This is a genomic window from Streptomyces sp. NPDC086989 (assembly GCF_044745505.1).
In the GTDB taxonomy this organism is placed as follows: Bacteria; Actinomycetota; Actinomycetes; order Streptomycetales; family Streptomycetaceae; genus Streptomyces.
In genome coordinates, this window is sequence record NZ_JBIVAL010000018.1 from 2429 (window position 1) to 58335 (window position 55907).

General features: G+C 70.0%; 50 protein-coding genes, 4 pseudogenes and 1 CRISPR repeat array (1 of these 55 cut by a window edge). Of the genes and pseudogenes, 23 read left to right on the forward strand and 31 right to left on the reverse strand.

What is annotated here, in order from left to right; genetic code table 11:
* Positions 1-670 precede the first annotated feature (670 nt).
* Positions 671-832, forward strand: coding sequence for a hypothetical protein (locus ACIPK4_RS33105; protein WP_402319687.1), 162 nt, complete (start codon positions 671-673; stop codon positions 830-832).
* 170 nt (positions 833-1002) lie between these two features.
* Here ACIPK4_RS33105 and ACIPK4_RS33110 read toward each other — a convergent pair whose 3' ends face one another.
* Positions 1003-1797, reverse strand: a complete 795-nt coding sequence (locus tag ACIPK4_RS33110) for a hypothetical protein (RefSeq protein ID WP_402319689.1) — start codon at positions 1795-1797, stop codon at positions 1003-1005.
* A gap of 811 nt (positions 1798-2608) precedes the next feature.
* Between ACIPK4_RS33110 and ACIPK4_RS33115 the strand changes: the two genes are divergently transcribed.
* Positions 2609-3133 (forward strand): hypothetical protein, encoded by a 525-nt coding sequence (locus ACIPK4_RS33115; protein ID WP_402319692.1) that lies wholly within the window; start codon positions 2609-2611, stop codon positions 3131-3133.
* A 126-nt stretch (positions 3134-3259) separates the two neighbouring features.
* On the opposite strand, the gene ACIPK4_RS33120 is transcribed toward ACIPK4_RS33115, so the two are convergent.
* Positions 3260-3670 (reverse strand): hypothetical protein, encoded by a 411-nt coding sequence (locus tag ACIPK4_RS33120; protein ID WP_402319695.1) that lies wholly within the window; start codon positions 3668-3670, stop codon positions 3260-3262.
* Between the two features lie 45 nt (positions 3671-3715).
* Positions 3716-4414: a CRISPR direct-repeat array (repeat unit 29 nt; unit sequence GGGTTCATCCCCGCGGGCGCGGGGAGCAG).
* Between the two features lie 550 nt (positions 4415-4964).
* Between ACIPK4_RS33120 and ACIPK4_RS33125 the strand changes: the two genes are divergently transcribed.
* From ACIPK4_RS33125 to ACIPK4_RS33135, 3 genes are all read left to right on the forward strand, one after another.
* Complete coding sequence (locus ACIPK4_RS33125) at positions 4965-5264, forward strand: hypothetical protein (RefSeq protein WP_402319698.1); 300 nt, start codon at positions 4965-4967, stop codon at positions 5262-5264.
* A gap of 28 nt (positions 5265-5292) precedes the next feature.
* Entirely contained in the window at positions 5293-6804 is a 1512-nt protein-coding gene (locus tag ACIPK4_RS33130; protein WP_402319700.1) for a hypothetical protein, read from the forward strand.
* 453 nt (positions 6805-7257) lie between these two features.
* Positions 7258-8217 carry a hypothetical protein gene (locus ACIPK4_RS33135; RefSeq protein WP_402319703.1) on the forward strand — a complete coding sequence of 320 codons (960 nt, stop codon included), beginning with the start codon at positions 7258-7260 and terminating at the stop codon, positions 8215-8217.
* 525 nt (positions 8218-8742) lie between these two features.
* On the opposite strand, the gene ACIPK4_RS33140 is transcribed toward ACIPK4_RS33135, so the two are convergent.
* The 4 genes from ACIPK4_RS33140 to ACIPK4_RS33155 all read right to left on the reverse strand — a co-directional run bounded on the left by ACIPK4_RS33140 (position 8743) and on the right by ACIPK4_RS33155 (position 14041).
* The gene (locus tag ACIPK4_RS33140) at positions 8743-9627 is read right to left on the reverse strand and encodes a glycosyltransferase family 2 protein (RefSeq protein ID WP_402319706.1); all 885 of its coding nucleotides are present in this window, start codon (positions 9625-9627) and stop codon (positions 8743-8745) included.
* Positions 9628-10196: 569 nt separating this feature from the next.
* On the reverse strand, positions 10197-10469 hold the full coding sequence (locus ACIPK4_RS33145) for a hypothetical protein (RefSeq protein ID WP_402319709.1): 273 nt from the start codon (positions 10467-10469) through the stop codon (positions 10197-10199).
* Positions 10470-10538: 69 nt separating this feature from the next.
* Positions 10539-12962 carry an N-6 DNA methylase gene (locus ACIPK4_RS33150; RefSeq protein ID WP_402319712.1) on the reverse strand — a complete coding sequence of 808 codons (2424 nt, stop codon included), beginning with the start codon at positions 12960-12962 and terminating at the stop codon, positions 10539-10541.
* 224 nt (positions 12963-13186) lie between these two features.
* The gene (locus ACIPK4_RS33155) at positions 13187-14041 is read right to left on the reverse strand and encodes a hypothetical protein (protein ID WP_402319715.1); all 855 of its coding nucleotides are present in this window, start codon (positions 14039-14041) and stop codon (positions 13187-13189) included.
* A 349-nt stretch (positions 14042-14390) separates the two neighbouring features.
* Here ACIPK4_RS33155 and ACIPK4_RS33160 point away from each other — a divergent pair, with 349 nt between their 5' ends.
* The gene (locus ACIPK4_RS33160; RefSeq protein WP_402319717.1) at positions 14391-15272 is read left to right on the forward strand and encodes a hypothetical protein; all 882 of its coding nucleotides are present in this window, start codon (positions 14391-14393) and stop codon (positions 15270-15272) included.
* 103 nt (positions 15273-15375) lie between these two features.
* A complete protein-coding gene (locus ACIPK4_RS33165) occupies positions 15376-15744 on the forward strand; it encodes a hypothetical protein (protein ID WP_402319720.1) in 369 nt (122 codons plus the stop codon).
* A 73-nt stretch (positions 15745-15817) separates the two neighbouring features.
* On the opposite strand, the gene ACIPK4_RS33170 is transcribed toward ACIPK4_RS33165, so the two are convergent.
* Together ACIPK4_RS33170 and ACIPK4_RS33175 are read right to left on the reverse strand one after the other, a co-directional pair.
* Positions 15818-16762: a hypothetical protein gene (locus ACIPK4_RS33170; protein ID WP_402319723.1), complete on the reverse strand. Its 945-nt coding sequence runs from the start codon at positions 16760-16762 to the stop codon at positions 15818-15820.
* Positions 16763-17670: 908 nt separating this feature from the next.
* Positions 17671-18543, reverse strand: coding sequence for a helix-turn-helix transcriptional regulator (locus ACIPK4_RS33175; RefSeq protein WP_402319725.1), 873 nt, complete (start codon positions 18541-18543; stop codon positions 17671-17673).
* Positions 18544-18732: 189 nt separating this feature from the next.
* Here ACIPK4_RS33175 and ACIPK4_RS33180 point away from each other — a divergent pair, with 189 nt between their 5' ends.
* A complete protein-coding gene (locus tag ACIPK4_RS33180; RefSeq protein WP_402319728.1) occupies positions 18733-19494 on the forward strand; it encodes an SDR family oxidoreductase in 762 nt (253 codons plus the stop codon).
* Between the two features lie 28 nt (positions 19495-19522).
* Here ACIPK4_RS33180 and ACIPK4_RS33185 read toward each other — a convergent pair whose 3' ends face one another.
* Together ACIPK4_RS33185 and ACIPK4_RS33190 are read right to left on the reverse strand one after the other, a co-directional pair.
* Positions 19523-20071 (reverse strand): hypothetical protein, encoded by a 549-nt coding sequence (locus ACIPK4_RS33185; protein WP_402319731.1) that lies wholly within the window; start codon positions 20069-20071, stop codon positions 19523-19525.
* Positions 20072-20073: 2 nt separating this feature from the next.
* A pseudogene (locus ACIPK4_RS33190) lies at positions 20074-20371 on the reverse strand (hypothetical protein); the annotation flags it as partial.
* A gap of 100 nt (positions 20372-20471) precedes the next feature.
* Between ACIPK4_RS33190 and ACIPK4_RS33195 the strand changes: the two are divergent.
* On the forward strand, positions 20472-20930 hold the full coding sequence (locus tag ACIPK4_RS33195) for a hypothetical protein (RefSeq protein ID WP_402319734.1): 459 nt from the start codon (positions 20472-20474) through the stop codon (positions 20928-20930).
* 46 nt (positions 20931-20976) lie between these two features.
* Entirely contained in the window at positions 20977-21249 is a 273-nt protein-coding gene (locus ACIPK4_RS33200; protein ID WP_402319737.1) for a hypothetical protein, read from the forward strand.
* 35 nt (positions 21250-21284) lie between these two features.
* Here the strand turns inward: ACIPK4_RS33200 and ACIPK4_RS33205 are convergent, their stop codons facing one another.
* A complete protein-coding gene (locus ACIPK4_RS33205; RefSeq protein WP_402319740.1) occupies positions 21285-21680 on the reverse strand; it encodes a cupin domain-containing protein in 396 nt (131 codons plus the stop codon).
* A gap of 52 nt (positions 21681-21732) precedes the next feature.
* Between ACIPK4_RS33205 and ACIPK4_RS33210 the strand changes: the two genes are divergently transcribed.
* Positions 21733-22725 (forward strand): helix-turn-helix domain-containing protein, encoded by a 993-nt coding sequence (locus tag ACIPK4_RS33210; protein WP_402319743.1) that lies wholly within the window; start codon positions 21733-21735, stop codon positions 22723-22725.
* A gap of 296 nt (positions 22726-23021) precedes the next feature.
* Here ACIPK4_RS33210 and ACIPK4_RS33215 read toward each other — a convergent pair whose 3' ends face one another.
* Together ACIPK4_RS33215 and ACIPK4_RS33220 are read right to left on the reverse strand one after the other, a co-directional pair.
* Positions 23022-23267 (reverse strand): hypothetical protein, encoded by a 246-nt coding sequence (locus tag ACIPK4_RS33215; RefSeq protein WP_402319746.1) that lies wholly within the window; start codon positions 23265-23267, stop codon positions 23022-23024.
* 611 nt (positions 23268-23878) lie between these two features.
* Positions 23879-25051, reverse strand: coding sequence for an FAD-dependent monooxygenase (locus tag ACIPK4_RS33220; RefSeq protein WP_402319749.1), 1173 nt, complete (start codon positions 25049-25051; stop codon positions 23879-23881).
* A gap of 67 nt (positions 25052-25118) precedes the next feature.
* On the opposite strand from ACIPK4_RS33220, the gene ACIPK4_RS33225 reads away from it, so the two are divergent.
* Positions 25119-25727 (forward strand): TetR/AcrR family transcriptional regulator, encoded by a 609-nt coding sequence (locus tag ACIPK4_RS33225; RefSeq protein ID WP_402319752.1) that lies wholly within the window; start codon positions 25119-25121, stop codon positions 25725-25727.
* A 110-nt stretch (positions 25728-25837) separates the two neighbouring features.
* Here the strand turns inward: ACIPK4_RS33225 and ACIPK4_RS33230 are convergent.
* The 3 genes and pseudogenes from ACIPK4_RS33230 to ACIPK4_RS33240 all read right to left on the reverse strand — a co-directional run.
* Positions 25838-25915, reverse strand: a pseudogene (locus ACIPK4_RS33230) (IS5/IS1182 family transposase); the annotation flags it as partial.
* A gap of 33 nt (positions 25916-25948) precedes the next feature.
* The gene (locus ACIPK4_RS33235; RefSeq protein ID WP_402319754.1) at positions 25949-27910 is read right to left on the reverse strand and encodes a pentapeptide repeat-containing protein; all 1962 of its coding nucleotides are present in this window, start codon (positions 27908-27910) and stop codon (positions 25949-25951) included.
* A gap of 789 nt (positions 27911-28699) precedes the next feature.
* Positions 28700-29563 (reverse strand): LysR family transcriptional regulator, encoded by an 864-nt coding sequence (locus ACIPK4_RS33240; protein WP_402319757.1) that lies wholly within the window; start codon positions 29561-29563, stop codon positions 28700-28702.
* A gap of 92 nt (positions 29564-29655) precedes the next feature.
* On the opposite strand from ACIPK4_RS33240, the gene ACIPK4_RS33245 reads away from it, so the two are divergent.
* Together ACIPK4_RS33245 and ACIPK4_RS33250 are read left to right on the forward strand one after the other, a co-directional pair.
* Positions 29656-30393 carry an SDR family oxidoreductase gene (locus ACIPK4_RS33245; RefSeq protein WP_402319759.1) on the forward strand — a complete coding sequence of 246 codons (738 nt, stop codon included), beginning with the start codon at positions 29656-29658 and terminating at the stop codon, positions 30391-30393.
* A 917-nt stretch (positions 30394-31310) separates the two neighbouring features.
* Positions 31311-31649, forward strand: a complete 339-nt coding sequence (locus tag ACIPK4_RS33250; protein WP_402319762.1) for a MerR family transcriptional regulator — start codon at positions 31311-31313, stop codon at positions 31647-31649.
* Between the two features lie 460 nt (positions 31650-32109).
* Here ACIPK4_RS33250 and ACIPK4_RS33255 read toward each other — a convergent pair whose 3' ends face one another.
* The 3 genes and pseudogenes from ACIPK4_RS33255 to ACIPK4_RS33265 all read right to left on the reverse strand — a co-directional run bounded on the left by ACIPK4_RS33255 (position 32110) and on the right by ACIPK4_RS33265 (position 33538).
* Positions 32110-32553, reverse strand: coding sequence for a DUF2267 domain-containing protein (locus ACIPK4_RS33255; protein ID WP_376205174.1), 444 nt, complete (start codon positions 32551-32553; stop codon positions 32110-32112).
* Between the two features lie 65 nt (positions 32554-32618).
* Positions 32619-33008 (reverse strand): annotated as a pseudogene (locus tag ACIPK4_RS33260) (DUF2267 domain-containing protein); the annotation flags it as partial.
* A gap of 98 nt (positions 33009-33106) precedes the next feature.
* A complete protein-coding gene (locus ACIPK4_RS33265; protein WP_402319765.1) occupies positions 33107-33538 on the reverse strand; it encodes an Hsp20/alpha crystallin family protein in 432 nt (143 codons plus the stop codon).
* Positions 33539-33666: 128 nt separating this feature from the next.
* On the opposite strand from ACIPK4_RS33265, the pseudogene ACIPK4_RS33270 reads away from it, so the two are divergent.
* The 4 genes and pseudogenes from ACIPK4_RS33270 (at position 33667) to ACIPK4_RS33285 (ending at position 38095) form a co-directional block, all read left to right on the forward strand.
* Positions 33667-34394: pseudogene (locus ACIPK4_RS33270) on the forward strand (type III effector protein).
* Positions 34395-34562: 168 nt separating this feature from the next.
* The gene (gene htpG / locus ACIPK4_RS33275) at positions 34563-36506 is read left to right on the forward strand and encodes a molecular chaperone HtpG (RefSeq protein ID WP_402319768.1); all 1944 of its coding nucleotides are present in this window, start codon (positions 34563-34565) and stop codon (positions 36504-36506) included.
* A gap of 481 nt (positions 36507-36987) precedes the next feature.
* On the forward strand, positions 36988-37446 hold the full coding sequence (locus ACIPK4_RS33280) for an RpiB/LacA/LacB family sugar-phosphate isomerase (protein ID WP_402319770.1): 459 nt from the start codon (positions 36988-36990) through the stop codon (positions 37444-37446).
* Positions 37447-37585: 139 nt separating this feature from the next.
* Positions 37586-38095: a GNAT family N-acetyltransferase gene (locus ACIPK4_RS33285; RefSeq protein ID WP_402319772.1), complete on the forward strand. Its 510-nt coding sequence runs from the start codon at positions 37586-37588 to the stop codon at positions 38093-38095.
* Between the two features lie 137 nt (positions 38096-38232).
* On the opposite strand, the gene ACIPK4_RS33290 is transcribed toward ACIPK4_RS33285, so the two are convergent.
* Positions 38233-38793 carry a TetR/AcrR family transcriptional regulator gene (locus tag ACIPK4_RS33290; protein ID WP_402319775.1) on the reverse strand — a complete coding sequence of 187 codons (561 nt, stop codon included), beginning with the start codon at positions 38791-38793 and terminating at the stop codon, positions 38233-38235.
* A gap of 128 nt (positions 38794-38921) precedes the next feature.
* Between ACIPK4_RS33290 and ACIPK4_RS33295 the strand changes: the two genes are divergently transcribed.
* Positions 38922-39818 carry a hypothetical protein gene (locus ACIPK4_RS33295; protein WP_402319778.1) on the forward strand — a complete coding sequence of 299 codons (897 nt, stop codon included), beginning with the start codon at positions 38922-38924 and terminating at the stop codon, positions 39816-39818.
* Between the two features lie 247 nt (positions 39819-40065).
* Here ACIPK4_RS33295 and ACIPK4_RS33300 read toward each other — a convergent pair whose 3' ends face one another.
* Entirely contained in the window at positions 40066-40965 is a 900-nt protein-coding gene (locus tag ACIPK4_RS33300) for an RNA polymerase sigma-70 factor (RefSeq protein ID WP_402319781.1), read from the reverse strand.
* A gap of 194 nt (positions 40966-41159) precedes the next feature.
* Entirely contained in the window at positions 41160-42404 is a 1245-nt protein-coding gene (locus tag ACIPK4_RS33305; protein WP_402320019.1) for an RNA-guided endonuclease InsQ/TnpB family protein, read from the reverse strand.
* Positions 42405-42535: 131 nt separating this feature from the next.
* Between ACIPK4_RS33305 and ACIPK4_RS33310 the strand changes: the two genes are divergently transcribed.
* Positions 42536-43594 carry an NAD(P)/FAD-dependent oxidoreductase gene (locus tag ACIPK4_RS33310; RefSeq protein ID WP_402319783.1) on the forward strand — a complete coding sequence of 353 codons (1059 nt, stop codon included), beginning with the start codon at positions 42536-42538 and terminating at the stop codon, positions 43592-43594.
* A 192-nt stretch (positions 43595-43786) separates the two neighbouring features.
* Here ACIPK4_RS33310 and ACIPK4_RS33315 read toward each other — a convergent pair whose 3' ends face one another.
* Genes ACIPK4_RS33315 through ACIPK4_RS33325 form a run of 3 tightly spaced genes read right to left on the reverse strand, consistent with a single transcriptional unit; the run spans position 43787 to position 45113 of the window.
* A complete protein-coding gene (locus tag ACIPK4_RS33315) occupies positions 43787-44458 on the reverse strand; it encodes a hypothetical protein (RefSeq protein WP_402319786.1) in 672 nt (223 codons plus the stop codon).
* 21 nt (positions 44459-44479) lie between these two features.
* The gene (locus tag ACIPK4_RS33320) at positions 44480-44620 is read right to left on the reverse strand and encodes a hypothetical protein (protein ID WP_402319788.1); all 141 of its coding nucleotides are present in this window, start codon (positions 44618-44620) and stop codon (positions 44480-44482) included.
* 19 nt (positions 44621-44639) lie between these two features.
* Positions 44640-45113, reverse strand: coding sequence for a DUF2000 family protein (locus tag ACIPK4_RS33325; protein ID WP_402319791.1), 474 nt, complete (start codon positions 45111-45113; stop codon positions 44640-44642).
* A gap of 50 nt (positions 45114-45163) precedes the next feature.
* Here ACIPK4_RS33325 and ACIPK4_RS33330 point away from each other — a divergent pair, with 50 nt between their 5' ends.
* Complete coding sequence (locus ACIPK4_RS33330; protein WP_402319794.1) at positions 45164-46042, forward strand: AraC family transcriptional regulator; 879 nt, start codon at positions 45164-45166, stop codon at positions 46040-46042.
* 279 nt (positions 46043-46321) lie between these two features.
* Here ACIPK4_RS33330 and ACIPK4_RS33335 read toward each other — a convergent pair whose 3' ends face one another.
* The 4 genes from ACIPK4_RS33335 to ACIPK4_RS33350 form a co-directional block, all read right to left on the reverse strand.
* Positions 46322-46675, reverse strand: coding sequence for a nucleoside triphosphate pyrophosphohydrolase (locus tag ACIPK4_RS33335; protein ID WP_402319797.1), 354 nt, complete (start codon positions 46673-46675; stop codon positions 46322-46324).
* A 175-nt stretch (positions 46676-46850) separates the two neighbouring features.
* A complete protein-coding gene (locus ACIPK4_RS33340; RefSeq protein WP_402319799.1) occupies positions 46851-47684 on the reverse strand; it encodes a PIG-L family deacetylase in 834 nt (277 codons plus the stop codon).
* A gap of 409 nt (positions 47685-48093) precedes the next feature.
* Positions 48094-50205, reverse strand: a complete 2112-nt coding sequence (gene ligA / locus ACIPK4_RS33345; RefSeq protein WP_402319802.1) for an NAD-dependent DNA ligase LigA — start codon at positions 50203-50205, stop codon at positions 48094-48096.
* Positions 50206-50651: 446 nt separating this feature from the next.
* Positions 50652-50906 (reverse strand): hypothetical protein, encoded by a 255-nt coding sequence (locus ACIPK4_RS33350; RefSeq protein ID WP_402319805.1) that lies wholly within the window; start codon positions 50904-50906, stop codon positions 50652-50654.
* Positions 50907-51236: 330 nt separating this feature from the next.
* Between ACIPK4_RS33350 and ACIPK4_RS33355 the strand changes: the two genes are divergently transcribed.
* Positions 51237-51578 (forward strand): HopJ type III effector protein, encoded by a 342-nt coding sequence (locus ACIPK4_RS33355; protein ID WP_402319807.1) that lies wholly within the window; start codon positions 51237-51239, stop codon positions 51576-51578.
* Between the two features lie 199 nt (positions 51579-51777).
* On the opposite strand, the gene ACIPK4_RS33360 is transcribed toward ACIPK4_RS33355, so the two are convergent.
* On the reverse strand, positions 51778-53634 hold the full coding sequence (locus ACIPK4_RS33360) for a transglycosylase domain-containing protein (protein ID WP_402319810.1): 1857 nt from the start codon (positions 53632-53634) through the stop codon (positions 51778-51780).
* A gap of 673 nt (positions 53635-54307) precedes the next feature.
* Here ACIPK4_RS33360 and ACIPK4_RS33365 point away from each other — a divergent pair.
* Positions 54308-54763, forward strand: coding sequence for a hypothetical protein (locus ACIPK4_RS33365; RefSeq protein WP_402319813.1), 456 nt, complete (start codon positions 54308-54310; stop codon positions 54761-54763).
* A gap of 119 nt (positions 54764-54882) precedes the next feature.
* Here ACIPK4_RS33365 and ACIPK4_RS33370 read toward each other — a convergent pair whose 3' ends face one another.
* On the reverse strand, positions 54883-55907 hold the 3' portion of the coding sequence (locus ACIPK4_RS33370; protein WP_402319816.1) for a hypothetical protein. The gene runs 439 nt beyond the window's last position; the window shows 1025 of its 1464 coding nt (coding positions 440-1464); its start codon lies beyond the right edge, outside the window; it ends in the stop codon at positions 54883-54885.

Here is a 55907-nt window from a genome sequence, read left to right on the forward strand (position 1 = left end):
CCCCGAGGACACCCCCGAAGGACCGGTCAGCGTCGTCGGAGACTTCAACCACTGGAGGCCCCCCCCCCCCCCCCCCCCCGCCGCCCGCCCCCCCCCCCCCCCCCCCCCCCCCCCCCCCCCCCCCCCCCCCCCACGGCTCTGCTCGCGTCGGTCCGACAGCCGCGTGCGGCGGCTGATCATGCTCCTTGACGGCGTGCCCCGGCTCTTGCGCCGCCTGACAGGGTGTCCGTCATGAGCTCCGATCCCGTGCATCCCGGACCGTCCCGCCACCGCGACCACGGCATGTGGCTCGTCCGGTTCACCGGCCGGGTGCTCGTTGTGTGCCCGAGGTGCGGGGGCCGGGCGCTCGTCGTTCCTCGGCCGGGCCTCCCCGCGCCGAAGTACTTCACCGAGCTGCTCTTCCAGCCCCGCCGCCTTGCTTGCGCCGGATGCGGGGCAGTCGCGGACTGGACCGCCGAGCAGCGGGGCGGCGGCCTGGTCGGCGCGGTGCCCGGTGGCACCGTGGATCCCTTCTTTCGTCGGCCGCTCTGGCTCCAGACCCGCTGCGCGGGACGGATCTTGTGGGCCTGCGACGAGGCACATCGACGCCCTCACCGCCTACGTGGGCGCCCATCTGCGAGAGCGGCTCGCCTCCCCGAAGAGGGGAATGTTGGTCCGGCTGCCAGCCTGGATGAAGTCCGCGTCGCGCCGTGACGAGGTGCTGGCCGGCCTGTCGTCCCTCCGGACCCTCGCCGGACTCTCGGCCCCGGCCGACCGCTCCGACGCGGCACACGAACGCGGCGACCGCCCGCGTCACCACGGCAGTCAGTACTTCCGCGGCGGCCCGTACTAGAGGCGCTTCCCCCCTCCCTTGGATTTCCTCGTTCCGGGGCCGGACTTTTGTCCGCGGACAAAAGTCCGGCCCCGAAGTCGGTGGTGAGCAGTCACGGTGATCTGCTCGGGCGGCAGACGGGCTGGCACCACCGCGGCGAGAGGCCGGTGAGATCGGGCAGCCACCAAGGGCTATTCGGCCTGCTTCCGCAGCACGGCCACTTCGCCGTCATCCGGGTCGCCCATGAGGACGAACAGCTCCGGACGCTCGTCCGTCCCCGCCACCTCCCATCTCAGCGGCGCATCCTTGCAATCGGGGATGGCCAGGACCACGCCTGCCCGGCGGCCGTAGGCCGCTTGCTCCCTCGCGTTCTCCCACGTCCCCTGCCCCGAGCAGCGGCCTACGACGTGGAACCCGTCATGGATCGGCAGACCGGCCGCTGTCACCGCGGCCTGAGCGCCGAGTTCCAGACGGACGCCGTCGCCCACCCACTCCCCTATATAGTCGGCGCGCTCAAGGACCGGTGGCTGGTACACCGGCGCGGTCATTCCGAAGCAGAAGGCCGCGATCACAGCGATCACAATGGGCCCCAGTGACCACTGCCTTACCTTGGCGCTCGGTATCTGGCGCATCCGTGCGCCTACGGCTACCCCCACCGGCAGTACCCCGAAGGCCGCGATCCAGGCGAACGTGGTCCCGTACGAGGTGGCGGCGAACAGCGAGATCGGTACGGCGTACGCGGCTGCGAGCAGACCCGTCGCGGGCAGGGCCCACCACGGCGCGGAGATCCGGGTGCGTACGCCCACTGCGTTCGATGCCAGCATCACCGGCGTGGTGAAGAGCAGGCTGTGCGCACAGCCCAGGATGACCGCGACGACCGGGCCGAACACGCACATGAGGACCAGTGAGAAGAGGAGGCCGATGCCGCCGCCGTAGCCCCGGCCGTAGGGCTCTTCCCCGAACATGGCGAGCTGCACGTACAGCACTGCGCAGAGGAACTGCGCTCCCCCGAGAACTTCTGCGCCCGGCGCAGTACCACCCCAGACGTCCATGCGCCGTCGTTCTGTTGTGCCCACGTGGTTCCGCATGCCGCACCCCCGCCCGCTGATTGAACGTGTTCAATTATGGCGAACCCTACACCCCTCCCCGTCCGACAGAACCGCCCAGGCGGCCAGCAGACGTCGGCCTGGACGGCAGGCCGACCGCTGTGCGACGTAGGCGGCAACGCCCGGAGTCGTCCGACTTTTGTCCGCGGACAAAAGTCGGCGTTGCACCGGCAGGCCCACCGGGCCGTCATCGGGAGGTGGTCGACGTACTGCCCGCAAGGGCCCTGCTCTGCCGCATAGTGTCGGCGCGGCCGGGGCGGCTGGGCTGACCAGGCTGACCGGGCTGACCGGGCCGGCCGCCGTACCGGTGGTTCTTCAGGGCGTCGACCTGTTCGGGTATCCGGCCGCCGAGGGCTGGCCGCTCTGGAGCTGGGGCTGCCCAGTCGGAGTGAACGTGGCGCCCGCCCGGTCGCCGAGCGGTTACGTGCCTGTAGTTCGGCTCTCCCGGACGTGAGAGCCAGACCGTGGACCAGAGCCAGGAGACGCAACAGCATTCCCCGGTGTGGCCGACGTCGGCTTCAGTGAGCGCCGCCCCTGAGCAGCGAAGGGGGCCCGACTTTTGTCCGCGGACAAAAGTCGGGGCGCGGCGACGCGCGGTCGGTCGGTTGCCATCGAGCTCTCAGGGCGTTGGGTAAGCGACGGAATTTTGGAACTGTTCATAGCAGCGCAAGCTGGCGCCATCCCGTTGTGGGTGGCGCCGCTGCTGGGCGGTGTGGGAGCGGCCATCGGTGGCTCCGTCACCTCTTTCGTGGCATGGCGTGTACTACGGGACAACAAGCAGGCTCGCGTGCGCGCCGAAGAGATGCAGGCGACGCAGGCGGTAGCGGAAGGGTTCGCCCAGGCCCACAAGGCCGTTATGGCGAGCCCTTCCCAGAGTGCCGATCCGGGCGATGGGCCTATAGAGCATGTCACCGGCATCGACGTGGGTGTACTGACCTTCCGCAACTCTGAGCTGCGGGACCGGCTTGCGCTGTCCGCCGAGATCATCCGGTGGGGCGCCGCGAGCGAGGAAGTGAGGGATCTCGTCTACGCGTCACCGAAAGGAATGATCGTCGCTGCCTGCGAGGACGCCATGGCTTGCCTGGGCGCCAATCTGCGGGGTGAGACGCTGCCGCCCCCTGGCGAGGCCTGGACGGAGACGGCAGGCGCGGTGAAAGAGGTCACGTACCGGTACGAGGACCAAGACCGGGAACACCGGCACCTGAGGCGGAGGTAACGCCCGCCTTGCCGCGACGCATAGAGCCCGTCTGCGGATCCCGCGAACGGGCTTTTCTGCGATCGCCTCGCCGCCATCGAACGAGACCGGGACGCGGCTGCCTGAGACATCACTGCTTGAGATCCGTCATCCGAAGCAAAGATCAACGTTCTTCTGGATGCAGACACGCAGCACGACTGAGAGCCGCTGAATGTCCTCGACGTGTCTCTCCATGGCTGAATCGCGAGGTCCCGATGTCCACTGCCCCAGTATCGCCTCCAGCTTGGGAAGAACGGCGGCGCAATCCTGGGGAGACAGGTCCTTGCTGTGGTCGTCCGGATGATTGAGGAACGGTTCGAGCTCGGTCGAGACCTCTGCCCATGGCCGGTCTCCTCCGAAGCCGACCATCTCGCCGAGGTCGAAGCCTTCCGCGTGGGCCAGACGCCGGCGGAACTGAGCGAAGCCCCCATACGAGAAGCAAGCATCCGGTCCATCGACATCGCCGTCACCGGGGAACAGACACAGCCCCATGGCACCCCCTTCTTCCTGGATGCACATGGTCGGCGCCCCCGATGCCGACTGGCAACGGGATATCTGACGTCCTACCGCATCCCCGCGCGCGGGGAGCAGTCGTCGGTGATGATCTCCACCGTGCCCCGGACGGGTTCATCCCCGCGGGCGCGGGGAGCAGGACGTTGCCACGCTGATCTGGTGGAAGTCCACGGGTTCATCCCCGCGGGCGCGGGGAGCAGGGTCATCGTGTGCGAGAACCCAGGCGGGTCAACGGGTTCATCCCCGCGGCCGCGCGGAGCAGCACCTCCTCGTCGCTCACAGCCGCACCTCTCCGGGTTCATCCCCGCGGGCGCGGGGAGCAGTTGTGGTGGGACGGGTTCCGCTTCCGCTTCGTGGGTTCATCCCCGCGGGCGCGGGGAGCAGGCCGGCGTCCAGCAGGCCCTCGGCCTGCCAGGGGGTTCATCCCCGCGGGCGCGGGGAGCAGTTGCTCGACGGTAAGTTCTGTGGTCTCACCCGGGGTTCATCCCCGCGGGCGCGGGGAGCAGTCAGGTGCAGACCGGGAGCGACGCCTGATGATGGGTTCATCCCCGCGGGCGCGGGGAGCAGAGCTGGACATTGGAGTCGCTGCCGCCCTGCCGGGGTTCATCCCCGCGGGCGCGGGGAGCAGGGAGGAAGTAGTCAGCCTCCTCGCGGGCACTGTGGTTCATCCCCGCGGGCGCGGGGAGCAGCTCGATTCCTGCGGACTGCGCAGTTTCGACTTGGGTTCATCCCCGCGGGCGCGGGGAGCAGGCTTTCTGAGCAGCCAGTTTAGGTGCACCAGGCCGCTCTCTGGAGCACTTTCACCGATCGCGACCTTCAGGTCAACCTTCGCATATCCGGTTCCCCATCAGCCTGCGAGAGACATGCCAGCGCGTCGGCCAACTGACGTAGGGACACGACACCGGCTTCCGGAAGGCCCGCCTCCGACCATGCCCCGCTGAGCGATGGCAGTGACGCCCTCGGCGGCCGCGAGGACGTCCTGCTTGACGGCGACGTATCCGGGACGCTGCGCGAAGCGACCCAGTTATCTGCGGCAAGAAGAAGACGGTGTCCGTTCTGCTGCATGAGGCGCCATACAAGATCGCCGGGCTGGGCAGACTGCGGGGGCACCACCGTGCCGTCAGATGCTCGCAGGAGGCTCCAAGACGCAGGGGCCATCCATGAACTATGACTACGCCGCGATCACCTCTGCGACTATCACCGCGAATCTGATTATGGGTTTCGTCGAGCTGCACGGTCTGGAAAAGCAGGCGTCGGGAGCAAGTGCTCACGGAGGAGTCACGGAACCTTCTCCACCCCCATGACCCTCGCCGACGTCCAGCTCAACCACTCCCACTCCCTCCCCCGCCCGCGTCGCCAGAGCCTGGGTACCCCCTCGACACCGTCAGCCGCCACGCCCTCACCGCCGGCCATCGCAAAACCCCCCAGCGCGGCGACGTCCACCAGCTCTGGGTCACCACCGCCCCCGGCCGCCCCCGCGGCAACCGCCCCGCGCCTCCCCGCGGCCCGCCGCACCCTCGAAGCCGCCCACCGCCGCCTGGTCACCCTCGCCCTCGGCACCCCGCTCCTCCTGAAGCAGTTCTGCCCCTCCGACGTCTGACGGGCACGGGGCGTGGCAGGCTGGAGCTGTGATCATGCAGCCCCCGGAGAACGCGGCCGACTTCGCCTTCCGCCCCGCCGACGCCCTCGACATACCCGTCGTGGTCCGCGACTTCGATGCGATGCGGCGACCCGCCGCGAAACTCTGGCAGGACGCGACCGCACCGTGGCCGGGGGTGGCCGACGTACCGCCGTACGGGAACTACCTGGCGTCCACGACCTGGCGGCAGGTCCTGCTGGCGGCCAAGGGTGTCGGCCGGGATCTCACCCCGTGGCTGCGCAGGACTCCCTGGCTGGCCGTCAACGAACTCGTCTCGCGCGTCGCGCCGCTCCAGGCGTACCTGCGGCTGAAGGACGTGGCGGCACCCGGGCACGCCGCGGGACGCAGGCTGTTCGTCAACGCCCTGTATCAGTACGGCAGCGAGCGCAGTGCCCACGCCGCCTTCGGCTACCACCTGGGCATGACCATGGCCCACTGGCTGTGCGCCGGCATGGCCGGCCTGGGCAGGACCTGGCACCTCGAGGCCCAGGGCCCCGGAGGACTACCCGGCTTCACCGACCCGGCCGCCAAGCTCCCCGACCTCTGGGGCAACCACCGCACGTCGGGAATGCCCTGGCTCATCGAGGCCAAGGCAGCACGCGCCCTCGGTACCGGCGTAGTGAAGAACGGCAAGGTCCAGCTGGACGGCGGCAGCGCGCTCATGCTCGGCATGCAGCACCGTCAGGTCCTGTGCGGTACGTCCCTTCCCGGGCGCAAGGACGGCAAGTGGGAGGAAGAGCACCTGTTCCTGGACGTGCACACCGCCCATTTCCCCGGTCCCGCGGGTGACACCGCTACGACTGGCGGTGGCCCGGAAGGGGATGCGGAGGAGTTCGTCGCGGAGGACCCCGAAGCACTGATGGCTGTCACCAGGCAGCAGTTGATGACGTACCAGGCCCTTGCCTTCGGCGCGGTGGAGAACCTGCGCCTCGTCCCGATGAGCCGCGAACGGGGAAGCCGGGAACGCCACAGGACCGGGTCGCTGACTCTGCTGGAACACGACGAGCCCAGTGTCGACCTGCGCCGCCGACTGCGGGCAGAGGGCGTGCACACCGAGGAGGCGATGACGCCGCGCGCGGACGCCTCGGGGTTCGTCGCGGGCCGGATACCAGGCACCGGCATCCACCTCGGCCTCTCCCGCCGCATGTACTCCGCCTGCGCGGCCCTGCACCGCGCGCAGTCCGACATCCCCGACACCGGGGACGCCGTGAGCGGCCCCTGGCCACGGGACCACGACGACGCACGCGAGCAGCACGCGCGGCGCACCCGCGAGAGCTACTACGAGCGGGAGGAGCAGTACCGGGCTTTCGTACGCGAGGAGGTGATCCGAGGCTTCAGGGAAGCCGAGGACGCTCCCAGCGGCGGCTCCTTCACGGGCGAGCCCCTCCCGGTCGCACTGGACGACCCCCGCGAGTCCGGCCTCCTCGAAGCCGCCACGGCCGAAACGTACATGGCTGTCGAGCCAACGGACCCCGTGCTCTCGACGATCGGCCGCCCCTGACCCAGGTAGCGCCGGGACAAGCCCGGAAGGGCCGCAGGTGATCTTGGTGATCACATTGCGGCGTCGTGTATGCGCCTTGATGGGTTGGCCGACACCGTGTGTCGTAGCCGAGCATCGACGTCTCGGGCTGCTCTTGGTCCGCGCCGGTCAGAGTGTCTCCTTCGCGACACACCCATGACGCGCCGAGGCACGGGGCCATGCCGCAGGCGCTGCCCCAGCCGGACCTTCCCCCGACCCGCCGCGTGAAGAACGTCCTGAGCGGACACCACAAGTGGCCATCGGTATGGGGACGTACCACTCCGTGGAGTGACTCAAGAACACCGCGCACAACGCACCCGGCTGGCCGGCAGCACATACCACCCCCGCACGTGTCCAGCGACGGGGCACGTCAAAACGCGGCGAGCCGGCCTGATCCGCCATTAGGCTCTCCGAATCGAGTGGCAAGGGGGCAACGTGGCCGTCGACGTAATCGACACCGTCAGGCTCGTCAGGACGAACCGGCTCAGAGACAAGCGTCTGCTCGAATGCGATAAGCAGCTCGATCAGCAGGACGCCGAGGTTGAAGCCGCCCTGCTGAAGGCACGGCAGACGCTCCACGACGACGCCCTCGCCCCCTTCCGCGACGTTTTCCAGCGTCTGCAGCACGCCGATCCGATCGCGCAGGCTGCGATCGAGCGGCCCACCGCCGGCAGCGAGGTGGACATCGAGCCTCGGTGGCCGCGCAGAATTGCCGGGCTGGCCGCCGCCGTCGGTGTCGCGCTGGCAGGCGGGGCACTCCTCGTCATCGGCCCGCCCACCGTGGGTCGCGCTGTCACGGCAGGTGCCAAGCGCGCGGTGGAAGCCTTCGGCTCCGCCTCCACCGGCCGGGCGATCAAAACCCTGCACGGCGCGGCGAAATCCGCTGCCACGGAGGCGTGGTTCGGCCGCGGGCCCGTCGCCGCCGGTGGTGGCGGAAGAGCGGCGGGGAAGGCGACATTGTCCAAGATCCGCACGACGTCGGCCGACCTCGCGCGGGAAGCCATCTTGAAGGCGCAGCTCCAAGCCCTCGACTGCGGCCAGCACCAGAAGGCACGGGAACTGGACCGGCGCGAGGCGGAGACGAAAACGAAGTTCGTCGCCGCGCCCGCGCTGCACGAGCGCAGCAAGGACATGCAGCGCGTCGTGCAGGAAGTCCGGACCGAGCTGGTGGAACGGCTCCCGGCATTCACCGCGCTGGTCGAAACGTGCAACGACTTCAGCCTGTACGACTCCTGTCGGCGCGGGCAGGTGGCCGCGATGATTGATCTCGACGGCCTCGCCGCCATGGTCCTGACCTGCCCGGTCACTGACGCGGAGGGGCGGACGACCGAGGAGTCGGAGCGGGTTGTCGTCTACGCCGAGGCCCGGCTGCGGGCGATGCGAACGGAAGCCTGACTTCGCGTCCAGCCGGGCACTCATGCAGGATCTGCGTCGAACGTCCCGAACACGCACCAGCCGTGCCTTGGGACGTCGGGAGCGGGGGCGGCGGTCTCCTCCGGGTCGGGCAGGGCCGTCAGCCTCACCCTCGGGCGTTAGTCGGGCAACGCCTCTCCGGCTGGGCGGCCGCCAGGTCCGCGACCTCACCCACGTCGACGACATCGCCGAAGGCACGCTGCGCGCGTGGCCAGCCCCCGGGCGCACACCGAGACCCTCAACATCGGTACCGGGGTGGACACCAGCATCCGCTACATCGCCGAGCTGGTCCGCGCCCTCTACCCCGGCACGCCTCTGCTGGAGACGCCACTGCCGGCCGGGGACCCGCTCGGACGGTATGCGTCGACCCGCCGAACGGAGAACGTCCTGGGCTGGAAGCCTCGGGTAGCAATCGCCGCCGGGGTGGCCCGCTACGTGGAGTGGCTCCGGAACACCCAGCACGCCGCACCGGCCTGGCTGGCGGGCGCAGCCCACCACCGCGCAGCCCTAAATGACGGGCGGCCTGCCCAGCGCGGCCATCCGCACGACGGTCCGCCACCGCATCGGCTTGCGGGGTCCGGCGTCGACCCGCACCCCTTCGGTGAACCCTCCGAACCAGGCACGCAGCCCGGCGGCCGATCGTGTCCGGGCCACAGTCAGCAGGGTCCAGACGCCGAGGTAGACAGGGACGAGGAGTGCGGGCAGGTGGCGCTTGGCGAGCCAGACCCGGTTGCGGGCGGTCATCCGGTAGTAGACCGCATGCCTGGCGGGCGAGGTCTTGGGGTGCTGGAGCACGAGTGCCGGCTCATAGAGAATTTCCCACCCGGCGTCGAGTGCCCGCCAGGCGAGGTCGGTCTCCTCATGGGTGAAGAAGAACGCGTCCGGCCAGCCACCCGTTTCCCCCAGCATCGGCATCGACAGGGCGTGGCCGCCGCCGAGGAACGTGGTGACCAGCCCGCGCCGCATCGGGTCCTTCGCCCGCAGTCGCGGGATGTGCCGCCGCTGCGTCTCGCCCGTCTCGTCGGCGATCCGGAAGCTGACGATGCCCAGCCGCCCCGCTCCCGCCTCGTAGAGATCGGCGATCCGCCGCACGACACCGGCGTCGACGAGCAACCCGTCGTCGTCCAGATCCACCAGCACGTCGACGTCCCCGAACTCCCGCAGCCGCCGCCAGGCGACGTTGCGCCCGCCCGAGACACCGAGGTTCTCGGCCAGCTCCACCCCGACCACACCGTCCGGCAGCCCGGGGAGAGCGCACCCATTTCCGACCACGACGATCCGCACGGCGGCCTCGTCCTGCTTGGCCACCGAATCCAGTAGGGCCCGCAGCTCGGGCATCCGGTCGCCCATCGTCAGCACGGCCACGCCCACGCGCGGTCGGGTCACACCCATCACGCCCTTCCCTGCACCAGGTAAACGGCGAGCGTACCGCCGCCCCGCCCGCTCCCGGCCCAACCGGAACGCCCACCCCATGCCTCAAACACCGACACAGACACAGACATCGGCACGGACCTGGACTCAGACACCACTCCTACTCGGCGACTACATCTCCACAGCGGCCGGGCCGCTATGAGCCGACGTAGGGGGTATCCCCGCGTGCGCGGGGAGCGGGCGTACTTCCCCTTGGTCCGCTGGTCCTGGAGGGGGTCATCCCCGCGTACGCGGGGAGCAGGCCTTGTGACCTGGGACTCTAGCCGGGGTGCAGGCTATTTTTGATCCCTCCCAGGGAATCCGACTTTCCCAAGGTCGCTCTTGTGGCAGGGGCCGACTGATCGGCCGCAACGAGCTGCTGGTCAGTCTGCCCAGTTGCAGCTGACCACGGAGCCCGGGCACTGAGGACTCCCTCGGATTGACCGGCAACCGTCACCGACAGTCCCCGCGTACGCAGGAAGCCGGCGTGCCGACCCGGATCGGCGCAGCGGAGCCAGAGGCGGGCCCACACCTCCGGCTGCGGGTACCCGCTATCGCCGCTTCCTGAGCTCCCGGACCGCAGGCACGGCCGCCATGCACAGGCCTACCGCTGTGGCGAAGCCGGTTCCGCCGGAGCGGAGGACCGCCAGGAGACCGGCGCCCGCGAGGCTCTCCACAAGGCCGGCGGTCAAAGCGACGACCAGCGAGAAGAGGACCATGATCACCAGCCAGAGCGCCCAGACGGGCTGCACGCCTCCCGCGTGAAAGTCGGTGGCGGCGCCGGTTGCGGGCGTGGAGGTGGGGTCTTCGGGTGTTGCGGTCACGGAAGTGTTCCCTCTCGAATGGGTCGGCGAAGCGGGACGAACGGGGAAAGAGGCGAAGGGGAGACGGGTTCAGGGTCGGGTCGGCTCCGGCATCGGGTTCATGAACTGCTCGACCAGCAGCCCCCGGGCCCTGGTCACGGCTGCCGCCAGTTCGGCGTGTGCGCGGGTCTGGGCGTCCATGGCTGCCAGAACCTCGGCGACACGGCGCTGCTCGGCAAGCGGAGGCAGACGTACCTCCAGGCGGCCCAGGGTCCCCGTGCTGATCGACGGCGCCGCAGTGGCAGCCGACCGGTCCTCGACCCAGGCGAGTACTTCCGGGCGGCTCAGCCACGCGAGGAGGTAATCGGGATCGACCTCGGAGTCCTCGCGTACCCGTAGACGGGTCAGGTTCGCGCTCGGCAGCCAGCCCACCTGGTCCGTTCGCACGATCGCTGGCGGAGCCGTCTTGCCGGCCCGTACGCACAGGATGTCCCCGTCCCGCAGCCTGAAGTGCGCGAGCCGGATGGCCAGTTCCCAGGAGATGCGCTCCTCCCCGGTATCGGTGACGCGCCCACCCCGGAGATGCCGCGGGAACACGACCGGCACCGCGCCGGCGGGACCGCGGTCCTTCGTACCCAGCTGTGAGAACGAGGGGCCGGCCTTGATCTCGCACAGGTCGGCGAGGGCAGCCATTCGCCAGTCCGCTCCACTCGTCCCACTGGGGGTGATCTCGCTGCGCAGCGAGTCCGCATGTGCGTCCGCGGCCGCGCTGCGGTCCCTCAGCCACGCGACTTCGGCCCAGGCCTGCCCTGGCACGGCCGCTCCGGACCGGGCAGGCTCGTCCTGGTCCTCACCACGGCCCCGTGCCGGACCGACTTGGTCCACGTGGTCCACGGGATTGAGCGAGCAGGATCCGCCGAGCAGTGTCTGACGGTCCACCAGCGCACTCAGTACGTTCGCCGGCAGCTTCGGCACGTCGCCGGCGTACCGGCCCGGCGGAGCGTTGTGGGCTCTGCACATGTCGAGAAGTGCACGGGCTTCGTGGTCCTCCAGGACGGACCGCGGTCCCTTCCTCGTCCCGAGCCGGCGTGCGTCCAGGAAGAGCACGTGCTCGCACGGCTCGCTCGGATGACGGAGCAGCCACACGGACACGGGGACCGCGGTACCGCTGAACAGCCTGCCGGGCAGCGCGATCACGCACTCCACGACCCCCGCGGTCACCATCGCCCTGCGGATGGCCGTCTCCGCGGCGCTGTCCGAGTTGCCCGCCTTGGTGGGCATCACCATCGCGGCCCGCCCGCCTTCACGGAGGGACGCGAGTACGTGCTGGACGTAGGCGAAGTTGTCGTTGTCCAGCGGGGGCGCACCGTAGGCCCACGTCCCGGTACGGCGCGCCTGCCCCGCAGAGTTCTTCATGTTGAAGGGCGGGTTGGTGAGGACGACGTCCGCCCGTCCGGTGGTGTCCAGGCCACTGGCCCAAGGAGCCTTCGTCTCCAGGCGCACCGAAGCGTGTACGCCGTGGAGCGCCAGGTTGAGGGTGGCGAGGAGCCCTGCCGCTGTGACGGTGGTCTGCCCGAACACCTTGAGCGGTGCGCGGTCGAGGTTGCGCCGACGAAGCCGTTCCGACAGCGCGAACCCCTCCGCGAGGCACTCTCCGCCGCGGACATACGGATCGTAGGCGGTCCGGGGAGCTCGACCGCAGGAGTCGGCCGCCAGGCCGGCCATCAGCCGCACCACGCCCTTCGGCGTGAAGAACTCACGGCTGCGCAGCCGTCCGTGCGCCTCGTAGGCATCGATGATCAGCTCGAAGGCGTCCCCGTCCAGCTTGCCCACCAAGCCCATGACCGCGGTGAGGACACCCGCGTTCCTGGGGATCAGATCGGCCAGGGAATCAGTGAAGTGAGGCAGCATTCCCAGCCGCTTCACCTCGGTGTCCACTTGGTGGCCGACGTGTTCCAGCAGCTCACCGGGGGGTCCCCCGGCGGCCGCGAGCGCCGTCGCCCTGATCCGGGTCTCGGTCCAGCGCTCCGGGGACGTGGTGTGCAGAAAGTGGAGGGCGAGGAGCAGGTGCAGGTAGTTCACCATCGATCCGGGACCGCGCACCTCATCGGCCAGAGGGCCCATGAGCTCTCGCACCACTTGCCGGCTGGCCGGTACGGTCGCCCGCTGCGCCGGCCGGTCCGTCAGCTCGGGCACGTCCGCGGGATCCAGGACGAGCTGGTGCGCTTCCGTCCGGCCCATGGCCAGCGAGTGCCGTACCCGATGGCCGTACGTGACTCCTTCGCTCTCGTCCGGCCGCCGCAGGTGGCGTGGGACGCGGCGGCGGTCGAGCCAGCGCACGACATCCGACTGAAGGAAGTGGTCCGCCCCTGCGGCTCTCCGGGGGGCGGGGAAGTCCGAGGCCCGCTGCTCCCAGATGGTCACGGTCGGCCGCGTGACGTCGGCCAGTTCCGCGATCCGAGCCCGCGAAATCAGAGGATCGTCCTCGTACTGCGGTGGGTGAATGCTTCCCATGCTGCTCCCTTCGAACTACGCCTGGCAGGCGTCCCGTTGTGGGGAACGTATCGGGTCTGCGGCCGTTGTGTCTTATGAGCACCCGCAGTACTCACAGAACAACTTGACTGCACTGACAGCCCAGCAGAGCAGCATCCAGCCCCGTTTGACCAAGAAAACGACTCAGCAAGCCCCAGAGGAGCCCTGGTCCGTACCGGACTTCAAGGAGCAAGCATGCAAGGGGGTTAACACTTGCGCGACCCAATGGAGCGGCCCGAAGGCATGAGCGTTCCCGTCCTGGCGGCGAAGGCCGCCCGGCCCTCGCCCGCTCCTCCCAGGTGCGAGCAGATGGACCAGAGGTCGTACAGGGCGTCGCGCACGCGCTGGGCGGGCCGGGATCCCGGCTCGACCGTCCGCCGGACGCTGTTCCACTCCACCAGCATGGCTCCTGCCGTGCGCGCCTGCTCCGGGGAGCGGATCTCGTACCGCCTCAGCCGGCCCTCCGACGCAGCCGTGTACATGGCACTGAGGTCTTCGAGTACGAGCTCCCGGAAGTACAACAGCTCGGAGGCCTCGAGTGCCATGAGCTCCTCGAACCGCTCCCCGCCATTCGTCTCCTGCCGGACTGAAAGCTGTTCGGCGCGGCAGATCGCCGCATGCATCCACGCGGCCCGCGATTGCGCGGGCGGTCCACCGAAGGCCATGGCAGCCTTCAGATCTGCCATGGCCACCGCGTCTTCCTCAGGAAGGTAGTCACGATTCAGGGTGGTGAGCACCCCGTCCACGCGGCCGTCGAGTTCCTCCCGGGTGGCCCGCGCGAGGTCAGGGCGCCGCTTCAGGTTCGCTCGCATCTGCCGTACATGCTCCGGGTCCTGCCTGATCTCCAGCGCGGCCGCGGTCTGGGCCCAGTCGAAATCGGCCGGAAGTCCGTCCCGCGGGTCGACGCCGACGCCGTCGTACACCGCCTGCTCCTCTTCCCGCCACACGGCTCGGGCGCCGAAGTACACCTCTGCCAGCGCGGCCTTCAGGGACGTGGTCGGGAGGAAGGGCAGCGGCAACTCGGTGAAGAAGGCCAGCAGGAGGAGATCAAACGGGGACATGCGCGGATGAAGCCCGTCACAGGCGGCCAGGCACAGGACCTGCTGTTCGGTCCCCGGCGGGTACACCCGCCTCGAGCCGCGGCGACCGCCGAGATACAGGGAAGCCGGTTCGGGCACCAGGCCGTATTTCCGCCATGTGGCGAGCCGTGACGCCTTCAGCGGGAATCCCCGCTCCTGGCAGGCCTGGATGAGCTGCCGATCGGCTTCGCTCGGGGATGTTCTCGTCATGCCATCACGCTAGAGAACGGCTTCCCGCGCAGCCCGCCTTCGAAGCGGGGGGTGCAGTGCAGGCCACTCCACTTCCCCGATACCCAGGACCGCCGCCGCATCGGCGCCCTACGATCGGGCGGTGGATACGGAACGGGACTCCGCTCTGCTGCTGCTTGCGATGTATCAGCAGGCCAACGGCAGCACGCAGGAGTACATCGAGGTCGACCAGGTGCCCGGGTGGGGAGAGCTGGGCGACGACCGTCTGATCACCCTGACCGGTCACCTCCGGGACGCACACATGGTCGAGATGCTGGAAGTCCCATCGGGAATGACGTGTCGAATCACTTCCCAAGGCGTCATCAAGGCGGAGCAGCTTCTGCGGGACCGGGACCGTCCGGTCATCCGGTACGACATGGCGCTCAACGGGCTGATAGCCGCCACAACCGACGAGTTCCCCAAGCACAGACTTGAGGTGCAGCAGTTCTTGCTCTCCGGGAACGCCCGCGTCTTGGACACGGTACTGACGATCGACGAGATCTCCAGGGCGATCGAGTTCCTCGAGGAGGAGAAGCTGGTCACGGTCGAGAGGGACGACGGTGGACCGATAGCGATCACACTCACCCCGCGAGGCCGCAGGTGCGGGTGGACTGAGAAGGTAGACGTACAGGGCTTCCTGGCCGGTCAGCAGCCCAGCAGAATCCAGCAGAACTGGCATGTCACGATCAATGGGGGTGCGCCCCAGATGGGCCAGGGCAACGTCCAGCACAACACCTTCGGCTACGACCCGGCCCAGGTCTCCCAGCTTGTGCGCGAGCTCAATGGCCTCATCCCCTCGATGGACGTTCCGGAGCCGGTCCGTGAGCAAATCTCCGAGGATGTCGAGGCTCTGGAGCGTGAGGCGGCGCGGGAGGATCCCCAGCCAGCCCGCATACGCCGCCTGCTCGAGCGCGTACAGGAGAGCCTGGCGCCGGCTACCGCCCTCGACGTAGCCACCAGTGTCGCAGCCATTCTCGGGCATTGACGGAGCAGTCATGCGTACGACCGTCGATTGGCAAGCCCCAGCACGTGCCCGCTGACCCAGCACGACGGCAAGCTCCACAACCACTGATCACTGCGAGGAAGTCTTGAGCAACCAGCAGCCCAGTCCCCAGAACACTTGGAACGTCACGGTCAATGGGGGTGCACCCCAGATGGGCCAGGGCAACGTCCAGCACAACACCTTCGGCTACGACCCCGGGCAGCTCGCGAACTTCGCACGCGAAGTACTGACCGCTGCGCAGACCTCGAACCTGCCGGCCGAGGAGCGGGCCGTTGTCGAGGCTGACGTCGAGGCACTGCAAGCCGAGCTCACCGCCCCCGAGCCCGATCCGAGCCGCGTTCGTCAACTCGGACAGCGGGTTTGGGTGAGCGCGAAAACCTACCTGCCTCCCGTACTCGCGACAGGCCTCGCTCAAGCCGTCGCGGGCACCCTCGGGATCCCGATCGGGTTCTGAACTCTCTGCAGGTGCCAAGCACGACTACGGGAGACACTGGCGGAGCGTGGGGCGAGGATCCTGAGCGAGGCCCTTAGCCCAGCCGGTGGTCCGCGGTTTGACCGTTCGGGGCAGGCGCAGAGACGTGAACCGGTGCGGCGGTCGGGCTGAGGGACTCGGGGAGGGCTGGGACGGGGAGGCGGTGCTTCAGGGCACGGTGGGTTCCGCCGGCCAGGACGCCGAGCAGTGGCAGGGTGACCGCCTCGGGCAGGTTCAGCGCGGACAGAAGCTGGCCGATCGCGATGAGACCGCCGATGAAGAGCGCGTATCCGAGCACCTTCGCGCGCGTCGACTCGTTGCGCGACGGAGGGCCCTGCCAGTCGGGGTCCGCCGTCAGGACCTCAGCGGCCACGAGGTGACCGCTGTTCTCCGGTCGGTGCGCCGCGGCGACCGTGCGGGCCAGGACCGATCCGATGATGGCGTGGAGATCCGCCAGAGCCGACTGGTCGCCCTCGACGAGGCGGACCTTGGCCGCGTGGAGGTTGCGTGCGACCTCCTGCGCCTGCGCGCGCAGCCGCGCCCGGTGGACGGGATCAGTGCGCCTCGGCTCCAGTTCGGCCTGGCGGCCGAGTGCCGCGCACAGGTCGTCGACGGCAGCGCACACCACGGAGCCGTAGGAGTGGCCACGCACCTCGCGCTGCTCGGGCTCCGGCGCCTGGCACGCCTCGACGGCGATCACGGCCATGAGAGTGGTGTGCTCCAGCGGGACGGACCGGGCCAGCATGCGGCGATCCACCTCCGTGACCACGATGATCCCGCCGAACATGCCCCACACCAACGCGAGCATCCACGGGTGCCTGGCGGAGAAGTCCCCATTCAGGACGAGGAACAGGGCCGTCATGACGCCAACGTACGGAAAGGCCCACACCAGCAGGATCGAGAGCACGGAGAACCTCCGGTCCTCCAGCCTCACGCGCAGCCGGTCCTGGTCCGGCAGCTCCGCACCGGCCGGCGTGTGCGCGGCCAGGACGGCAAGCACCTCCGCGGCACGTGTCTGGGACCGCTTACACCGGCCGTCCCTCCGCGTCCAGCGGAACACCCTTCCGCGTGGCCTGCGCGACCTGCCCGTCCACTGCGGGCCGACAAGCCACACGGCGAAGGCGGTGTAGACGGCAGTGCCCCAGACCACATGTGTGTAAAGGCTCTTCAGCATGAGGGAATCATCCGGTCCCCCACTAACATCCCGGCCGATTCCAGGGCGCTCGCCCGAACGCCCGCGGCTGCGGCCGAGTCGCCGATGTCGGCGCGCACAACCTCCTTCGTGAGCGGCCCGGTGCCCTCAGGCCGCGGTGCTGCCGGCGCAGCGGCCTCCCCGACGCCGCCAGCGCTCGCGCCGCAGCCTGCGGCTCCGAGCGCGATGACTGCTGCCGCGACAGCAGCCCATATTTTCCTGCACACGGTCGTCCCCTCCGAGGTCATGGGCGTCATGCCCCCGTGATCAAAGCAGGAGTGCGCCTCGTTCCGGTAACGCATCATCTCCGACCGGGGGGTGCGGTTCGTGGATCTTTCTCTTGCCTGGCCGCTGAATCTTCCACGCGTATTGCTTGTCTTCCGGGATGCTCCTTCGAGGTCCGAGCCTTCATCTCTCGGCCCCGGCCGAGCACCCGTTCCGGCAGTCCGCGCTCCACCCCTTGGAGATCGTGAGCCGCTGCGCGGCGTAGGGGCGGGTAATCCTGGGCGGGCAGAACCCTGGCGAGTGGGTCGCATCATTGCGTCTGAGCCAGGACCTCGACGTCGCCACCGAGAACCCCGTCCCCATGGCGGAGATCGTCACGAACCTCGAGCAGGGCCTGGCCGAGCGCGGCTGGCAGGTCCGGGTGATCGACGTGGACGCGCTCTCGGTCCGACTGATGGCCATCGACCCGGACACCGGCGAGGACGTGTTCGTCAAGGTGCCTTCGGGTGCGGGTTGTGCGCCGGCCTGTCGTGCGCTGTGCCGGCGGACTCGGTGTGTGAGAGTGCGGCGAGGAGCCGCAGTTTCTCGTCGCTGTCGCTGTCCTTGTCGGGGTAGTAGACGACGAGGATGACGTCGTCGATGGGGAGTTTGTCCCTGTGGAGGCGTAGTTCACCGACGACGGGGTGGTGGACCGTGGTCGTGCCTCCGTCGAGGCTGCGGACGTCGTGGCGGCCCCACAGGGTACGGAACCGCTGACTGGACAGTGCGAGTTCTCCGACGAGCTCGACGAACCGGGGGTTGTCGGTGTCGTCCCCGATGGTGGTGCGAAGGGCGGCGATGAAATCGGCGGTGGCTTTCGCCCAGTCCTGGTGGAAGGCTTGTTCCTCGGGATCAAGGAGGAGAGAACGCAGCCGGTTCTGGCCGGGCCGCAGCCGGGGGGAGAGCGCGAGGGCCATGGGGTTGGAGGCCAGGACATCGAACGCGCGCCCTTCGAGGAACGCGGGGATCTGAAGGTGGGCGAGCAGCTCGTGCACCCGCGCCGGTACGTGCTCGGGCCGCTTGCGGCGTGGGGCCCTGGGGCGTGCCGCCGCGAGGCCGAGCAGATACGTCCGCTCGATGTCGTCGAGCCGCAGGACGCGCGCGAGTGATCCGAGCACCTGGGTTGAGGGGTTCTTGTCACGGCCCCGTTCCAGGCGCAGGTAGTAGTCGGGACTGATTCCGGCCAGCAAGGCGACTTCCTCACGGCGCAGGCCGGGCACGCGGCGGTTGCCGCCCGGCGGGAGGCCTGCCTGCGCCGGGGAGACCAGCTCACGCCGGGCACGGAGGTAGCTGCCGAGCCGGTTGCCGGATTCCTCATCCTTCATACCGACACCGTAATGCGGTGCGCGTGTCGCAGAGGGGGCCCTGGCAGGACCAGGGAAGACGGGGGCCCCGCCACACCCGGCGAACGCCGTCAAGACTGCGGTGACACCGTTTTGAAAGAGACGGAGAACATCACTGTCTGCGCCGCGGGCCCGAACGCCGCCGGCGCCCTGGACTGAAGGGAAGATCTCATGGATCTCTCCGGCCGCACCGTTCTCATCGTCGGCGCAACCTCGGGTATCGGGCGAGAGCTGGCCCGCCGGTTCGCCGCAGCGGGCAGCACCGTAGCCGTCGGCGGCCGCAGCCCACAGGCACTCTCGGAACTCGACGGGGAAGGTTTCGGCACCTTCGGTGTCGACGTCACGGACAGTGCCTCCGTAGCGTCATTTCGCGATGCCGTGCTCGCCCGGTACCCCGAGCTGGACACCGTGGTGACCATGTCGGGGGTCATGCTCCTGGAAGACCTGCGCGACCCCGCGCACTTCGAGGCCGCCAAGACGACGATCGACACCAACCTGCTCGGCACCATCCGGGTCATCGACGCCTTCACCCCTCACCTTGTCCAGCGCGGCGCCGGCACCTTCATCACCGTCACCTCCGGAATCGCCTTCCTGCCGTTCCCGCCCATGCCCAGCTACGCCGCCTCGAAGGCCGCGGTGCACGCCTACTCCGAGGCACTGCGCGCGCAGCTCGACGGCACCGGTGTCGGCGTCGTCGAGCTCGTCCCCCCGGCTGTCGCCACAGCAGGTCAGGAAGAGGTGAACCCGCACGCGTTGCCGCTCGATGACTTCGCCACCGAGGTCATGCACCTGCTCTCGCAGAACCCCACCCCTGACGAAATCCTCGTGAAGGGCGTCCTCATGCACCGCTGGGCCGAACGCGACGGCACCTACGACGACCTCGTCGCACAGCGCTCCCAGGCCCTGGCCATGCTCCCCAGCCGCGAAGGATGACGCCCGTCCCCGCCGACAGCCTCCTCGCTCACCGCCCCGGGGCGGCCGCCACGTTGCCCTCGAAAGCGCCCAGGTTGATCAGGCTTATTCGGTCGTCCCAGGCGTCCCACCGCACATGCTTTTGTGCGCCCCAGTAGTAGTTGTCGTAGCCCATGAGCTCGCCGTATGCCTCGTCTTCCTGCGCCCTGTCGGGTGTACCGAACACGGTCAGGAGATCCTCGTATGAGGTCAGGTGAGCGAAATGGGAGAGATGAGGTCCGTAGATCGCGAAGCCGACGACGGCTCCGGCACGAATCTTGTAGGTGAGCTTGTCGGCGCAGTACAAGAACCCGTCTGACTGGGCAGCATGGTCGATGACCTCGTCGAGGGTCAGCCGCCGGCCGTTGGCGTCGTAGTACTCGCTGTCGAGGCTGGTCCCGCCGCGGTACCGGGCGACTACGGAGGACTGGGCCTGGACGATGATCCGGCGTGGAATGCTGGTGGCTGGTGCTCCCAGCGCCGTACCGCACATCTCCACGGTCGTGAGGTCGAGGTGCAGTCGGGACAGCACGTCCAGGTTGTCGAGGATCTCGATCATCGTCAGAGTCTAGGCTTGACGTCCATCCAGTGCGCCGGGAGCTTGGTGCCGGCCGTGTGGTGTGAGGGCCGAGTGTAGGGCTCGCCGATGGCGAGGACGCGACCGACGTCGTAGCGAGGGGCGGGTTGCTGGTTCTTCGAGCCGCGCGGGCGGCCGGGGCCGGGCGGGGTGGGTTTCGGTGCACGGGCCGACGTACCCGTCCGCGCGTGTCAGGCCCTGAACCCTCGGCGGACCCTTGGGCCGGGTCCAGCCGAGGGTCTGCTTGACCAGGCGGAACGTGTGCTCGACGTCGAACCACCGTGGGGATCACGTGGAGCCGTTGCCGATCATCGAGGGAAACGCTACCGGGCCATCGATGAGCCCGGCGGAGACCACCACTTCTTCTACGAGGAAAGCTGACATGCGAACGAGCAGGGACGATCTCATCGCGCTCATCCGGGACAGCGGTTTCGAGGTGGACACGGTCCAGGGCAACGAACCCGGCCCGTCGGTCGACACGGCCTGGCGCGCCATGGCCGGATTCGGCGTGGGGCCCGTCGCGTCCCTTCCCCTGCAGGGGAACCTCGAGGGAATCCATCAGCTGTGGCTGCAACACGCCCGTCAGACGGACGTCATCGGCGAGGACGGTGCGTTCCTCCTCACGGCAGTCGTGACCGGAGCCTCCGAGGTCGGCTGGGTTCGTGTACGCCCCACCGACGCCGCCGACGTTTCTCGCCTCGTCGATGACCAGGGGCGGATCGAGTTCATCGCACGCTCCCAGTCCGGCCACCACATCTGCGGTATCACCGCAGAGGAGTACGAATACTGGCTGGTCAGCCTGAATCTTGACGAGAGCCACTGGTGGCGTCCTGGCCGTTGAGGTCGCCCAGCGGCCGGACGGCGACGCCTCCTCAGGAGTGCTGGGCATGGTGCAGGCCATGCCGGTGCAGCTCGGCGGGCTCGGCGCGGTCACCCGGCTGTGGAGGAGCTGGCCGGTTCGCCAAGTAGTACAAAGCACCCGCTCACACACGCAGGTGCACGAGATGAAGCGCCTGGGCCGCGCCCTGGAACCGCTGAAGGTCGCCGAAGAACTGCGGGACGCAGAGAAGCGCTTGACCTGCTCCGCAACGCGCTCGTGCGAGTACCGCACCGTCCTCGCCGGGCAGTCGGTGAACGTGACCGGTCCGGCGGTGGGCTGACGCCACGGGCAGCAGCGCCGCCGGAGCCTGTCGGGTCAGGTGCTGAGGGCGTGTCCGGTCGTTGCGTCGACGTGCTCGGGGATCTCGTCGTGGCGATCGCCCACCGTCGGCGTCCCGGTGGGCTCGAACATGAGGATCGCGGCACCGGACGGAGCGTACGGCCTGTGCTCCGTGCCCCGGGGGACGGTGAAGACCGCCCCCTGCGGGAGCTTGACCGTGCGCTCCCCCTCGGGCTCGCGCAGGGAGATGTGCAGCTCGCCGTCGAGTACCAGGAAGAACTCGTCGGTGTCGTCGTGGGCGTGCCAGACGTGTTCGCCCGCGACCTTGGCGATGCGGACGTCGTAGTCGTTCACGCGCGTGACGATGCGGGGGCTCCACAGGGCATCGAAGGAGGCCAGGGCCGTGCTGAGGGAGATGGGTTCGCTGCTCATGGGCTCATCCTGCGCCGTTTCACATGGCTGCCGTGAGTGCTAGGAATTGCATATGGCGAAAGAATCCTCGCACGCAGCTCAGGCGGCGGGCGCCCACCGGGTCGTCGTGATCGTGGACGAGAACTCGAACCCCTTCGAGCTCGGCTGCGCGACCGAGGTCTTCGGTCTGCGCAGACCGGAGATCGGCCGTGATCTCTACGACTTCCAGCTCTGCTCCCCCGAGCCCCGCACCCTGATGCGAGACGGATTCTTCACGCTCACGGGAGTCGCCGGCCTCGAAGCGGCCGACACCGCGGACACTTTGATCGTCCCCAACCGCCCGGACACCGACGTGCCCCGCCGCCCCGCCGTCCTCGACGCCGTCCGCCGGGCACACGCCCGCGGTGCGCGCCTGGTCGGCTTCTGCAGCGGCGCCTTCACCCTGGCCGAGGCCGGAGTCCTCGACGGGCGCCGGGCCACCGCGCACTGGCAGTGGGCGGATTCGTTCCGAGCCCGCTTCCCCTCCGTCCACCTCGAAGCGGACGTGCTGTTCGTCGATGACGGTGACATCCTCACCGCGGCAGGCAGTGCAGCTGCGCTCGATCTTGGGCTGCATGTCGTCCGTCGCGACTACGGCGCGGAGGTCGCCAACTCGGTGAGCCGGCGACTGGTCTTCGCGGCGCACCGGGACGGTGGGCAGCGACAGTTCGTGGAGCGGCCCATGCCCGACCTGCCGGACGAGACCTTGGCACCCGTTCTGGCCTGGGCCCAGGAGCGCTTGGACTCACCGCTCACCGTGTCGGGCCTTGCGGCGCGTGCGGCGGTCAGTCCGGCGACGTTGCATCGGCGCTTCCAGGCGCAACTGGGCACGACGCCGCTGGCGTGGCTGACGGGGGAACGGCTTGCTCTGGCGTGCCGGTTGATCGAGCGGGGTGAGTCCCGCTTCGAGGTGGTCGCGCGACGCAGCGGGCTTGGCACCGCTGCCAATCTGCGCCTGCTCATGCGCCGCGAGACCGGCATCACACCGTCGGCGTACAAGCGCCGGTTCGGTCCCGGGGCGAACTGACGGCGGGCATCCCCGGCCGGCACCGACGTGTCCTTCATCGTCTGCTGTCGCCAGGGGCGGGCAGGCTCTCGTCGGATCCGCGGTCGCCTCGGGGGGAGGGTTTGAAGCAGCGGCGGACGTTCTCCGGCTTCAGGTACGAACCTGAAGATGCCGGATCGTCTTACCGAGACGCAGCAGAGCAGATCCTTCCTCTCCTGCGGCCGGGCCGGCACCCGCAGCCACTGGCGGCAGGTGGACGCGCCCGGCTGCCATCCGGGCGCGTCGTGTCACTGGGTCATGCAGGGTCCGGTGCCGGCTCAGTTGCCGATGCCGGCGGTGCCGACGCCGGAGTTGCCGATGCCGTGGCTGCCGATGCCCGTGTTCGCGATGCCCGCGTTGCCCACCCCCCAGTTGGCGATGCCGGCGTTTCCAACGCCGTTGTTGTAGACGCCGGCGTTTCCGACGCCTTGGTTGCCGATGCCCGCGTTGCCCACGCCGTCGGCGGTGGCCGCGCCGGCGCCGACGGCGGCCAGCATCGCCGCGCTACCCAGCACGGTCGCCACACGATGAAGAGTCGTACGCATCGTCACATACCTCCCGGTTAGTGGAACTTTCCGCTCATATCCTTAACATGTGGCCAGGTCTTACCTGGGGACGCCCGAACCTGGCGTGCCGTCCAAAAGCCTCGTCCCGCGGCGCTTGCGGGGCGCAGCCTGGCCCAGAGAGCCCGTTCCCCTTCGAATCGGCCCTGGCTGGGCGTCGGCTGTTCGTGATCGATGCGTCCAGGACGCTCCCGCTCTGCGTTCCGTCCCTCTGGCTCGCCGACCGGACGGCCAGTCCCGGTGTGGGTGGGTGAGTCGCGGTTGTGCAGGTGGCGGGCCGTGGGCCGTGGGCCGTCGGTGACCGTCTCGGAAAGCGCCCCTGCCGCCCGTTTCGGCCGGCAGCCGTGGCGCGGGCCGCCCCGTCGGAATTCCGCCGAGCCGGCCGACCCGAGTGCGTCGGGGCCGTGTCGTGCCCACCTGCAGCGGTGCACGCAGTAACCGCACAGTACGGAGGACCTCTGCCGTGCCGTCGGCGCGGTCGCGGCCGCGGACGAGGTCGTGGACGAGGTCGCGCACGCGAGGCATTCGCTCGCGGCGGCAGCGGCCGTGCCGAGAGGCCGGCGCGTCGCGTCTCAGGCGGCGCGGTGGTAGATCGGCAGGGGTTCGGCAGCACGGGCCTGCAGGCGGCGCTCGAGCGCTCCGGCGGCCTTCATGAGGGGCAGCCGGACCAGCACGTCGCGCAGGCACCGGCCGCCCTCGGTCTTTGGCACCATGAGGCGCACGTTCGGGCTGATCTGCTGTTTGCGGTCGACCAGAGGCCGGTGGACGGTGTCATAGCGCGCGAAGGCGAGCCGGTGGTTCCCGCCCGCCGCGGCCAGCTCCCCCGCCAGCCGGTACGCCCCGACCAGGGCCAGTTCGGCACCTGAGCCCGAGGCTGGGGAAGCGCACCAGGCCGCGTCACCGACCAGAGCGATCCGGCCGCTGGACCAGGAGTCCATCTGCACTTGGCCAAGGGCGTCGAAATAGAAGTCGGGATCCGCCAGGGCCGCATCCAGCAGGCCCCGGGCGGGCTGCCAGGGCTGGTCGGCGAATGCTTCGGTGACCAGCCTCTTGTGCTGGGCCACGTCGCGGTGGTCGTAGTTCAGCCGCTCGGAGCGGAAGATGAAGTACGCCTTGGCCTGGGCGTGGTTGCCCGACCGGTAGATCCCGATCATCTTTCCCGGAGTGTTGAACATCGTCACCCAGCGGTCCTCGCCCAGCCCTGCGTCGGCATTGGCGAAGGCGAAGTAGTGGTCCTTGTGCCGCAGGTACCGGTCCTCGGGGCCGAAGGCGAGCCGGCGCAGGGGGGAGTGCATCCCATCGGCGCCGATCACGAGGTCGAAGTGGCGGGCGGGAGCGTGTTCGAAGGTGACCGTCACGCCGTGGTCGTCCTGCTTCAGGGCCCGGATCGAGTCACCGAAGAGGATTTCCACATCTTCGGTGGCCTCGTACAGCAGGGCGACCAGGTCGCCCCGCATGACCTCGACCGAGGCGTTGTCGCGGGTGTCGATCCGGGCGACGGCGCGGTCGGCGGCATCGACGAACTTGATGCCGTTCACGTCGGCGGCCAGTTCGCGGATGCGGTCCATGAGGCCCATCCGCTCGGCCACGGTGACGGCGTCGTCGCGTACGTCCACCCCGTTGCCGCCGGTACGCAGTGCAGAGGCGCGCTCGACGATGGTGGGCCGCATGCCGTGCCGGGCCAGCCAATGGGCCAAAGTGAGTCCGGCGATGCCGGCTCCAGAGATCAGGATCCGCTCGTTCATGAAGCCGCCCCCGCTAGACTTAAGTGAAACATGCGTTCCATATGAGTATGTGGAAGGGTCATTTCAGTTGTCAACGCCTTCGGAACAGCCGGACCTCACGACCGCCACCGCCACCGCCCCGAAACGCCGCGCCGACGCCGTACGCAACCGGGACCTCGTCCTGGACGCCGCCACTGCGCTGCTTGCCGAACCGGGCGTGTCCCTCACCGTCGAGACCATCGCGAAGCGCGCGGGGCTGGGTGCCGCCACCGTCGTGCGCGCCTTCGGCGGCAAGGACGCCTTGTTGGACGCCGCGGTCGCCCGCCTGCTCGGGCCCGTTGTCCAGCGCGCGCGAGATCTGCTCGCCGAGACCACGCCGTATCAGGCCCTGCGCACTTTCCTGCGCGAACTGATCGCGTTCCAGACCGCACACCACGCCATCCACGACCAGCTCACCGGCCTGGACCTGCCCGCCACCACCGCACTGCGCGCCGGCCTGGTGGGCGCCGTCGAGGAAATGCTCGACGGCGCACGCCAGGACGGGCTGGTCCGCGCCGACCTCGACCCCGCCGTCACCACCGCCCTCATCGGCGCCACAGCCCTGGCCGTCGCCCGCGTCGAACCGTCCTCGCCCGACCTCGTCGACGCCTACCTCACGGTGCTGCTGGACGGCCTCGCTCCGCGTCCCGCCCTCTGACGCACCACGGCACGTGGGCCGCCGGCGCCCCCGAACCGCCGGCTCAGGGGATGGCTGTGGGAGGTGGCCTGCGGTCGAACGTGACCCTGATTGTGGAGGGGCTACGCGACGGCGGGGGTGCGTGTTCCGCGGCAGGCTCGGTCCGCGCCGGTCTCCGTGAACGCCCGGCAGTCGTTGTGGCTGCCGGGGCGGAGGGGGACCCGTTCGCCACGACCGCGCTTCTAGCGTTTCACCCGGCCGCGCACGGCAAGGACTGCCAGACCGAGGAGGGCAGGTTCAACGAGCCGGGATGCCATTTCGGTGTACGTGCCGGCGGTGGTCAGGTCCTGGCCGGAAGAGCGGAAGACCACCGAGTTGATGACAACCCGCAAGGACTTCTCGAACCTCTTGGTCGTCAGGCGCTTGCGGTAGGGGCCGTCGGGGTTGACCGGCTCGGGGTTGTCAGTGGTCCACGTGAGGCTGTGACCGGTCAGCGTGCCGGTGCTCTGGGGCTTCGAGTCGTCCTGCGGAAGCCCCCACAGCACCATCGCCAGCACGGTCGCAGCGATGCCGCCCAGCAACCAGCCCAAGGCTCGGGAGGCGCGCAGACCGTAGCCGGACAGCGCCCAGTAGGTGGTGAGCAGGGCTCGCTCGCTGCGCGGGATGTCATGTGCGTGGCGGCGCATCTCCATCTCGCCGTAGTAGAAGTCGGCGGCGCCGGGTTCGTGCTTCGCGTCCTCGAAGGCCTTGCGTAGTTGTCGGTACACCGGCGCCAGTGCCGCAGGCTGCAGTGGCACTTCTCCGTCCGGCGCGGATGTCCAGCCCCCCGCCCTCGCGGGGCGGGTGGCACGCCAGTGGTGCTCCTCGGCCAGCGTTCGCCGAGGAGTCCAGCGCACCGGCACCAGTCCGCGCCGGCGCAGACCGGTGGGGGTGGTGGCGAACACGTACAGGCCGTCCAGCCGCAGCTGGTCGAGGTGGACGGTTCCGGCGAACAAGCAGTCGGTGAGGTCCACGTCGGTCAGCACGAGGTGAGCCGCATCCACGCCGCGCAACGATGCGGCCCGCACGCGGGGGTCCGTCAGGCCGAGCTCGGGGATTTCCTGCTCATCCTGGGTGAAGCGTTTCGCCTGGGCGGTGATGCTCACCGGGTGTTCCAGCACCGCGTCGCTCAGGTCCAAGGTGGCGTGTCGCAGCCGCAGCACGGCCGTGGAAGCCCACCGGGTTCGGCGGCAGACCAGAGTGGCCGCGGCCGCCTCAATGGTCACGGCCGTCCCGAACACCGCCTCCGTCAGATCCAGCGATCCTGCGCATACCAGTGGCCCGACAGTGGCGACGTGATGGAACACCACCCTGCGGAAGGTGGCGTCGCCGCCGATCTTCACCCCGCCGAACCGTGCGTCGCCACGGAAAGTCACCCCGCCGAAGCCGGCGTGGCCGCCGACCGTCGCTCCGCGGAACGTGGCATCGCCTTCGAAGACCGCGCCGACGAACTGGACGTCGCCGACGACCGTCGCTCCACGGAAAGCGGTGTCACCGCGTAAGGTCGCCCCACCGAACTGGATGTGGCCGCCGACCGACGCACTCGCGAACCAGGTGTCGCTGCCTATCTGAGCCCTGGGGAACTGGGCGTCCCTGCCTACCTCCGCCCTGACGAACCAGGCGTACCCGCCGATAGTGGCCCTGGCGAACTGGGCATGGCCGTCAATCCTCGCCCCGTCGAACTGGGCGTTGCCGCGGATCTCCACGCTGGAGAACTGGGCATCGCCGCGAATGCTCGACCCGACGAACAAGGCGTTGCCTGCGATCACCGCCCTGGTGAAATCGGCGTCGCCGCCGATTTCTGCCTCCGTGAAGTCGGCGTCTCCGTCAATCTCCACCCCGCCGAAGTCGGCATTCCCGCTGAATTCGGCCAGTCCGAATCGGGCATGGCCGAGGCGGGCCCTGGCTGAATGCGGATCCGTGACGGCGCCGAGCAGTTCGCTCAGCAGCTCCTCCGATATCGGGGTGCCTCGGTGATCGAGGTCCGCGCCGGGGTGCAGGCCGGCGAGGTAGGCGGAGCGGTCGGCGTCGCCCAGATGGGCCAGGCAGGCGGCGTAGGGCTGGACGACGAGGCCTCGGCACCCGACGTCGTCTGCTGCAGCGCCGTGGCGACAGTACGCCCAGGGCAGTGCGTCGAGGTCGGCGTCGGGTGAGGTGGAAGTCATGCCTCTGAGACGTACGGTCGACACGCCCGGTTGCGGTCCCACTGCAGCAGACTCGCGTGGGCAGCGGGATGTCTCATGACCCAGAACGAAGTCTGGAAAACGTCGGGCACCGGGCGCTGCTGTTCACCCCGGCAGCCGGGGGGCCGGGTGCTGGTGCGGACCGGCGGGGCGCTGGGCCAGGACCGGTGGCCGGAGCTGGTCCGCCGCCGAGCACTCCCTGGCGGGCCGGCTGTCGTTCGAGGGGTTGCAGCGCCGGGCAGCCGCCTGCGCCCGCGGCGACGCCGGCGGCGCTGCGGCGCTGCAGCGCTGCAGCACTGCGGCACTGCGGCACGGCCGGCGTACTTCGTCGCGTTTGACGTCGCGTTTGACGTGTTGCAACTGTACGGGCAGGAGCTGCTGACGCCCCCATACGTGGATCGGCGCGCGCTCCTGCGCAGCAGCGGTTCACCGAGCCCAGCTCCCCACCCTCGGGCCGCCACCATCAGACGGGCGGGCTGTGCGGTCGGCCGCACCGTACCGAGCCCGCCCGGACGCCTCCCGGCAGTCGGCGAGCACCTACAACGGCTACGCGTCGATCGATGTGGGCATGAGCGACGTCCCACGGTTCACGGGTCGGCTGCGGGCGGACGTGGCGGGCGCATTCGCCAGGTGACGGGCACCTTCGCCGGTCACACGCGCCTGCCGGCGCATCGCGCATTACGACACGCCCTGCGTCAGGAAGAGTCAGTCTCGTCGGCCCTGGTGGCATCTGAGCCGTCGCGGGTGCTGGCCGATGGGGGCAGGAGCTGGTCATAGCCGGGCGGCCGTGCGGATCAGGCCGGCCAGGGCGAGGGAGCGGCTGTGGGCGGGCCAGGCGATGTGGGTCACGACGGGAGGCGCGTCGGTCAAGGGGACGGCCGTGTGCTCGGCCCACAGCCAGGAGCGGGCGGAGTCGGGGACGACCGCCACGGTGCGTCCGAGGGCGATCAACTGGGCCAGTTGCGTCTGGTTGTGGATCTCGGGGCCCGGGCCGGGGGCGTAGGTGCCGTGGGTGGGCCAGCGGGCGAGCGGCAGATCGGGGACGTCCCTGACATCGGCCAGGGACAAGGTCTCGCGGGCGGCGAGGGGGTGTCCGGCAGGCAGGACGGCAACCTGCCCCTCGGTCGCCAGTGCCTCGCTGTCGAACCCGGCGAGGGAGTTCCACGGCGTGTGCATGAGCGCGACATCAGCGCGTCCGTCGCGCAGCAGCTCTTCCTGCTCGCAAATGCCGCACGGCAGCACCTCGATCTCGGCACTGTCGGGCTCGTCCGCGTAGGCGTCGAGAAGTTTCCTCAGCAGTTCGTGGGACGCGGCGGCCTTCACCGCGAGGACCAGCCGACCGCGGGGGCCGCCAGGACTGTCGGCACCGCCGGCGCGCCGGGTGCGGCGGGCGGCGGCAGCGGTCGCGCCGAGGGCCGCCCGGCCCTCGTGCAACAGCACCTCTCCGGCACCGGTCAGGCGGACGCCACGGCGGTTGCGCTGCAGCAGGCAGACCCCGAGGCGCCGTTCGAGCTGCTGGATCGCCCGCGACAGCGGCGGCTGGGCCATGCCGAGGCGCTCGGCGGCGCGCCCGAAGTGCAGTTCCTCGGCGACGGCCACGAAGTACCTCAACTCGCGGGTCTCCAGGGTGTCCACGGCCGCAGCATACGCGGTGATACCTGGCAGGTATGACAGGACACCGTATCGGTGTTGGCCGCGCCACTCGCCCGCGAGCCAACATCATCAGCATGAGCGAAACGATGATCGCGCTGGTGACCGGCGCGAACAAGGGCATCGGGTACGAGATCGCGGCCGGGCTGGGCCGCCTCGGGTACCGCGTGGGCGTGGGAGCCCGCGACGCCGCCCGACGCGAAACCGCCGTCGGGAAGCTGTGCGCCGCGGGCGTGGACGCGTTCGGGGTATCCCTGGACGTGACCGACGACCAGAGCGTCACTGATGCCGCGGAACTGATCGAACGACTGGCCGGGCGCCTGGACGCCCTGGTCAACAACGCCGGCATCTCGGGCGAGATGGACCCGGGGTGGGTGCAGGACCCGACCGCGCTCAACCTGGAGGTGCTCCGCACGGTCGTGGACACCAACGTCATGGGGGTCGTCCGGGTGACCAACGCGATGCTGCCGCTGCTGCGGCGCTCGGCCTCGCCACGCATCGTCAACGTCTCCAGCAGCGTCGGCTCCCTGACCCGGCAGGCGGACCCCGACACCGAGATAGGCCCGATCATGGCGGCCTACGCGCCGTCGAAGTCGTTCCTCAACGCCCTCACCGTGCAGTACGCCCGGCACTTCGCCGGCACGAACATCCTGATCAACGCCGCCTGCCCGGGCCTGGTCGCGACCGACTTCACAGGCTTCCAAGGGCCCCGCACCCCTGAACAGGGCGCGGCCACAGCGATCCGGCTCGCCACCTTGCCCGACGGCGGCCCGAGCGGTTCGTTCTTCGAGGACGACGGCGTCGTCCCCTGGTGATCACGAATGCGCCGTGAAGGCGCCCCACCGCAGGAAGGGCCCACCCGCCCCACCCCTCGCCTTCTCCTGTCCGACGTCTTCTCCTATGCGACGTCTTCTCCTGTGCGACGTTTCGGCGGCCCTGGGGGCACCGCGTTCGAGGGCGATTAGCTCCTCTTCGAACACAGGAAAATCTATGTTGGCCGGAGTAGACATTGGACGGTGGCGTGGGTATGGTTTCTCTCGTAACGCAGAGAGACAGCAAGGCCCGGCAGAGACGAACTGCCGGGCAGCAGGACCCGCAGTTGCAGTTGGTTGGACGGTGCGGTGGTGGAGTTCCGAAGCCAGAGTGGTTGCAGGACGGTGACGGGGCTGACGACCGGACCGGGTGGCCCGCAGTGATCAGGGGCCGCCGCAAGCAGTACCCGCAGTAAGTGCAGTTGGCAGTACCCAGCAGTGAAGTCAGTGAGTAGTACCTCGGTGAAGGCGTCGGCTGTGGGCGCGCGCACCGGGAGGTTCGGCAGTGGGGTTCTAAGCCAGAGCAGATGCAGGATGGGCGACGGGGCTGGCTGCCGGAACGTGGCGCTGGTTGAGGCCACGAGCAGGACGCACCACCAGCAGTACAAGCGGTTCGCAGTATCAGCAGTACGCAATCCCGCTTGGTAAGCAGTTGATCACCGAGGGAAGAACGGAGGAGCCGAGCGCCATCAGGATCGCCCGGGCGGAAGTCTGAGCCCGGGTACCGCAGGACATCGATAGTGAGGTGGTCTCCGGTCAAGCAACCGCGATCCCCGCGGCCCCGACAGCATTCCGGTCGGACCCGCGGACACAGAAGGCCGGCGCAGTATCAGGGTCGGCAGATGGTGTAGCAGTTCCTTCGGGGCCCTGGTGCCGTACGGCACCAGGGCCCCTCCATGCGTGTCCATGAGAGAGGTTCAATGACAGCAGACGACTCGTTCGGCCGTCTTGATGACGACGACTACCCCGCCTACACCATGGGCCGGGCCGCAGAAATACTCGGCACCACCCAGGCCTTCCTCCGCGCCCTGGGCGAAGCCCGCCTCATCACCCCGCTCCGCTCCGCCGGCGGCCACCGCCGCTACTCCCGCTACCAGCTGCGGATCGCCGCCCGGGCCCGGGAAATCGTCGACCAGGGCACGCCCATCGAGGCCGCCTGCCGGATCGTCATCCTCGAGGACCAGCTCGAAGAGGCCCAGCGCCTCAATGCCGAATACCGCCGCGCTGCCGAACGAGGGAATCCACCACCCGCATCCTGAGCCCACCCCCACCCGCCCAGCGCGGCGCGCACACGCAGGCGGCGTTCCCCTGGCCCGGTGGCGTACGGTCGGCCCGGCCTCCGGGCCAAGCCGCACGATCCGCTCGAACGGCGCGCTCACGCACGAGCCCGAAGGCGGCACCTCCACTGCGATGCTGCCGGCCCGTTCATGGCACGCCTCAGTCCGCCCCTCGGAGCGGTACGCCCGCCCGGGCATCGACTCGTTCGTCCGGCATGTCGCCGGTCGGGATCCCGGCGCCCGTCGCCCCACGTGATCCCACTCTGCGGCCGGAGGCAACGGCAAAGCGGCAGCGGTTCTCAGCCGTGGTACTGATGCACTCGACTGACGCACTCGACCGCACGCGCCGGGGCGCGGCAGCAGTCGCCCCGCGGGACCCGGAGTCCGGGACGGAAGCGCGGCGCGGGGGCCGTCGCACCCCGCCGAGCGTGCGTCTCGCCGTCTACGCGACGGGCGTGAGTTCGGCTTGGCCGAACAGCAGGGCCCAGCCGGTGGGGAGCTGGTGGAGGATGCGTGTGATCAGGTCGGGGCCGGCGTGAGCGGTGATGGCGGCGAGGACGGAGCCGGTGTCCCAGCGGGTGGTGGCCAGGGAAGCGCCGGAGCGGGCGGCGAGGTCCTTGACGAAGGCCCAGCCGGTCAGCGGCTGGGTGTCGGGGATTTGCGCGGTCAGCACGCGTGCGGCCTCCAGGGGCAGGCAGGCGGCCAGGTCGACGCGTTCGTCGCCGGTCAGCTGGCGCCCGAATCCGGCCAGGACCAGGCGGACGGCTTCGTCGGCCCGCTCACGGGTGGGGTACGCGCCCTCGTAGCGGACCTTCTCCAGCATCTGCTCGTACGCCGCCGAGTACGGCAGCTGGTGCTCAAGCGGTACGCGCACGTCGGAGATCACTGTGGTGCATGCCTTTCTTGGAGCCAGGGGGAATGCCGGGTCCGGCACCCCAGGTCTTGGTCAGGTGGGCTGGGGCGGCCGAAGAGGAGGTCGTAGCCGGCGGGTAGCTGGAGCAGGATCTGCCCCAGCAGGTCCTCGCCTGCCGCGTCGGCGACAGTGGACAGCACGGCGCTGACGTCCCAGGCGGCGGTCTGCTCGGTGGCGCCCTCGATCCACGCGGCGGTCGCGCGGACGAACCGGTCCGGGGGCAGCGGCTCGGCGCTCTGCAGCGGGTTGAGCAGGATCAGGGCGAAGCCCTCAGGTAGGCGTGCCGCGAGCCGGGCGCGGACCTCGCCGACCAGATGTGCGCCGAGCAGGGCGAGCACCACGCGCGTCGCACGCTCGGCCTCCTCCGCAGTGTCGTACTCGCCGCGTTCCTTCACGTGGTCGAGGAACGCTTCGCGTCGCAACGTCATCGCCGCCATCCCTTTTCGTCGGGCCGTCCAACGGGTGCGGAGGTCGGGATGGGAGGGGGAGATCAGCTGCCCGTCCTCCGCACCGGTCCGGACCGGGGTCAGCCTGGGATCTCCTGGCGGCCGGAGCCTACGCCGATGGAGATCTTGCGGGGCTTGGCGCGCTCGGTGATCGGGATGCGCAGGGTGAGGACGCCCGCTTCGTAATCGGCCTGGATGCGCTCGGTATCCAGGGTGTCGGCGAGCACGATCTGGCGGGAGAAGACGCCCAGCGGCCGCTCGGACAGGTCCACCTTCGTGTCGTCGTCCTTCGCCACCGGCCGCCGCTCGGCCTTGACGGTCAGCATGTTGCGCTCGACGTCGATGTCGATCGCGTCCGCGGGGACGCCAGGAATGTCGAAGGCCACCACGTACTGGTCGCCCTCGCGGTAGGCGTCCATCGGCATGACCGAGGGCTTCGACCAAGTGCCCGGTCCCATCAGCTGCTGCGCCATCCGGTCCAGCTCACGGAAGGGGTCAGTGCGCATCAACATCGTGAAACACCTCCAGCAGGTTCGAGCAGTTGCTGCCAATGCGCGGCACTGACACCGTTGTAACATGTCATCCAGTGGATGACAATCATGATGTCATCGGGTCGTTGACTACCTGAGGGGGTGCTGCCATGACCACAGCCGACCGGCCGACGGCGGCCAGGCACGCCCACGGCCTAGCGTCCCCTCTCGCCGCCGCGGCGGCTCCCGCCGCCATGGACGTCGCCCTGCGCGGTGCCCGGCACGAGGCCCCCGAGGCCGTCGAGGCCGCCGGTCCCGGCCCCGGTCCCGGTTCCGAGCAGGCGTCGGCCTCCCTGATGCTGCTGCGGCAGGCACGCGAGCAGCTCACCGGCGGGGAGACCGGCCCGATCGAGACCGCCCGCGACGCGGGCGCCGACCTTGCCCGTCCCCTCGGCGCCGCCAGCCGCCAGGCCGCCGAACGCCGCCACCTCCGCGGCCGCCCCGGCGCCGCCGCAACCACCGACGAGCAGCGCGTGACGGCCACCCGCCAGGCCAAGGCCGCCGATCCGGCCACCGCCACCCGGGCCCACACCAACGCCCGCCGCCCGCGCCACCGTCACCGGGCCCGCACCAACGCCGCCGACCTGTGCCGCCTCGCCGGACAGATCACCGCGCTCGGAAACGTCGCGCCCGAGGCCCGCTCAGCCAGGCCGCTCAGCCGCGCTGCTCTGCATGCCGCCCTCGGTGACACCTCGGTGTCCCCTCGGTGTCGCCGAGGTCGCGGAGCTCTTCGTGCCCCTGGCCGGCATGCGCCCCTACCGCCCACCGCACCGGCCTCGTCGAATCCCTGGACGCCGTCGACGACCGGCGTACGACGACAGCCGCAGACGATGACTGACTCCCACGCAGAGCCACATCATGCGGGTGCGGTACGGCCCGCCGGGAACCACGCCGACGACGGGCAGCGGTCCGTCCCGGCCCCCGTCCGAACCCGACTCTGAATCCGCATCCGCATCTAGATCCGAATCCGAATCCGATCATGACGTTCCCACAGAAAGAGGCCCCCATGGGCAGCAGTGTCGAGACGCTGGAATTCCAGGCCGAGACCCGCCAGTTGCTCCGGCTGGTGATTCACTCGATCTACTCGAACAAGGACATCTTCCTGCGCGAGCTGATCTCGAACGCCTCCGACGCCTTGGACAAGCTGCGGCTGGAATCCCTGACCGACTCCGGCCTCGCGGAGATCGACACCACTGACCTGCACATCTCGCTGGAAGTCGACAAGGGCGCCCGCACCTTGACCGTCCGTGACAACGGGATCGGCATGACCCGGGACGATCTCGTGGAGCTGATCGGCACGATCGCCAAGTCCGGCACCGCCAGCCTGCTGGAGAAGATCAAGGAGTCCAAGGACGCCGCAGCCGCCGAGAGCCTGATCGGGCAGTTCGGCGTCGGCTTCTACTCGGCGTTCATGGTCGCCGACAAGGTCACCCTGCGCACCCGGCGGGCCGGCACCGACTCCGGTACCCAGTGGGAGTCCGACGGTGAGGGCACCTACGCCATCCAGGCCGTCGACGGCCTGCCCGTGGGAACCTCGGTCACCCTGCACCTCAAGCCCGCCGACAGCGAGGACGGGCTCGCCGACTACCTGTCCGAGTCGAAGATCCGACAGATCGTCAAGCAGTACTCGGACTTCATCCGCTGGCCGATCAGGATGGCCGCCGAACGCACCGGCACCGGCACCGGCACCGGCACCGGCACCGAGGACGGGACCACCCGAGACAGCGACACGCTCAACTCGATGAAGGCGCTGTGGGCCCGGCCGCGCACGGAGGTGACCGAAGACGAGTACAACGAGTTCTACCAGCAGATCAGCCACGACTGGCTGCCCCCGGCCGAGACGATCCACATGCGCGCCGAAGGCACCTTCGAGTACGAGGCGCTGCTCTTCATCCCCTCGCAGGCACCCTTCGACCTGTTCTCCCGCGAGACCAAGCCCGGCGTGCAGCTTTACGTCAAGCGGGTGTTCATCATGGACGACTGCGAAGCGCTCATGCCCAACTACCTGCGCTTCGTCAAGGGTGTCGTCGACGCCCACGACCTGTCGCTGAACGTCTCCCGCGAGATCCTCCAGCACGACCGCCAGATCCGCGGCGTGCGCCGACGCCTGGTCAAGAAGGTCCTCGGGGCCTTCAAGGACATGCAGTCGAAGGACGCCGAGCGCTACGCGAAGGTATGGGCACAGTTCGGCCGGGCACTGAAGGAAGGCCTGGTCGAGGACACGGACAACACCGAGGCCCTGCTCCAGCTGGTGTCGGTGGCCTCCACCCACGACCCCGACAAGACCACCACCCTGCGCGAGTACGTCGAGCGCATGAAGGACGGCCAGGACACCATCTACTACCTGACCGGCGAGAGTCGCGCCACGGTGGAGAACTCCCCGCACATGGAGGCCTTCGCCGCGAAGGGCTACGAGGTCCTGATCCTCACCGACCCCATCGACGAGGTGTGGGTCGACCAGGTCCCCGCCTTCGACGGCCACCGTCTGCAGTCCATCGCCAAGGGCCAGGTCGACCTCGACGAATCCGCCGACGGCGAGAAGGAGACCGACGCCGCCAAGGCCCAGCGCGAGCAGGACTTCGCCGCCCTGCTGACCTGGCTGACCACCACCCTGTCCGAACAGGTCAAGCAGGTCCGCCTGTCGTCCCGCTTGACCACCTCGGCGGCCTGCATCGTCGGCGACGCCCACGACGTGACACCTACTCTGGAGAAGATGTACCGGGCGATGGGCCAGCAGATGCCCACCGTCAAGAGGATCCTGGAACTTAACCCCACCCACCCTCTGATCACGGCCCTGCGCACAGCCCACGAGGCAGGCGCCGACGATCCCGCGCTGGCGGAGATCGCCGAGCTGATCTACGGCAGCGCGCTGCTCGCCGAAGGGGGCGACCTGCCCGACCCGGCCCGCTTCACCCGGCTGCTCACCGACCGTCTGAGCCGCACTCTGTAACCGCGGTTCCGTAACCGGGTATCCGTGATGGTGGATCCGTAGCCGTGGGTCTGTGACGGTGGGTCCGTAGCCGTGGGGAGGGCGGGCCGGGACAGCCGAAGCGTCGCCGGGTCGCACCCGCCCCGGCCTCGCCACCCTCACACTCCCCAAGAGCCCGTCCGCCCCGACCCCCGTACGGGGGTCGGGGCGGGCGTGTGTGTTCGGGCCGCCCACGAAAACACCCACCGGGTGATGCTCCGTGTGTCAGTCTTCGATCACCTCACGCGCTGCCAGCTCGCCGGATCCTCCCTGCGGGACAGGACCGCGCGCGCCGCAGGGCGGTGGCCGCCGGTGGCGCGCGGAGCCGGATCGGCTGAGCCGTCCAGACGACCGACTGGGGAATGCCTGGGCGCCGTCCACGCCACCGCCGCCGACCGCCTCACCACAACTGCGCTCAGCTCCCCTCACGACAACACAGCTTCAACCTCAGTAGTCTCGGGGCATGCGGATCTCCGTTTCCTCGGACATGGACGAACCCGTGGCTCGCGCACTCCTGCGGCACCTGCGCGACCGCGGACACGATGTGGTGACGTACGGGGCACTGCGCCCCGGCGACGATCCGCAGTGGGCAGCCTGCTCGGAGGCGGCGGCCCGCGAGGTAGCCGCCGGGAACGCCGACCAGGCCGTCGTGTGCTGCTGGACGGGTACGGGCGCCTCGATCGCCGCGAACAAGGTGCCCGGCGTACGCGCGGCCCTGTGCACGGACGCCTACACGGCGGACGGTGCGCGCCGCTGGAACGACGCCAACGTGCTCGCGCTCAGCCTGCGCCTGACCTCGGAACCGCTGCTCAAGGAGATCCTCGACGCCTGGTTCGCCGGCGAGGCGAGCGCGGACGCGGAGGACCGGGAGAACGTGGCGCACATCGAACGGCTCGACGACAGGAGAACCGCTCCTGAGTGAAGACGGTGACACCGGTGAGCGGGATGGTGGCTGGCAGCTTGTTTCGCGCCTCTGGTGCCGGCCTTCGTCGAAGACGGCCAGGCCCGGGCGGCGGAAATCCGGATGTGGCGCGTGGGGCGGGGCTGGTATCTCCTGGGGAATGGAATCGTTGCCGACCCGACGCCTTGTACTTCTCCCGCTGGACGCGGACCGGGCCCGCCGACTCGCGCTCGGACAACCGGGGCGGGGCGACCGCTGGGCCGAGGGGTACCCGGAGGCCGGGGACCGGGCCGGGGCCGAACGGTACCTGCGAGTACTGGCCGAAACGGGTGACCCCGCACCATACGGGGCCTTCGAGATTCAGCGCCGCTCCGACGGGCTGCTGATCGGCGGCGCGGGATTCCACGGCCCTGCCGACGGGCAAGGCCGGGTGACCGTTGGATACGGGCTGGTGCCGGCCGTGCGGGGCCATGGTTACGCCGCCGAGGCACTGCGGGCTCTGCTGGAGCATGCCCGGGCCCACGGAGCGGCCTCGGTGTTGGGCGACACCGACCGTGGGAACACGGCCTCGCAACACGTCATGACCTCAGCCGGAATGCTCCCGGTCGGCGAAGACGAGCGGCTGCTGTACTACGCGGTGAGCTGGGCGCGGGCAGCCGACAGCAGCTGAGCGCCGTGGTGCCGATCCGGCGAAACCGATCTCCGCAGTCCCGCGGCGGCGGCTGCCCATGCCATGCCACGCCACGCCACGCCCCCGCCGCCCCCGCCCCCCGAGTGGGCAGACGCAGCCGTTGCGCGGCGCCTCGGTCACCTGAACAACAATTCCGTGAGCGAGCGGAAGACCTCCTCTGGGTCCTGGTCGGCCAGTGGGCCGTTGAGGTTCCGGCTCAGCAGCAGTGTGGCGAAACCGTGGGCCAGGGACCAGGCGGCGATCCCCGCCAGCCGGGAGTCGTCGCCCCGCCCCGCATCGGGCAACTGGGATACACCCGCGCGCAGTTGCGCACCGGCACGCTGCCTGGCGGCTGTCAGGTGCGGGTCGTCCGCGCGCAGCAGTTCCGGCTGGAACATCACCTGGAAGTGCGCCGGGTGCGTCGTTGCGAACCGCACGTAGCGGACGCCCCGTTCACGCAGGTCCGGCGCGTCCGCGAGTGCCTCCGAGAGGAAGTCGTAGCCTTCCGCCGCGATTGCGGTGAGCAGGCCGGTGCGGTCCTTGAAGTGATGCGCCGGCGCGGCGTGCGAGACGCCGGCGCGGCGTGCGAGGTCACGCAGGCTCAGGGCGCCGGGGCCCTCGGCGGCGATGACATCGAGGGCCGCGGTCAGGACGGCGCGGCGGAGATCGCCGTGGTGGTAGGTGCGCTGGCTCGTCATGGTGAGCAGATTACGCAGAGTCTAGGCATTGACAAGTTCGAAGGGCGTGAGCAATCTAGTCACTGTCAAGTTCGAAGCGGTCGAGGCCCGGATGTGCACGGAACCGGCGAGCCTGTTGAGGAGATGTCATGACGGACCAGAACGCCGTACCGGACCGGATCGAGCTCGGTCGCGTTCGGCACTTGTGGCAGCTCCTCGAACCGCTGCACGCCGTGCTCTACTTCGCGCCGGAGTCCCTCGAAGAGGCGGCCGCGCTCGGCTTCGAGACCGGTGAGCGGTGGCCGAGCTACTTCGCCTGGCGGGCCGCGCCACTGGGGGCCGCCGGACGCGTCCAGGTGGGGTCCGCGTTCTACAGCTTCAGCCCGGAGATGGTCGGGCGGTACGTCCCCGCAGCATGGGACGTGGCGTCCCCCGAGGCCGTCCTCGCCGCCCGCGAGCGGGCCGTCGACCGCACCTACCGTGCGCTCTTGGGAGACCGCATCGACAGTCCCGAGCTCGCGGAGGCGGCACACCTGGCCCGCCGTGCCGCCGAGGCTGCCGACGTCGGGGGCCGCCCGCTCGCCGCCGCCAACGCGGCCCTGGCCTGGCCGGACGCCCCGCACCTCGTGCTCTGGCAGGCGGCGACGATCTTGCGCGAACATCGTGGGGACGGCCATATCGCGGCTCTTCTTGTCGCGGGGCTCGACCCGGTAGAGGCCCTCGTGTCGTTCGCCGCAATCGGGGCGGCGCCGGAGGAGACCTTCCGGAGCCGGCAGTGGAGCGCGTCGGAGTGGGCCGCCGCGCGTGAGCGCCTCGTCGGGCGCGGCCTGCTGGAACCCCACGGCGCCGCGACGGCGACCGAGTCGGGCCGTGCGCTGCGAGCGAAGGTCGAGCGCCGCACGGACGAGCTCGCCGCGGGGCCGTGCGAGGCGCTGGGCTGCGACGGTCTGGCGCGGCTCGCGGACCTGCTCGGAGAGTTCTGGGTCGCGGCGATCGGCTCGGGGCTGCTGCCCATGACGAGCACGTTGGGCATGGGCAGAGCCTGAACATCTCGTGGGCCCCCTTCTCGTGGGCCCCCTTCTCGTGGGCGGCCCGACGTCTGACGCACGGTGCCCATGGAGGTGCCGTCGGGGTCCTCGCTCCCCGGCGGACACCTGAGTGGTTGCTTCGGGGCCATGGTCGCGCTTCGCTCAACGAGGCCAGGGGTGGTGCTGAGGCCCAAGGCCAGTCTGTGCACGGCTCATTCCCCCCGCCGGTGAATCTTCCGGCAGATCGACGGCCAACGCCCCGACCTCAGCGGCTCACGACGGTCTCCCGTCCCATCCGCGTCAGCTTTTCGGGGTTGCGCACGGAGTAGAGCCCCGTGACGAGGCCGTGGTCGATCCGCACGGCCACGACCATGTCGATCTCCCCCTCGATCCGCATGACCAGCGCCGGGTGGCCGTTGACCTGCACCGGCTCCACCGTCACCTGGGGGCCGAACACCGCCACGCCGGCGGCCAGCGCGCGGGCCACCTTCTCGGCCCCCACGACGGGCCGCGGCATGGCCTGCTTGATGCCGCCGCCGTCGCTCAGCGCGACGACGTCCGGCGCGAGGAGGTCGAGCAGGCTCTGTAGGTCGCCCGTCTCCAGCGCTCGTTGGAAGGCCCCGAGCGCGGCCCGGCTCTCGGCTGCCGAAACGACACCGCGCGGACGGCGCGCGGCGACGTGCGCCCGCGCCCGGTGCGCGATCTGCCGGACCGCGGCCGTGGTCTTGTCGACGGCCTCCGCGATCTCGTCGTACCCGAGGTCGAACACCTCGCGCAGCACGAACACCGCTCGCTCAGTGGGCGCGAGTGTTTCAAGGACCAGCATCATCGCCATCGATATGCTGTCGGCCAGCTCCACGTCCTCGGCCACGTCCGGCACGGTGAGCAGCGGTTCGGGCAGCCAGGGCCCCACATACGATTCCTTGCGCCGGCTGAGCGTGCGCAGTCGGCCGAGCGCCTGCCGGGTGGCGATCCGGACCAGGTACGCACGCCGGTCCCGTACCGCGGCGAGATCGACGCCCGCCCAGCGCAGCCAGGTCTCCTGGAGGACGTCCTCCGCGTCAACCGCCGAGCCGAGCATCTCGTAGGCGACGGTGAACAGCAGGTTGCGGTGGGCGACGAACGCCTCGGTCGCCGGGTCGGGACGGGAAGCGTCCTCGCTCATGCCGGTTTCTCCTCGTTCTTGTTTCCTCGCCCTGGACTGAGTCATCCACAGGACGCCGGACCCCACCGTTCTGTGACACCGCACGCCATGTGACGTGCGCCACGTCGAACGGGTGTCACAGGGCCCGGACCGCAGGCATCCAATGTCCGACAGCCACAGCCGGACAGGGAGAACGTTTTGACATCCTCCCCCTCCTAAAGGAGGGGGATTCCCGCCTGCCTGCCGGTGGTGACCGGCTGGGGCTTCGGGTGGGTTCCCCGTTCAACGGGCCGTGCCTGACGCGGGATTTCCGCTCCAGGACTGACCGGCCCTCCAGGGGCGTTTAGCCTCTCCGCCTGCCCGGCGGCGAGGATCACACGCGACGCATTGAGGTCACGATCATGCTCAGTACCGCAGCCCTCGCACCGCCAGGTGCGCACGTGCAGCGGCTTCTTCCCGTCCACGACCCAGCACACCGAACACGTCTGCGACGACGGCAGCCACCGCGAGACGACACCGACGCACCGGCCAGCCCGTGCGGCCTTGTCCTCCAGCACACACCGGAACATGCCCCACGCGGCATCGTGGACGGACTTCGCGAGTCGGGTACGCGCGAGACCGGAGACCGCCAGGTCTTCGAGGTAGACCGCTTGGTTATCGCGGACCAGCCTCGAAGCCGTCTGGTGGCACCAGTCCCGGCGCGCGTCGGCCACCCGGGCGTGAGCACGGGCGACACGGATACGGGCCTTGGCCCGGTTCGCGGATCCCTTCGCCTTGCGGCTCAAGGTCTGCTGCGCCTTCCTGAGTCGCCGCTCGGCGCGGCGCAGGAAGCGCGGATTGTCGATCACTGTGCCGTCCGACAAGACGGCGTAGTGGGTGAGTCCGAGGTCGATGCCGACCTCGGCCGCGACCGGCTCCAGGATCTCGGGCTCCATCTCCACGACGAAGCTCGCGAAGTACCGGCCGGACGGGTCCTTGATCACGGTCACCGACGACGGGGCCGACGGCAGCGGACGCGACCAGCGCACCCGAACCTCACCGATCTTGGCAAGGTTCAGCCAGCCGTTGTCCCGCAGCCGGAACCCGTTCTTCGAGAATCGGACCGACTGCCTGTTGTCGCGCTTCGACTTGAACCGCGGAAGCCCCATGCGGCGGCCACGGCGCTTCCGGGTCACCGACGCGAAGAAGTTCGCATAGGCGGTGTCCAGGTCGCGGAGGGAGGACTGCAAGGCGTCCACGGACACCTCGGCGAGCCACGCCCGCTCGGGCGTCCGCTTCGCCTCCGTGATCACCCGTCGCGCCAGGACGCCCGTCGCGATACGCGACTTGTCCGCCTGATAGGCGGCCTTCCTCGCGGCAAGCGCATCGTTGTACACCACCCGGGCGCAGCCGAACGTACGGGCCAGCGCGATGCGCTGACCCGGCGTCGGCTCGATCCGGAAGGAGTACCTCAGATGCATGTGGTCAACGTACCGGCCGCCACTGACAACGCCGTTCCGCCCCGAGGGCGAACCGGCTTTCCCTGCCCTGCTCCGCAGGAGCTTCGTTTCCTCCCCCACCTAAAGGTGGGGGTATCCACGAAGGAGTCCCGATGAACGTCGTAGTGGTGGGCGCCGGATACGCGGGCATGCTCGCGGCGAACCGGCTCGCCAAGAAGGTGAAGACGGCCGAGATCACGGTGATCAACGCGCGCCCCGACTTCGTGGAGCGCGTACGTCTGCACCAGCAGCTCGCGGGAACCGCCACCGCCGCGACGCCCCTCACCTCGATGCTGCGCGAGGGGATCGCCTCGCGAGTCGCCACCGTGGAAAAGATCGCCGCCGGCACCGTCGCCCTCGAAGACGGCACGAGCATCGGCTTCGACTACGCGTTCCTCGCTGTGGGCAGCACGGCGCGGCCGATGCCGGGAACGGTCCCGGTGGGCACCTGGGAGGGAGCGGAACGAGCTCGCGTCAGGCTCGCCGCGCTTCCCGCGGGCAGCACGGTCACGGTGGTCGGGGGCGGCCCGACAGGCATCGAGACGGCCGCCGAAGTGGCCGAGGTGAGGCCGGACCTGGCGGTGCGGATCGTCGGATCGTCGGTCACCGGGGGCTTCTCCCACCGGGCGTACGAGCGGGTCCGGTCGGGACTGATGCGGCTGGGCGTCGACATCGTGGACGACGGCGTCGTGGAGGTCGCCGACGGCATCGTGCACCTGCGGTCGGGCGCGGAGTTCGCCTCCGACCTGACCCTGTGGGCGATCGTGTCGGGCGTCCCCGACCTCGCGGCACGCAGCGGTCTCCACGTCGATGCGGAAGGCCGTGCGCTCGTGGACGAGTACCTGCGCAGCGTCGACGACGAACGGATCTTCGTCGTGGGCGACTGCGCGGCAGTACCCGGAGCCCGTTTCGCCTGCGCGCTCGCCACGGCGCAGGCCGCCCACGCGGCCGACACCCTGAACCGCCTGATCGAGCGCCGCGAGCCCGAGCCGTACTCCCTGCGTTACGTAGCCCGGGCCGTCACGATCGGACGGAAGTACGCCGTGGGCCAGTTCACCCGTCCCGACGACACCCTGCGGCGGGCGTACGTCACCGGGCGTACCGCGGCCGTGATCAAAGAGCTGGCGTCTCGCGGCGGAAAGTACGGCGCCCGCACGGGTACCGGTGCCTGAACACCGGACCCGCGCATGGGTATGACGGCGCGCGCGGAAGTCATCGAGCCGAATCGTCCGCTCAACAATCCGACGTGGGCGTGATCGTGGGCTGCATGAAAGGTACGAGCCCCTCTGGCTGCAGCAGAGGTGCTCTCATTTCTCAGCCTGACCGCCATGCCTCGCGGCCCCGAACTGGCCCCGCCCCACGCCTCAGCGATCGCGGCCAGTGCCCGCCCGGCCTGCGGTGAGCACCGGCTCGGCCGCCACGCCCGTTCGCTCGGCCCGCCGCCTCGACATCCGGCGCCACGCCCACGCACCGGCCAGGAGCGCCAGCCCGTCCACCACCGCCGCGGACATCCCCATCGCCTCGACCGTCTGCCACGAGTGGTCGTCCAGCTCCCCGCCCTCCGGCGACGCCCACAGCCGGATCCGGTGCCCGTCCGGGTGCACCTTGTCCGCCGGGCGCACCTCGTCGAAAGTGCGTCCGCCGACCGACCAGACGTACCGGCACTCGACCTCGTCCTCCGGCGCCGCGCCCTCGTCCCAGTGCTGGCCAGTCACCCGGCAACCGCTGAGCTCGATCGTCACCGGTTCCGTCGTCCGCCCCCGGAGCTGGACCTGCTCCACCGTGCCGCCCGTGGTCACGACCCCGGCCAGCACCAACACTGTCAGCCCGCCGGCGGCCAGCGCGTCGGCCCACCGGTCCAGACCCGGCCGGAGCCAGAGCCCGACGAGCGCCGTCACCAGGCCCGCCCCGAGCAGAACGAGCGGCCAGGCCGTCCACGGCGTCCCGTCCGCCCAGTTCCACAGCAGCACGCCCGCGCCGACGACCGCGGCCACCGACCCCCCGACGGCGACGTACCCGCCCATCTTCTGAGCCACTTCGCACCCCCTTTCCCCCCGCTACCCACCCGTCCGATCCCGCAACCACGCCGCCACCGCCAGGTAGTCGTCCGCCCCCAGCCCGACCAGGGCGTCCACCCGGCGGACCAGCGCGTCCCCCGGGTGGTGCGCCGCCACCCACGCCCGGTTGGCGTCGCCCAAGTCGTCGGCGGGGCGCCGATCACGTGTGCATGCGGGCGCCCTTGAGGGCCTTGTCCACGGCGTTGCGCGGACCGTGGACGGCGACCCCGACCAGGTCGAGCTGGTCCTTGCCCACCGCCGCCACCGCTGCCCGGTTTGCGCGGTCGTGGCCCGTGCGGAACAGGTCCGAGGTGAACACCGCGGTCGGCAGTCCGCGCCGCACTGCCCTCTCGTGCGCCGCCGTCACCGCTTCCTTCCCGCCCTCGAAGACCAGAACGGGCTGGCGGAACATCGGCAGGTAGGCGGTGCCGTCGGCGTCCTGGTACGGCTCGCCCACCAACTCGGGGAGGGCCGTTCCGAGCCCGCTGACCAGGAACGCCGTGACATTCAGCCGCTGCCACGTCTCCAGGTCGTCGCGCAGCAGCACCGCGATCTTGGTGTCGAAGCGCACGGGCGCGTCCGCGCCGCCCACCTCGACCTGCTCGTCGTTCTCGTTCTTCGTCTGGTCGCTCATGTCCCCGAGACTGCCGGGCTCGGCCTCACGCAGTCTTGTACGTTCTTTGCGTGCAGCTCCAGCAGGAAGTCTCGGCCTGGCGCCCGCGGGTCGCGGGTGTCGTCGAGGTCTTCCACGCCCGCTTCACCGCGCACGCGTACCCCATGCACGTCCACGACGAGTGGACGCTGCTGATCGTCGACGACGGCGCCGTCCGCTACGACCTGGACCGCCACCGGCGCGGCACCCCGGACGGCACCGTGAGCCTGCTCCCGCCCCAGGTCCCGCACAACGGCTCCGCCGCCACCTCGCACGGGTTCCGCAAGCGCGTCGTCTACCTCGACACGACGGTGCTGGACGAGCGTTTCATCGGCGCGGCCGTAGACGGCCCGGACCTCGCCGACCCGCTCCTGCGCCGACGCGTCGGTCAGCTCCACCGGGCCCTGACCTCTCCCGGTGACGAGTTCGAGGCGGACAGCCGACTGGCCCTGATCGGCGAGCGGCTGCGCGTACTGCTCCAGCCACGCCTCGAACCTGCTGGTGGCCACACTGCACCGCGCGGCGGCGGCACCCGCCACGGCATTGCTCGCAGCCTGCGCGAACTCCTCGACGAGCGGGTGGTCGCGGGCATCTCCCTGCCGGAAGCCGCAGGTCTCATTCAGGCCCACCCCGCACATCTCGTTCGCTCGTTCAGCGCCGCCTTCGGTATCGCCCCGCACCAGTACCTCATCGCGCGCCGAGTCGCCCTGGCCCGCCGGCTGCTCCTCGACGGCCGCCCGGCCGCCGAGGTGGCGGTCGCGGCGGGGTTCCACGACCAGTCGCACTTCACCCGGCACTTCAAGCGAATCGTGGGCACCACCCCCGGGCGCTTCGGAATGCTCCCGCCCAGCTGCGACGGCTGCGACGGCTGCGACGGCTGCGACACGGTCCCGCACCGGAACACCGAATAGATCGGCGCCCTCTGCCCGGCGAAAGATCGCCGGGAGCCCCGGTCGCGGTTCGGCATGGAGTCGGTACGGGACAGAAGGCGGTCACCGGGATGTTAGTCCTCAGCGTGCTGCCCGACCGGGAGCGGATCGGCGCGGTGCAGGACCGACCGCCTTCGTCGGCCCGCACGGGCACGACGGGGTCGTCCGCCCTCCCCCGCTGCCCCGGCCCGGGCGAGCCACATCGTGCCAGCTGGGCGGACCCGAGCTGTCTGGGTGTCGTGGGAACGGCAACACCGCAGGTCAGCGGTTGCCCGTCCAGACGATGCGCTCCGAGAAGCCGCCCCGCTGCTCGGCCTTGGACGCCCGGATCCCCTCCAGCTGCGCACCGTCGACGCCGAGGTCCGCCGCGAGTGCGAAGACGACCTCGAGGACGTCCGCGAGCTCTTCCGGCGCGTGGGTCTCGTCCGCCTCCATGTACTCCGCCACCTCCTCGGCCAGCTTCGCGCGGAGCCGCTGCCGGTACTCCGCCGGATCGGCCACGTAGACCTCCGGGTCGAGTCCGTCCGCGCGGATGATCTGAGGAATACGGTCCCGTACCAGCTTGCCCTTCGTGAGCACGTGCTTCTCCCACAGCAGTTCGTCGTGGCCGGCCAAGCGGCCGGGCGTTGTTGTGCGGGTGAAGGCAACGCAGGAGAAGCGGAACCGGCTCTCTGCCGGACCGGCTGCGGTTCTCCTGCGTTCCCGTCGGCTGGGGCCTACTCGTGTGGAGAGGCCTCCGGGGGTACGACCCGCTCGATCGCGCGGTGCGGCCGATGAGCCGGCAGGCGAATCAGCGCAGTCCGGCGAAGAGATCGTTCTCGGGTACGGCGGTGCCGGTGGCGCCCTTGACCCGCACGAAGGTCTCCACGCCCATCAGTTCGCCGAACCTCTCCTTGCCCATCTTGAGGAAGAAGATGTTCTCGCCCTGACTGGCGTGTGCGGCCAACGCGTCGAACTTCTGACCGCTGAAGGCGGTGGTGTCCACCCACGTGCTGATCTCATCGTCGGGCAGGCCGATCTCGGCCATCGCGGCGGCCTCGGCGGGGTCCGGCTCCGGCATGTCCTCGTGGAACTCGCGCATGATCTCCCCGAACCGCTGCATTCCCGAGCGGGGCATCGTCGTCCAGTACACCTTCGGTGCCAGATCGGTCATCTCCAGCGCCGCCATCGTGATGCGGTGGGCCTGGATGTGGTCGGGGTGCCCGTAGAAGCCGTTCTCGTCGTACGTGACGACCACATCGGGTCGGTAGTGCCGCATGAGCTCCGCGAGTCGGGCGGCGCCTTCCTCCACGGGCGTCTGCCAGAAGGATCCGGGGGCTTCGTTGCTCGGCCAGCCCATCATCCCGGAGTCGGCGTAGTCCAGCATCTCCAGATCGCTGATCCCCAGGACGTCACAGCTCGCCTCGAGTTCTTGACGGCGCATCAAGGCCACGGCCGCCGGGTCGTGCCCGGGATCACCCGGCTTGACGCCGCCCGGTCCGTCACCGCAACCGCCGTCGGTACACGTCACGAGAACCGTGCGGATGCCCTCCGCCGCGTACCGCGCGAGGACCCCTCCGGTTCCGGTGGCCTCGTCGTCGGGGTGGGCGTGTACTGCCATAAGCGTCAAAGGCCGGTCAGCCATGAAACAGTCCTCCTGCAGAAGTACTTCTCGGTCCGAATGCGCCGCGGCGGGCGTACCGCGACTCTGGGTTCCTGATCCTGGTGGGGTCTGGGTTCCTGACCCTGGTGGGGCAGACGACCTTGCGGTCCCCGTGCTCCCCGCCCGTGGCTCCGGTTCCTCTGTCGAGGCAACCGCGTCGACCGGCCCGGCTGTTCCCGGCGCGGCCGCTCGGCTTTCGGGCGGCCTCCGTCCTGGCCCGCGTGGGCGGTCCTGGTGCGGGGCGGCCTGCCCGTGACCGCGAGGGGACGGCCGCCCCGGTCCGAGCCGTAGCCCCGTCGGTCGTCCGGGGAGAGGGCGGGAAAGCGCGGTGTCGGCTGCGCTGCATCGGGGAGATACGAAATCGCGGTGTGCGCGGCAAGCCGGACAGCCCTTAGCTGGTGGGCAGCAGGTCGGCGACGAGGGCGGCGAATTCCTCGGGGTCGAGGATGCGGATGCCCAGTTCTTCGGCCTTGGTGCGCTTCGAGCCAGCCTTCTCGCCCGCCACCACGAGCGTGGTGCGCTTGGACACTGACGACGACGCCCTTCCGCCGGCCCGCTCGATCAGCTCGTTCATCTCGTTCCGGGACAACACCGCAAGGGGGCCGGTCATGGAGCCGGTGACCACGACGGCCTGTCCGGCCAGGGGGCCACCAGCCGAGTCCGCGCCTTCGGTCGGGGCCGTGGCGGCGGTGGCGTCGGTCGCCTCGGTCGCGGTGGTCGCGGTGGTGGCGTTGGTCGCCTCGGTCGCGGGCCTCTGCGGCTCGCTGACCTGCGTGCCGACCTGCTGCGCCTGGAGTTTGTCGAGGAGCGGGGCGAGTTCGAGGAGTTCGGCCGCGATGACGCGGGCCTTCTCGGTGCCGATACCCGCCACCCCGGCCAGCGTGTCCGCGTCAGCGGCCCGGATCGCGGCCATCGAGCCGAAGTACGCGGCGATCCGGCGGGACATCGTACGCCCGGTGCCCCGGACACCGAGGGCGCAGAACACGCGGCTCAACGCCGCCCCGCGGGCGGTCTCGATCGCGGCCAGGAGGTTGGTGGCACTGGTCTCACCCATCCGCTCCAGACCAAGGAGCTGGTCGCGGGTCAGCGTGAACAGGTCGGCGACGTCCTTGACCAGACCGGCCTCCACCAGCTGGACCGCGCGCGTGCCGCCGAGGCCTTCGATGTCGAGCTGGTCCCGGCCGGCCGCGTAGATCACCGATGCCACGGCCTGGCAGCTCCGGCCGCGCACGCACCGCCACCGCTGCTCGGAGGTGTCGATCGCGTCGCCACAGCGGGGGCACGCCTCGGGGAAGACGACCGGGCTCTCGGCGCCGGTGCGCTGGTCGACCAGCGGTGCCTCGACCCGGGGGATCACGTCGCCGGCCCGGTACACGAACACCTGGTCGCCGATCATGAGCCCGCGACGGGTGATGTCGGACGGATTGTGAAGCGTGGCGTAGGTGACCGTCACGCCGTCGATGACCACGGGCTCCAGGACGGCGCGCGGGGCGATGATCCCGGTCCGGCCGACGTTCCACTCGACCGCCAGCAGGCGCGTCACCTTGTGTTCGGCCGCCAGTTTCCGGGCGACGGCCCACCTCGGGGCGCGCGAGCCGTTGCCGGCCTGCTGCTGGTCCTCGGCCGTGTCGGCCTTGACGACGACACCGTCGATCCCGAACGGCAGGTCTGCGCGCAGGCCGGCGATCACGTCGATACGTTCCTGCACCTGCTCCACGGTCTCGCACCGCATCGGGGCGGCGGCCGTGCTGGCGGCCGTGTTCGCGCCGAGCGCGGCCAGCTCCTCCAGCAGGGCAGCGTGGCCGAGGTCGTCCAGGCCGATCGCGCCGTAGGCGAAGAAGGTCAACTCGATCCGGTAGGGGCGGTCCTTGGCCCGCAGCGTGCCGGCCGCTCCGCTGCGCGGGTGCGCGAAGGCCGTGGCCTCGTGGGCGAGCCGGATACGGTTGGCCTCCTCGAACTGTGCGGTCGTCAGCAGCACCTCGCCGCGCAGCTCGACGTCGATCGGCTGGGTGAGCACCGGCGGCAGACCGAGGACGGCGTCGGCGGCGTGGGTGATGTCCTCGCCGGCCAGGCCGTCGCCGCGGGTGAGGACCTGGACGAGCCGACCGCCCCGGTAGCGGGCGGCCACCGCGAGGCCGTCGAGCTTCGGCTCCACGCACCATGCGGCCACAGGGTGCCCCAGACGCCGTTCCAGCCCTGCGGCCCACTCGGCGAGCTCGTCGGCGTCGAAGACGTTGTCGAGGGAGAGCATCGGCACCGAGTGCGGCACGTCACCCTGCACGGCCCCGCCCGCCACCTTCCCGGTCGGCGACTCGGCGAGCACCTCGTCCGGGTGGGCCTCCTCGTAGGCCGCGATGGCGCGCAGCAGCCCGTCGTACTCGTCGTCACCGAGCGGGGTGGTCCCGTCGCCGTAGTACGCGGCCGACGCCGCCACGGCGGTGGTCACGGCCTGCACGTAGGCGGCAGGAGAGAGCAGGGCACTGTTTTCGGTCATGAAGGTCATGATGCTGCCCGGCACTGACAACGCCGCCGTGCGGGTTCGTGTCCCTCGACCACGGCGCACCGGCTCGGGAGGCAGCAGGATGACCGCGTGACGACCGATCCGACCGAGTCCCGCCGGCATCGCCTGCGCCGGCGCCGACGTCCGAGCGCCCTCGCCGGGCCCGGGGCCGGGGCCGTGCCTGGTCCCAGGGCCGGGGCCGGGGCAGGCCCCGGAGGGACGGGTAGTACTCCCCTCCCCGCTTTGCCTCCAGCGGCCGCCTGGCATCACACCGGTACGAGCGTCTTCCCCTACGCGGCCCGGGTCGATGGACGCTGGTGGATCCTTCGGCTCAACGACTTCCCCGAGCATCCCCTGTACACCTTGTTCGTCGACTCGCGGTGCGTCGCCGACGTACACGACGACGTCCGTCGCCAGCTGGTTCTCGGCCTGGCGAGGACGGCGCCGCCCTAGCGCGTCCGGCGCCTCTCCTTGCCGATGGCCTTCGGGGTCTGGCCCCACATCCACGCGGCCCCGGCGAGGGTGATCAGCACGCCCAGCACGCACATGCCGGCGGTCCAGCCCACCGACTCCAGGACCGCGCTGAACAGCCCCGCCAGCCCGTACCCGCCGGGGTTCTCCCCCGGGGCCGGTGGCTCACCGGCCGCCAGCACGCCGGATACCGCGCCGTGTGCTACCTGACCACCTGTCAGGACGGTCGTCATGGTCTTCCCTCTCCATCTTCCGGGGAGCCCCGGCCGGCTGGCCGTCTCACAGCCTGCCAGGCGCTCCCCCCTGTGCGATCACTCCGCACGGAGCGTCAAGTGTGCGTGCTGACGCAGACAACTGCCTACACGTCTCGGTTCCGTCACTGGTCAGGAAAGGTGAAACCTCGTCGAGACGGGTCAGCAGGGCACCCACTCCCAAGCCGTGACCTGCGGAGATGCCGCCGTTCCGACATGTGGCGCGGTGCTTACCGGCTGGCCGTGGGGGAGGTAGTGTCGTCCGGTCACGGACGGCAATAAGACTCGTCTGTTCAACCCAGGGGAAGCACCATGACTGATCTGAACTCGCTGCGGGCAAGCCTTGCGTCAGGGGAGCACGAGTTCGCCGACACCCTGGCCTTCGTCGCCGCGCACTACGAGTACCAGCCGCAGGCATTCCGTAACGGTGAGCTGGAGAATGCCGCAGGTGAGAACGAGGGTTCCTGCAAGACGCTGGGCCTGGCCCTGCTGGAAGGGCTGAGCGACCAGGAGGCGCTGCTGGCGTTCGGTGAGCACTACCGCAGTGTGCTGGCGACGCCGAACGACACCGATCACGGCAACATTCGCAACCTCATGGCCCATGGCCTGGCAGGGGTGAGCTTCGCCGGGCAACCGTTGTCCCGCAAGAGCTGAACGGCGAAATCGGGGCGAGCGCCAAAGGTCCCGACGACCTCCCCGCCTCGGGGAGGAACCCCCGCCAACGGTCCTCGACGAGGTGCAGTGCAGGCACTCGCCGAGTAGGTCGCCAACCTCGGCGTCGACCCGTCCGAGCCCGGCGACCCACCCCCCGGACCCGACGCCGCAGGGCTCGTAGGCCCGCGCCGTGGGGCCGTCACGGGCGGTTCTGCGGGACGTCCGCCGGGTGCGGTTGCGCGGTTACCGCCGCGTTGTAGGCCTTCCAGATCAGCGGCGGGAGGGCGCTGCCCCGCTCGGAGTCGGGGCCGCCCACACCCTGCATCGGCAGGAGTTGCGGGACGTCGGGCTTCGTACGGAACATCGCGACCGAGGTGCTCAGGTCCGGCGTCGCACCGATGAACCAGGCCGAGTTCATGCGGTCGTTCGGACCGGTCTTGGCCGCCCAGGACGGGGCGGTCGGCCGGCCGTCCGACGGTCCCACTGTGCTCCCGCTCACCTCGCGGAGCGCCGCGCCGACGATCGAGGCCGCCTCGGAGCTCATCGCCCGCCGCGGTTTGGGCCGGCCCAAGTCGTTCACCGTGACGCCGCTGCGCTCGACCCTGGACACCGAGTACGGTTCGGTGGCCCGGCCCTGGTTGACGAAGGTCGTGTAGGCGCCGGCCAGCCGGACGGCGCTGGGGGTGGAGGTACCGATGGAGAAGGTCGGCTCCAGCTTGGCCATGCTCTCCGCACGCAGTCCCGACGCGACCGCGATTTCCTTGACCTTGTTCAGCCCGATCTTCTTGCCGGTCTCCACGAACGGCGTGTGGTCGGAGGCCACCAGGGCCGAGTGGAGGTTCAGGGATGCCATCGGTGCCCGTGCCGGCGTGGGTTTCAGGGGGACCGGGGAGGCGCCCTCGGCGGAACGTTCCCCGCCGTCGAGCTCCTCCTCCAGGGCGGCGGCGTACACGAAGGGTTTGAACGCAGAGGCCGCGGGGACGCCTGAGGTGTCCGCGTTGTTGGTGAAGTGCTCGATCGCATCGGAACCGCCGTAGACCGCGACGATCGCTCCGTCCTCGGGGCGTATCGAGGCGGCGCCGACCTGCACGAATTCGTCGTCCGGGCGCTTCTTCGGATCCAGCCGCTCCGCACGTACCTGCTCGACGGCCTTGGTCAGCGCGAGCACCTTGTCCTTCTCGAAGGTGGTGTGGACGCTGTAGCCGCCACTGGCCAGCTCCTTGCCCGTGATGCCGGTGCGGCTCTTGAGGTACTTGTTGGCGATGTCGACGAGGTAGCCGATCTGCCCGGCCTGGCTGGTCGGCTTGACGGGAGGCTTCGGCTCGGGGAATGCGGTGTACTTCGCGCGTTCCCCGGCGCTCATCGAACCCGTGTCGACCTGGCGGTCCAGGATCCAGCTCCAGCGGTCCTCCGCGCGTTGGTGGTTGTCGGCGCTGAGCGACGGGTCGAAGCTCTCCGCGCCTTTGAGGACGGCGGCCAGCAGAGCGCCCTGGCTGGGGTTCAGGTCCTTGGCGGGGATGCCGTAGTACGCGTACGAGGCTGCCTGGACGCCGTACGCGTCGCGGCCGAACCAGGAAGTGTTGAGGTAGCCCTCGAGGATCTCCGACTTGGGCCGCTGGTTGCTGACCTTCAGGGAGAGGAAGAGCTCCTTGATCTTTCGCTGGACGGTCTGGTCCTGGCTCAGATAGGTGTTCTTCACGTACTGCTGGGTGATCGTCGAGCCGCCCTGGGTCTCCTCGCCCTTGACGATGTTGACGGCGGCGCGGCCGATGCCCGTCACGGAGACGCCCGAGTCCTTGTAGAAATCAGCGTTCTCGGCCGCGATGACGGCGCGCTGGACGGAATCGGGCACTTGGGAGAGCTTCACGTCCTGCCGGTTCACATCGCCGACGCTCACCATCCGGCTGCCGTCCGCCCAGTAGTAGACGGTGGCCTGCCGGCGCGCGGAGTCGTGCGGGTCCGGGATCTGGACCTGTACGTAGACGGCGGCCAGGAGGCCGGTGAGGGCGCCGGCGGAGAGCAGGAACAGGCCGGAGGCCAGTTTCCAGGAGGGCATCCAGCGCCGCCAGCCCCGCCGGCCGTGCCTGGGGAAGTCGACGAGGCGGCGACGTGCCGTGCGGGCGGCTCTCCTACGGCTCTTCCCTCGGCCCGCACGGCGCCGTGTGCGCTCGGGACCTGCGGCCTGCTCCGGGCTTTGCATGTCGTCCGGACCACCGGTAAGAGTTGCGCGGCGTTTGCGGGGCAGCCTCATGAGGATGCCAACCTCCTCGATCGCGAGCCGTCACCTCGGGGGCGGTGGCGGATTCGGCGTGGAAGATGATCAGATCGCGTTCGAGGTTGGGCCGTTCCTGAAATCTGCATGCGACGCGGCACCCGCCGTGACGGAGAACGGGGACGACGCGCACTCGCCGTGACGGAGAACCGGCACGACGCGGCCCCGGTTCAGGGGTCCCGCGCCGTCGGCATGACGCCACCGGCAGCCGAGCCAGGCAGTACGAGCCGACAGAGTGATGTTCGGCGGTGCGCGGAGCAGGCGCGCGGTGGGGGGAGATCAGGTTTCCGCCGACGCCCTACCCGCCGTAAGGTCGACCCATGATGTCCGTCAGAGCCGTGCGCCGTTGCTTTTGGGGACGGGCAGGTCTGGGAGGGTTCCAGGACTGCGTCCGCGGCGTTCACCTCGACGCCGGGGCCGGGTCGGGGGCGGGGGCGGGGGCGTAGCCATGGGTTTCATGGACCGGTGGACCGGGACCAGGCATCCGCGCAGCGGTGTCGCGGCGCGGCCCGCGTCGGAGGTCCGAGCCGCGCTGCTCGCGGTCAACGGCGGCCCGGGCGTGCGGTTCGTCGTACGGGAGGGTGGGCCGGAGGACGGCGCCGATTTGGTGGCGGAGTTCGAGTATCCGGCGCTGGACCTGACCTTCAAGACCCGGATGCGGTTGCATGCCGCGGCGCACGAGGTGCGCGTCCTTGAGGAGCGGTGGGAGCCGGCGGTCGACGGCACCGGCAGACAGTACGGCCGTGGAGTGGCGGACAAGGTGTACCGGCAGTGGGAGACCCCCCGGGGGCCTGATGGGCGCCGGCACAAGGTCGAAACGTTCCGCCTCAGCACGCAGAACCTGCGGGCCCCGCTGCAGCGAGCCGTCCTGGATGCGGGCTGGACCTGGCGGGGAGTGCTGTTCAAGGTCTGACGGGGGATGACGGCCGAGGCCGAGCCGAGGCCGAGCCGAGCCCGAACCGAACCCGAGCCCGAGCCCGAGCCCGAACCCGAGCCCGAACCTGAGCCCGAACCCCAGCCGAGCCCCGTGTTTCACGGCGTCCACGGAAGGCGGTCGAGCACGAACAGCACGGCCCAGGTCGTATGGAGCAGGACGGCCGTGATGCGGGCCGGCAGCTTCGGCACGGTCACGGCCCTGAGGCTCCCGTACAGGACCGGAAGGCACACCAGGGTCGCGGCGGCGACCCACAACGCGATTCCCCCCTTGCCGGACGGCCCCAGCAGCGCCGGCTGGCAGAACACGTAGGACAGCCAGGAGAGCATCAGCAAGGGCACCGGAAGGAAGAGTCGTCGCCTGAGGAGGGAGCGCTTGGCTTCGTTCTCGTACCAGGGCGTGTCCCGGATCCCGAGTCTGGTCAGCATCTGCTCGGCGCGCCCGTACCACTGGGCGGACGGGTTCCGCTCGGAAGCCATCTCCAGCGCGGCAAACAACTGCCCGGGGTGGAGGTCGAACACGCAGTGGACCGCGCAGACGGAGAGGAAGAGGACCTCGGCTCCGGCAACGAGCAGGGATCGGGTCGCGCGGTACATCTTGGTTCGGCGTAAAGCCTCGTAGCCATTGGCGAGCTTGTCCAACGCAGGGTTGGACAAGGGTTGGACACGGTAGCTCTGGGCGGTTCGGACGTGGGGCACGTCGGCGCCGTCGCGTTCGTCGGGCGCCAGCTGGAGGTCTTCTTCGATGAGCGCCTCGTCTTCCACGCCTTCGGCGGTGATGTGTTCCAGCCGGGCCTCGAAGTCGGAGTCGTCGTCCCATGCCTCCCGTGTGTGCAGCGCGTCCACCGTGTCCGTGGCGCTCTGGTGGACGGGTTCGTAGGGGGCGGCCGGGGCGGCCGGGGCGGCCACGAGGTCCTGTGACTCGTGCTCCAGCCGGCTGATCTCCTCCTGGGTGCGGAGCACCTCGGCCATCCAGAACTCCTGGTACTCCTCCGCCGTCATCCGGCGGCCGCGGGCGAGCTCCTGCTGGATGCGCACCCGGGCCAGCCGCTCCCTCGCCTGCCCGAGCAGCCGTTCGAGACGAGCATGCTCCCGTACGCCGCCGAGCTTGAGCTGGAGCTCGG

What these genes read in the sequence shown, in the direction of transcription:
- ACIPK4_RS33105 (WP_402319687.1), top strand. Translation starts at nt 671, where the DNA reads ATGAAGTCCGCGTCGCGCCGTGACGAGGTGCTGGCCGGCCTGTCGTCC.
- ACIPK4_RS33120 (WP_402319695.1), bottom strand. Translation starts at nt 3,670, where the DNA reads ATGTGCATCCAGGAAGAAGGGGGTGCCATGGGGCTGTGTCTGTTCCCC.
- ACIPK4_RS33125 (WP_402319698.1), top strand. Translation starts at nt 4,965, where the DNA reads ATGACCCTCGCCGACGTCCAGCTCAACCACTCCCACTCCCTCCCCCGC.
- ACIPK4_RS33140 (WP_402319706.1), bottom strand. Translation starts at nt 9,627, where the DNA reads ATGGGTGTGACCCGACCGCGCGTGGGCGTGGCCGTGCTGACGATGGGC.
- ACIPK4_RS33150 (WP_402319712.1), bottom strand. Translation starts at nt 12,962, where the DNA reads ATGGGAAGCATTCACCCACCGCAGTACGAGGACGATCCTCTGATTTCG.
- ACIPK4_RS33155 (WP_402319715.1), bottom strand. Translation starts at nt 14,041, where the DNA reads ATGTCCCCGTTTGATCTCCTCCTGCTGGCCTTCTTCACCGAGTTGCCG.
- ACIPK4_RS33175 (WP_402319725.1), bottom strand. Translation starts at nt 18,543, where the DNA reads ATGAAGGATGAGGAATCCGGCAACCGGCTCGGCAGCTACCTCCGTGCC.
- ACIPK4_RS33180 (WP_402319728.1), top strand. Translation starts at nt 18,733, where the DNA reads ATGGATCTCTCCGGCCGCACCGTTCTCATCGTCGGCGCAACCTCGGGT.
- ACIPK4_RS33185 (WP_402319731.1), bottom strand. Translation starts at nt 20,071, where the DNA reads ATGATCGAGATCCTCGACAACCTGGACGTGCTGTCCCGACTGCACCTC.
- ACIPK4_RS33195 (WP_402319734.1), top strand. Translation starts at nt 20,472, where the DNA reads ATGCGAACGAGCAGGGACGATCTCATCGCGCTCATCCGGGACAGCGGT.
- ACIPK4_RS33200 (WP_402319737.1), top strand. Translation starts at nt 20,977, where the DNA reads ATGGTGCAGGCCATGCCGGTGCAGCTCGGCGGGCTCGGCGCGGTCACC.
- ACIPK4_RS33205 (WP_402319740.1), bottom strand. Translation starts at nt 21,680, where the DNA reads ATGAGCAGCGAACCCATCTCCCTCAGCACGGCCCTGGCCTCCTTCGAT.
- ACIPK4_RS33210 (WP_402319743.1), top strand. Translation starts at nt 21,733, where the DNA reads ATGGCGAAAGAATCCTCGCACGCAGCTCAGGCGGCGGGCGCCCACCGG.
- ACIPK4_RS33220 (WP_402319749.1), bottom strand. Translation starts at nt 25,051, where the DNA reads ATGAACGAGCGGATCCTGATCTCTGGAGCCGGCATCGCCGGACTCACT.
- ACIPK4_RS33235 (WP_402319754.1), bottom strand. Translation starts at nt 27,910, where the DNA reads ATGACTTCCACCTCACCCGACGCCGACCTCGACGCACTGCCCTGGGCG.
- ACIPK4_RS33245 (WP_402319759.1), top strand. Translation starts at nt 29,656, where the DNA reads ATGAGCGAAACGATGATCGCGCTGGTGACCGGCGCGAACAAGGGCATC.
- ACIPK4_RS33250 (WP_402319762.1), top strand. Translation starts at nt 31,311, where the DNA reads ATGACAGCAGACGACTCGTTCGGCCGTCTTGATGACGACGACTACCCC.
- ACIPK4_RS33265 (WP_402319765.1), bottom strand. Translation starts at nt 33,538, where the DNA reads ATGTTGATGCGCACTGACCCCTTCCGTGAGCTGGACCGGATGGCGCAG.
- htpG (WP_402319768.1), top strand. Translation starts at nt 34,563, where the DNA reads ATGGGCAGCAGTGTCGAGACGCTGGAATTCCAGGCCGAGACCCGCCAG.
- ACIPK4_RS33280 (WP_402319770.1), top strand. Translation starts at nt 36,988, where the DNA reads ATGCGGATCTCCGTTTCCTCGGACATGGACGAACCCGTGGCTCGCGCA.
- ACIPK4_RS33285 (WP_402319772.1), top strand. Translation starts at nt 37,586, where the DNA reads ATGGAATCGTTGCCGACCCGACGCCTTGTACTTCTCCCGCTGGACGCG.
- ACIPK4_RS33290 (WP_402319775.1), bottom strand. Translation starts at nt 38,793, where the DNA reads ATGACGAGCCAGCGCACCTACCACCACGGCGATCTCCGCCGCGCCGTC.
- ACIPK4_RS33295 (WP_402319778.1), top strand. Translation starts at nt 38,922, where the DNA reads ATGACGGACCAGAACGCCGTACCGGACCGGATCGAGCTCGGTCGCGTT.
- ACIPK4_RS33300 (WP_402319781.1), bottom strand. Translation starts at nt 40,965, where the DNA reads ATGAGCGAGGACGCTTCCCGTCCCGACCCGGCGACCGAGGCGTTCGTC.
- ACIPK4_RS33305 (WP_402320019.1), bottom strand. Translation starts at nt 42,404, where the DNA reads ATGCATCTGAGGTACTCCTTCCGGATCGAGCCGACGCCGGGTCAGCGC.
- ACIPK4_RS33310 (WP_402319783.1), top strand. Translation starts at nt 42,536, where the DNA reads ATGAACGTCGTAGTGGTGGGCGCCGGATACGCGGGCATGCTCGCGGCG.
- ACIPK4_RS33325 (WP_402319791.1), bottom strand. Translation starts at nt 45,113, where the DNA reads ATGAGCGACCAGACGAAGAACGAGAACGACGAGCAGGTCGAGGTGGGC.
- ACIPK4_RS33340 (WP_402319799.1), bottom strand. Translation starts at nt 47,684, where the DNA reads ATGGCTGACCGGCCTTTGACGCTTATGGCAGTACACGCCCACCCCGAC.
- ligA (WP_402319802.1), bottom strand. Translation starts at nt 50,205, where the DNA reads ATGACCTTCATGACCGAAAACAGTGCCCTGCTCTCTCCTGCCGCCTAC.
- ACIPK4_RS33350 (WP_402319805.1), bottom strand. Translation starts at nt 50,906, where the DNA reads ATGACGACCGTCCTGACAGGTGGTCAGGTAGCACACGGCGCGGTATCC.
- ACIPK4_RS33355 (WP_402319807.1), top strand. Translation starts at nt 51,237, where the DNA reads ATGACTGATCTGAACTCGCTGCGGGCAAGCCTTGCGTCAGGGGAGCAC.
- ACIPK4_RS33360 (WP_402319810.1), bottom strand. Translation starts at nt 53,634, where the DNA reads ATGCCCTCCTGGAAACTGGCCTCCGGCCTGTTCCTGCTCTCCGCCGGC.
- ACIPK4_RS33365 (WP_402319813.1), top strand. Translation starts at nt 54,308, where the DNA reads ATGGACCGGTGGACCGGGACCAGGCATCCGCGCAGCGGTGTCGCGGCG.